Source organism: Macrococcoides bohemicum (genome assembly GCF_003259675.1).
Taxonomy (GTDB): domain Bacteria; phylum Bacillota; class Bacilli; order Staphylococcales; family Staphylococcaceae; genus Macrococcoides; species Macrococcoides bohemicum.
In genome coordinates, this window is record NZ_PZJG01000001.1 from 517,917 (window position 1) to 575,587 (window position 57,671).

Sequence of the window (57,671 nt, forward strand, 5' to 3'; positions counted from 1 at the left end):
GATAGTTATGAACAAATATCTAAACAATTTAACTTAAGTATTGATGAGATAAAATCACAAATGATCCTCGAAAAGAATTTGATGCTTCATGCATTTAAGACACGCAAATATAAGTTATTAAGTTATCTGTATGTCAGAACGCCTTTACATATCAATACGAGTGATACTTATCAGCGTTTAATTAATGGTGACTCAATAGACACAATTCAGCGAAATAAATCAGTAAGAATACATACGATACAAGATCATATTATTGAAATATTGATTAAAGACTATCCACTTGATACTACATTTTATCTAGCAGAACAAGAATATATAGCCATTAAAGAAATGATAAAAAACAATCGCTTCGGGAAACTAAAGACATTATATGAACTTTCGCCAATAAAAGATTATTTTAAATTAAAAATCGCAATCGTAAAATATAAAATGGAGCAATGCAAATGAAAGCAATCAATAAAATTTTACAAGAGACCTTTGGTATAGAAAGCTTACGAGAAAATCAAATTAAAATTGTGCAAAAGATTCTTGAGGGGAGTGATGTATTAGCGCTTCTACCAACAGGTTCAGGGAAATCACTAACTTTCCAGTTACCGATGCTGATAAATAATAAAAAGACCATTGTAATATCACCATTAATTGCATTAATGGAAGATCAGGTTATGCAGCTTAAACAAAAAAAGATTAAAGCATGCTGTATACATAGTCAGTTAGATGATATGGACAAACAATTATTATTATCTCATGTTGAAACATATGATTTTATATACTGTTCACCTGAATGGCTTGTTACAAATGGTCTGAATTACTTAAAGCACTATCCCTGCGAAGCGATCGTTATAGATGAAGCACATTGCATTTCGGAGTGGGGATTTGAATTCAGACCCCATTATTTGATGATTGATGAAATAGTATCATATTTTGATGCACAGGTTATTGCATTAACCGCCACTGCAAATGATCTAGTAATCTCTGATATTCAGCACGTTATAAAAAGGAAATTAACTGTAATGGATTATTTAACGGAAAGGGAGAATATCTTTTTATCCGTAGTAAATACAAATGATGATGCAGACAAATTGTCCTTTATTTTAGAAGCTTTAAAAGCATCTGCTGCAACTGTAATTTATTTTTCTTCAAAGAAACAAGTCGAATACGTATATAGATATCTTTTAGCGCAAGGTATAATGGTGGAACGCTATCATGCAGATATGCAATATGAAGAAAGGATGTCCGTACAGCAGCGTTTTATGAATGATGAAATACAGGTGATTTGTGCAACGAATGCATTTGGTATGGGCGTTAATAAATCAAATATTAGAACAGTAATACATTATCATATGCCGAAATCTATTTTTCAGTTTATTCAGGAGATAGGTAGAGGAGGCAGAGATGGTGAATTATCACAATCTATTTTGTTGTATAGTCCTAATGATGAGATACTTCCTTATCGACTCAATGAATTAAATGAATTGAGTGTGGTAGAAATAGATTTGTATTTTCAAGGAGCAGTACTATCTGAAGAAAAGCAATTATTGTTGAAAATTCTTTCGGAAAAGTATAATAGAAAAGAAATAGTAGAAAAAATCAAGCATCACCAGCAAATGAAACGAACAGCATTGATACAGATGATTGAATATATACATGAAAAAAATTGTTTTACGCAAAAACTAAATTATTTCAGTTTAAACATGCAAAATGTAACGGATATACAAAGTATGGAGCAAGAAAAAAATAGTTTGAAATGTAAAAGTTGTGCGCAATGCAATGAACAAGTTAAAATCTCGTTTGAACAGCAAAATTATCATGTTCAAAAAAAGTTCGGAAAAACGCTTCTAAATCAACTGTTTAATGATTTATATGACTTTACTTAAGCAACATATTTTGTCTATAATAAGTATGTATTATTAAAATATTAATTAAGTGGGTGGATATTTTGTCAAGAGATAAATTCAAAGATGAATTTGAAAAAAGTAAACAGAAAATTGAACGTGAAAGTCATGAATTGACAGACCAAGATCAAACTGTTGAAAATGAAGCAGTTAATGAAGATAAAGTGGATAGTGAACATTTAAATAAAGCTGAATCAAATGAAATATTTCCACCACGCGGGGCTTCAAGAAGAAATCGATCTCAGGAACGAAAAAATCGTGAAAAATCAATTCAACCCGATGAAAAAGTAACTTCCGATGTGCATACAGATAAAGATGCTGTTGAAACTAACGAAGAAGTGGTTAAAGGAAATAAAAAAAGAGATCGATCAATTATTGCATCAGCAACGGGTGTTGGTGGAAGTGTAGTTGGAAATACTGCTTCTAATAAAACTGGTATCCATGGTAATAAGAACAATAAAAATAAAGCTGAACAACTGTCAGAAAAAGAATCTTCACAAAAAGAATCTAAGAATAATAATAAGAAAAAAGCTGCAGCAGGTGCTGCGATAGTTGGGGCGGGTGCAACTGGTCCTGCCTCAAATGCAACAGCAGCAAATAAAAAGCTGCAGGACCATAAAAAGATTGAAGACAAAAAAGAAGATGATGATAATGGAATGAAGAAGTATTTACCGTTTCTTGCAGCAATATTATTATTGATCCCTATTATTTTCTTATTAAGTAACTTCATTAATAATCAGGATGAAGGCAAACCTAAAACAGAAGAAGTTGTTGTTAACAAGGGTAAAGAAAATAAAGATAAAACTGCAGCAACTAAATCAACAGAAGAAAAAGCAACAGAGGAAAAAGCAACAGAGGAAAAAGCAACAGAAGAAAGCACTAAAACAACTGAAGAGGCAACAACTGAGAATGCAGTAGCAGAGAAAGAAAGTACAGAAGATACTACTGCAAATTCAAATAATAATGGTACTGCAACAAACAACACTGATACAGCAACAAATAGTAACAGTACAACTACAAATAATAATGCCGAAAATGGCACTTCAACTAATAGTACAGTGACTAATGGTGGTGCATCACATGTTGTTGGTGCAAAAGAAAATTTATACCGTATCGCAATTAAATATTATGGTAGTGGCTCACCTGAAAACGTTGAAAAAATCAGAAGAGCAAATGCTATTTCAGGTAATAATCTTTCAGCTGGTCAAACATTAGTAATTCCAGAATAATTAAATACAAAGGGGATGGATTTATGTACTTAAAAACAATTATGATACCTAAAGAAAAATGCTACGTTGCAAATCCTAATGACACAATTAAAAGTGTATTGGATAAATTAGAGCATCATGGTATTGACGGTATGCCTGTAGTAGAAGAAGGAAAATATTTAGGTACCGCTACAAAATATGAAATCTTTAGACATTTCTTCTTTATGAAAACGCCGAAATTACGTGATGAATTTGTTGAACAGACAAAAATTGGTGATATATTACCGTTAGATGAATATAGTGTAAACGATTCAACTTTCTTTGAAGAATCATTTTTAACTTTACAGGATTTTCCGATACTTAGTATTATTAATGACCGCAATGAATTTTTAGGTGTGGTCACGCGATATGATGTTATGGAACAATTTAAATCTGCATTTGGTATGAGTAAACCGGGTGTACGTATTGCGATTACTTCTATTGATGCAGAAGGACGTATTAAACGTCTAGCTTCAGCTCTATCTAAATTTAAATTAAATGCGATTTCGTTTGTTACATTTGATGAAACAGATAAAATGCATCGCAGAATGATTGTTAAAGTTGAAGACCATAAAAATATTAAGAAGTTTACTAAATATTTAAAACAAAATGGATTTAAAGTATTAGATATTCAGGAAGATAATTAATAAAAGAGGACTCTTTAGCCGGAGTCTCTTTTTTTTCGGAAGGTGAAACGAGTGTTTAAGATTGAAAGTATTATTATTGGAGCAGGTCCATGTGGATTATCTGCAAGTATAGAACAGAAAAAAGCTGGCATTGAAAATATTGTCATTGAAAAAGGAAATGTGGTTGAAGCAATCTATAATTATCCAACACATCAAACATTCTTCTCTACTAGTGAAAAGTTAGGGATCGGTGATGTGCCCTTTATTGTAGAAGAGCATAAACCGAAAAGAAACCAGGCATTAGTATATTATCGCACAGTGGTCAAGCATCATGATTTAACAATACATGCGAATGAAGAAGTGATTAAAGTTGAAAAGCTTCATGATAGTTTTGTCGTAAGTACGAGTAAAGCGACGTATGAATGTACATATCTTACAGTTGCGACTGGTTATTATGGTCAGCATAATACACTCGCTGTTCCGGGAAGTGACCTGCCAAAGGTGCACCATTATTTTAAAGAGGCACATCCTTATTTTGATCAGGATGTATTAATCATCGGTGGAAAGAATTCAGCGATTGATGCTGCATTAGAACTTGAGAAGGCTGGTGCACGCGTTACTGCAGTGTATAGAGGAAGTACTTATTCTAAAAGTGTGAAACCATGGATTTTACCGCTCTATGAATCTCTTGTTAATCATGATAAAATTAAATTATATTTTGAAAGTCATGTAACAAACATTGATGAATCAACTGTTTCGATTAATACGCCGGACGGTGAAATCAATATAAAAAATGATACAGTGTTTGCAATGATCGGTTATCATCCGGATTATGAATTTTTAGCATCAATGGGTATTGAACTTGTGACAAATGAATATGGTACTGCGCCATTTTACGATCGCGAAACAATGGAAACAAATGTCGAAAATCTGTATATAGCTGGTGTTATTGCAGCAGGTAATGATGCCAATACAATTTTTATCGAGAATGGAAAATTTCATGGTGGTATGATTGTAGAAAGCATTTTAGCTAAAAAGTCAAAATAAAAATAGGACAGCAATGTCCTATTTTTATTTGCTGAAATAAGTATTTAAATCATCTTGATTCAAATGATTGCTTAAAGCAATTAATAGTTTAAGTCTTGCTTTCTGACCGTTTAATCCATTCGAGAAAATAAGTCCTTTTTCCTTTAATTCATAGCCGCCACCTTCATAGTGATATGTATTACTTGCAATGCCGTTAAAGCAGCGAGATACAAGTACTACCGGAATTTCTGCATCAATCAGTTTATTGATGCCGGCTAAACTAGAAGGCGGTAAATTTCCCTGTCCTAGTGCTTCGATTACTAAGCCATCGTAGTTTTGATCTGCAAAGAATGAAAGTAATGCTTCATCAAGATCACTATGTGCTTTGATTAATCCAACTTTTTTTGTTTCATCTACTTTTACAAGTGGATGATTCAATATCGGTAAATGATGGAAATAAACATTATTTTTAGTGACGATACCGAGTGGTCCGTAATTAGGACTCTGGAAAGTACTCGTATTAGATGTGTGTGTTTTAGTGACGTTAGTTGCACTATGAATTTCATCGTTAAATACGACTAATACGCCTTTATTTTGACTTGCTTCGTGACATGCGACTTTTATCGCAGAAATATAGTTATATAATCCATCTGATCCAATCTCATTTGAAGAACGCATTGCACCAGTTAATATGACCGGAATACTTACATTCAGTGTTAAGTCCAGAAAATATGCAGTTTCTTCTAAAGTATCGGTTCCATGAGTGATTACGATACCATCATAATTCTCATTATAGATTTCCTGAATAATTTTCTTTCTAAGTTCATTCATGTGCTGAATGGTAATATGTGGTGAGGGCACTTGAAAAGGGTGGATTTCAGTAATGTTAGCATAAGCATCTAACTGGATATTCGACATCGGATTGACTTCGTTTGTTGTAACGTATCCTTCCGCATTTTCTGACATACTGATTGTACCGCCAGTATGCATCACAAGAATATTTTTCATTTTTATCCTCCAAATATACAACGTATAACTACTATGATAAAATAATTAAGATTAAACGACAAGGTAGGTAATAAGATGAAAAAGATAAATATTGCAGTGGATGGTCCTGCTGCTGCTGGAAAAAGTACCATTGCAAAACTTGTCGCAGCTGAGCTTGGCATGGTTTATGTCGATACAGGTGCGATGTACCGTGCAATGACACTTGCGCATTTAGCACAACCTGCAATAGGTTTAGAAACGCTCGTTCAAAATATCAATTTGAAAATCGTAAATGACAACGGTCAAAAAATTTATTTGAATGGTGAAGATGTTTCCGAACGCATTCGGGAAAATGATGTTACTTTGAATGTAAGTCATGTGGCAAGTCAAAAAGCTGTAAGAGAAAAATTAGTGGGTATTCAGCAGGAATTGACAGCAGCAAAAGGTGTTGTAATGGATGGACGAGATATCGGTACACATGTGATTCCTGATGCAGAACTTAAAGTGTATATGATAGCTTCTGTTACTGAACGTGCTGAAAGAAGACTAATCGACAATCAGCAGCGTGGAATTGAAGCAAATTTCGAAGATCTCGTTAAAGATATAGAACGTCGTGATCATCTCGACATGACTCGGGAAATTTCACCTTTAGTTAAAGCGAATGACGCTATCGAGATTGATACAACTGGTATGACGATAGAAGCGGTGAAAGGTAAAATCATTACATTAGCACGTGAAATTATTGAGAATTAAAGCGAATTTCTTGACTTTATCATCAATTTATAAGAAGTTTATTATAAGCTATAAGCTGTAAACTTTGAGGAGGCGTCCCTAATGACAGAAGAATTTAACGAAAACATGATTTTAGAAATTAATGAAGGTGACAAAGTAAAAGGCACTGTTCAATCAATTGAAGAGAAACATGTTGTATTGCAATTAGATGGTGCTAAATATGATGGAATTATTCCAATCAGCCAATTATCAAGCTTACGTGTTGAGAACGCGGAAGATGTTGTTAAAGTTGGCGATGAAATTGAAGCTTATGTGACTAAGATTGAAGATAAAGAAGAAGATGGTCACTACATCTTATCTAAACGTAAATTAGATGAATCTGAATCATTTGAAACTTTACAACAAAAATTTGAAAACGGTGAAACTTTAGAAGCTGAAGTTAAAGAAGCTGTTAAAGGTGGATTGGTTGTTGATGTTGGCTTACGTGGTTTTATCCCGGCGTCATTAATTTCTACAAGCTATATTGAAGATTTCTCTGATTATGTTGGAAAAGTATTAACTTTAAAAATTGAAGAGTTAGATCAAGAAAAAAATAGAGTGATCTTGAACCATAAAGTGATTGAAGCTGAAGAAAACAAAGCTTTAAAATCAGAACGTCTGCAACAATTGGAAGTAGGTGCAGTTGTTGAAGGTGAAGTGCTACGTATGACAAACTTCGGTGCCTTCGTAGATATAGGCGATGTTGATGGATTAGTTCATATTTCTCAAATTACACATGACCATATTGATAAAGTAGAAGATGCATTATCAGTAGGTGATAAAGTTAAAGTTAAAATTTTAAGTGTTGATCCTGAAAATGAACGTGTATCATTATCTATTAAAGCTGCATTACCTGGACCATTTGAAACAATTGATGAAAAATTCAAAGTTGGAGATGTGGTTGAAGGTGAAGTAATGCGTCTAGCGAACTTCGGTGCATTTGTTGAGATTGATAAAGGTTTACAAGGACTTGTTCATATTTCTCAAATCAGTCACGATCATATTGGAAATCCAAGTGAAGTATTAGAAGCTGGTCAAAAAGTAAAAGTTAAAATTTTAGATATTAATAAAGAAGAAAAACGTATCGGTTTATCTATTAAAGCAACTGAAGAACAAACTGAAGACTTTGATACTTCTTATTTAAATAATCAAACTATAACTGACGAAGACGCACCAACTTTAGGTGATGTTTTCGGAGATAAATTCAAAGGTTTAAATTTATAATATAGTTTTTAGATGTCGATATGTATACAGATTATACTGTATACATATCGGCATTTTTTATATCGATTTGATAAACACACTTTCTATGTTAAAATAGAACAGATATTATTTGAGAGGAAGAACAAAATTGACAAAACCAACAATAGCGATTGTAGGCCGAGCGAATGTCGGCAAATCTACAATCTTCAATAGGATTATCGGAGAGCGTGTCTCAATAGTAGAAGATACGCCGGGGATTACGAGAGATAGAATTTATTCAAGCGGCGAGTGGTTAACACATGAGTTCAATATTATTGATACTGGTGGTATAGAACTTGGTGACGAACCTTTCCAGGAACAAATTCGTGCGCAAGCTGAGATTGCAATCGATGAAGCAGATGTCATTATTTTCATGGTTAATGGCCGCGATGGTATTACGATTGAGGATGAATTTGTAGCGAAATTATTATTTAAATCAAGTAAACCAGTGGTACTGGCAGTGAATAAAATTGATAATCCAGAAATGCGTACAGATATTTATGAGTTTTATTCTTTAGGATTTGGAGAACCTTTCCCGATTTCTGGTTCACACGGTTTAGGTATTGGTGATTTACTGGATGAAGCAAGTAAACATTTTCCTGAACAACCTGAAGAGGAATATGATGATAATGTCATTAAATTCTCTTTAATTGGTCGTCCAAATGTAGGTAAATCTAGTTTAATTAATGCAATATTAGGTGAAGAACGTGTAATCGTGTCACCTATTGCAGGTACAACGCGTGATGCAATTGACACGGTGTATACGTTTGAAGATCAGGAATACGTTATGATTGATACTGCTGGTATGCGAAAAAAAGGTAAAGTATATGAAACGACTGAACGTTATTCAGTACTGAGAGCATTAAAAGCGATTGAAAGATCAAATGTTGTATTGGTAGTGCTTGATGCTGATACAGGTATTATCGAGCAGGATAAGAAAATTGCCGGCTATGCACATGAAGCGGGTAAAGCTGTCGTCATCGTTGTAAATAAATGGGATACAGTTGAAAAAGATTCTAAAACGATGAAGAAATTTGAAGACAAAGTAAGAGAGAACTTCCAATTTTTAGATTATGCGCGTATTGCATTCGTTTCTGCCTTAGAAGGCAAACGATTAAAAACGTTATTCCCGTTCATCAATGAAGCAGGTGAAAATCACCGTAAACGTGTTCAAAGTAGTACTTTGAATGAAGTTATAACAGATGCTGTTGCAATGAACCCAACGCCAACACATAACGGCAGCCGATTAAATATCTTCTATTCAACACAAGTCGCTATTGAACCACCGACATTTGTTGTTTTTGTAAATGATGTAGAAATGATGCATTTCTCTTATAAACGATTCCTTGAAAATAGAATAAGAGCAGCATTTGGATTTGAGGGCACACCAGTTCATATTATTGCCCGTAAACGAAACTAAGGGGTGTAATTAATGACAAACGTTTCTGTATTTGGTACCGGAAGCTGGGGAACAGCACTAGCAAATGTTCTCGCTGATAACGGTCATAATTGTTTGATGTGGGGTAAAACTGAAACAACAATTAGAGCATTAAATGAGCAGCATACGAATCATAAATATTTACCTGAGACTCAATTGAATAAAAGTTTAAAAGCTACAACTGAGTTGAAACAAGCAGTGTTACATGCTGAAATATTAATTTTAGCTGTTCCGACAAAAGCGATACGTTCTGTAACGGCTCAAATCAATGAAGTAAGTGATGCACCAAAAATAATTATTCATGTTTCCAAAGGTATCGAGCCGTTAACTTTTAAACGTATCTCTGAAATGATTGAAGAGGAAATGGGTGCTGCGTTATTAAAAGGCGTTGGAGTATTAAGTGGTCCAAGTCATGCAGAGGAAGTTGCTGTTAAACAACCGACGACGGTAGCAGTTGCATCAAAAGATATATCTGTTGCTCGTATTGCTCAGGATTTATTTATGAATGAATATTTCAGAGTGTATACAAATGATGATTTAATCGGTGTTGAAATCGGTGGTGCATTGAAAAATATTATTGCATTAGCAGCAGGTATCACAGATGGTTTAGGTTATGGTGATAATGCGAAAGCTGCACTTATGACACGTGGTTTAGCTGAAATCACAAGACTTGGTACAAGGATGGGGGCTGATCCAATGACATTTTTAGGTTTAGCCGGAATTGGAGATTTAATTGTAACGTGTACATCTGTACATTCGCGTAACTGGAAGTGCGGGAACATGCTTGGTAAAGGAGCAACTCTTGATGAGGCTTTAGCTCAGATGGGAATGGTTGTTGAAGGTGTTAGAACTACTGAAGCAGCTTATGAAATGTCTAAAGCTTTTAATGTTGAAATGCCGATAACTACTGCGCTCTATAAATTATTATTTGAAGGATTAGATGTAAATACTGGTGTCATGGAACTGATGAGCCGAGAAAAAAAGAATGAATAGAGGGAAATTATGTTCAATATATCTAAAATGGACTTAATGTGGGTTTCTTTTTATTCATTAGGTCTTATGTTACTTGCTATGATGTTAATTTACGTAGCGCGTTTTAAAGTAAAAAATAAAATTTTAAATGTAATTGTTACAGGTTTAGCTTATATAGCACTTATTTTAAGTGCATTACTCATGTTTGTAGTGTTAGGTGGGTCGAGTCATGGGTAAAAGAATTTTTGGATTACTGGTTGCAGTATCATTTATCTTATCAGGCTGTATGTATCCGAAAGAGGAACTCGCTCAAAATCAAGTGGCGCCTGTTGATCAGTTAAAAATGGTTCAAAGTGCTGTCGATAGCTATCAAAAAGATAGCGGTGGTTTATTACCAATTAAAGAAAGAGATATGTCCTATGAAATTTACTTGAAACATCCTGTTGACTTTGAAAAATTAAAACCAAAATATTTATCTCAGTTACCAGGTAGTTCATTTGAAATGGGTGGGTACTATCAGTATGTTTTGATGGATGTTGAAAAAAATCCTACTGTTAAATTAATCGACTTAAGAACTTCTGAAACTTTGAAAAATTTAAGAATACGACTTGAGACAAAATCTGATACGCTCGCTTTAGGTAAAAAAATTGGACCGAACCTTTATAAGATTGACTATAAAAAATATGGTCTGAACAAGTATCCAACAGTAAAAAGTCCATATAGTGATGAAAGTTTACCGATTTATATTAATGGTGGAAATGAGTTTAAAATTGATTATGCAATTGACCTTGGCAAAAAGATTAATGAAAAAAATCTTAAGTTAGAAAAAGGTACTGATATCAGATACATTCTTTACAAGGATTCTCCAGTATTACCAGCATATTCTGTTCCTTATACAATAAATGAGAAAAATGAGCCAATTTTCAGAACAGTTGAGCATTAAAATGAAAAATTTATTTATTTTTTTGTATTAATCGTTGCAGTGACAACGTTTATTATGTTAAAGTCATTACAGAATGATACTTACGTATCATTTACATAACCTTTGGGGAGGTGAATTGACGTGAATAAAACAGACTTAATCAATGCGGTTTCAGAAAGTGCTAACTTAACTAAAAAAGAAGCAGGTTTAGCTGTTGATGCTGTTTTTGAATCAATTCAAAAATCATTATCAAATGGTGAGAAAGTACAATTAATCGGTTTTGGTAACTTTGAAGTTCGTGAACGTGCTGCTCGTAAGGGCCGTAACCCACAAACTGGTAAAGAAATCGATATTCCAGCTAGCAAAGTCCCAGCATTTAAAGCTGGTAAAGCATTAAAAGACGCAGTTAAATAATTGTGTTATAAAAAGCCCTATTAGGGCTTTTTATTTTTGTCATAATCAGTTTAATCTTGTTTAAATTTTCAAATATTAAGTTATAATAGAAAAAGAATAAGCGATAGAGGTATAGAAGATGAGTTATTATGAAAGATTTCTAAATGATATTGACGAATTAAAGAAACGATATCCTTTTTTTGAAATGATTCCAGTTAATCCGGAAATATTAACACAGACGACAATGCTAGATGTTGATGATCAGACGAAATGTGCAATACTTGCGATTGACACAAGTATGCGTATGCAGGATTTGGTGGACGATAGCAATAAAGATAGATATGTGCTGTCAACTGATTTATTAAGCGCTTTGTTCTATCGTTATTTAGCATCTCCTTTTCAACAATATCATTATCAGATACTTACTGACTGTGTCGCAAAACAGAATGAACTTAAGCAACAATTTTCTTATTCAAATGATCCTGCATTGAAAGAACAAATTGATAATATTTTTGTAATGCCTTTTATGGCTTAACTATACATAGATGAAAGTGGTGGCTTAAATGTCAAAACCAATGACAAGCGAAGAAAAAACTGAAATGGTACATAACGTCTTTCAAAACGTTTCAACAAAATACGATAAATTAAATGACATTATTAGTTTTAATCAACATAAAGCGTGGCGTAAATATACGATGAAGCAAATGAAAGTAAAAAAGGGTTCAAAAGCTTTAGATGTTTGTTGTGGTACAGGTGACTGGACAATTCAGATGGCTAATGCGGTAGGAACAGGCGGTCACGTTACCGGACTTGATTTTAGTGAGAACATGCTCGAAGTAGCAAAGACGAAAGTAAAGCGTTATGACAACATTGAACTGATTCATGGAAATGCCATGGATATGCCTTTTGAAGATAATCTATTTGATTATGTAACAATTGGATTCGGATTAAGAAACTTGCCGGACTTTGAGAAGGGTTTAGCTGAAATTTATCGTGTATTAAAACCAGGTGGCATGATTGTCGTTTTAGAAACAAGTCATCCGACCATGCCTGTTTTTAAAGAAGGATATACATTGTATTTCAAATACGTTATGCCATTATTCGGAAAAGTATTTGCAAAATCAATGAAAGAATACAGCTGGTTACAACAATCAGCTTTTGACTTCCCTGATAAATATACATTAGCAAAATTAATGGCATGTGTGGGTTTCACCCATATTAAATTTAAAGGATTTACCGGTGGCGTTAGTGCTATGCATAAAGCTTACAAACCTAAGAAATAATAAAAGAAATGGATGATTGCAATGAGTTATAAGTCATATTTAAAACCACATATCACAAGAGTTGAACAACAATTAAATCAAGTTATTCATAGCAACTCTAATGTGATACAACAGGCAAGTATGCATACTTTGCAATCAGGTGGTAAACGGGTCAGACCGATGTTTGTCCTACTTACTGGTTTGATGGGTGATAATAATCATTATAACCATCTCCTAAATACCGCAGTAAGCTTAGAATTAATTCATATGGCAAGTTTGGTACATGACGATTACATTGATAATAGTGATAAACGTCGTGGCGTAATGAGTGTACATGCTGCATTTGATAAAGATATTGCACTTAGAACAGGTCACTTTTTACTGGCTAAAGCATTAACAAATATCAGTGATATTAATCATACAGATTTTCATAAAGTATTTAGTCAAACAATTCTTGAAGTATGTTTCGGGGAATTTGATCAGATGGCAGATCGATTCCAGTATCCTATATCATTTACACAATACTTACGTCGTATTAATCGTAAAACAGCGATTTTAATTGAAGCAAGCTGTGTATTAGGTGCGATGAGTACGGAGGTTAACCGAGCATCATTATTCCATATTCGTAAATTTGGACATTATATCGGTATGAGCTATCAGATTATTGATGATATGCTTGATTATACAAGTGATGAAATAACATTAGGTAAGCCTGTTGCTAGCGATATTCGTAACGGTCATATCACATATCCATTAATGGCTGCTATAAATAATAAAGATAATTCTGAAAGATTAAAGTTAGAACAAACTATAATCAATCTGGAAAATGAACAAAACGAAGCGATATTTGAATTTATTATCAACAATGTAAGAACTTATGGCATTGAAGCTACAAAACGCTTAAGTAAACAGTATGCGGAAAAAGCAAAATATCATTTATATCAATTACCGGATAGCGATGAAAAAAAATACCTTCTGGAAATACATGAAAAAATGCTCTATCGCGTATATTAGGAATTGAAAGAAATCGCTTACAATGATAAAATATTCTAGGCTACACAAAAAACAATGAGGTAGGGATAAATAATGGAAAAAACTTTCTTAATGATTAAACCTGATGGCGTAGGACGAGGACTTGTAGGAGAAATCGTAAAACGCATCGAAAACAAAGGGATTAAAATTGTAGGTGCTAAATTAATGACAGTGTCTGAAGATTTAGCCAAGACACATTACGGAGAACATAGTGAAAAACCTTTCTTCGGAGAATTAGTTGATTTCATTACTTCTGGACCAGTTTTTGCAATGGTATTAGAAGGGGAGAATGTAGTGGAAATTGGACGTACATTAGTTGGTAAAACTAATCCTGCTGAAAGTGCACCAGGAACAATTCGCGGCGACTATGGTATGACAGTTGGTAAAAATATTATTCACGGTTCTGATTCAGTAGCATCAGCAGAAAAAGAAATCGCATTATGGTTCAAAGAAGAAGAAATTATAGATTACAACTTAGTAACAGCTACTTGGGTGTACTAATTATAATTTAGTTAATAAAATATTGTGGTTATAGGCTTTTTGAAAACCTATAACTACTTTTTTAAAATTTTTGATTAAAAAAAGGGCAGAAAAAGGGCAAAGTTTTTAAAAAGTAACTAATCTGTCTTAAAAAAGGAGAAATTTTTTGAAGAAATTTAATATGAAAGAGATATTTAAAATATCATATAAACAATCTGATTATTTAAAGACATTAGATAATGAAGATAAGAAAAAATTTAAAAAGCTACCTGAAGATGATAAAAATAGAATTGTATATGAATGGTTAGTAGAAACAGGTCAATGGGATAAAGAAAAAGTTAATGATAATCAAAATCGAAATGCTGAAATTAAAACTAATATTAATAATAATTCTATAACTGAGCCTAAAAAGAGTGGTTTATATACTTTTATTAGTATTGTTATAGTAATTTCTAGCTTATTAACGTTTGCTGAACCTACGTTCGCATTACTTACTTTAATATTAGTTATCATGTTACTTGTTAAATTTATAGGTGTTTCAAAGAAAGATGTTGAATATATACCTGATCTATATGATGTCAAACATAGTATTTACAATAGACAAGAAGAAAACAAAGTATTACAAACGGATAATGAAACTTTAGAAGAAAAAATACATAGCAATAAAAATATCTTAATTAAAATAGAAAAAGATATTGAGAACAAAAAGCATATTCTAAACGAAATTACTGAGCAAATTAAACCGAAACTTGAAGATTATAATTTTAATCTCTTATACCCTATTAATATGTTTGATGACATGTCATCATATGATATTAAAAACGAAATTAATGATTTGAATATGCAAGAAAAAAGAACATCTAATGTTAATGAAATAATTAATAATACTGACATTGATAATAAGAAACATGCTAAAAATCAATTAAAACAAATTATTACTTTGTTTAATGTCGAATGTGAGTTCTTATTTAATAAATTGACTTCAAATAATTTTGATACTACTTATAACAGGATTATTAAGAACTTTGAACAATTAAATAAGCTATTTGAAACAGATGGTGTTCATTTAGAAGATAGCTTTTTGCAAATTAAATTAAAAAAATTAGAACTATTTCACAGGTTACAAATAAAACTTCAAGAAGAGGCTGAAATTAGAAAAGAAGAAAGACTTAGAATAGCAGAAGAACAAAAAGCTGAAAGAGAACTCGAAAAGAAGAAGAATGAGATTGCTAAAGAGCAAAAACAATTTAATCAAGAGATTAGTAAATTAATGAAATACTTAGCTTCATCAAGTGACGAGGTACAAAAACAATTATATGTTGATAAAATTAACGAGTTAAATGGTAAAGTTGAGCAATTAGAAGAAGATAAAAAAGATGTAGAAAACCGTTTATTAAATACTCGTGCAGGTTATGTATATGTTATTTCTAATATTGGTTCGTTTGGTGAAAAGGTGCTTAAAATAGGTGTTACTAGACGTTTAGAACCTATGGATAGAATAAAAGAATTAGGTGATGCATCTGTACCATTTGAATTTGATGTTCATGCTTTAATATTTTCTGAAGATGCACCAAGACTTGAGAATATATTACATAATCATTTTAGAGATAGAGAAGTAAACAAAGTAAATCATAGAAAAGAGTTCTTTAATGTTGATTTAGAAGAAGTTGAACAGGTTGTTAAAGAAAATCATAACAATACAGTTAAATTTAATAAAGAGCCAATAGCACAACAGTATAGGGAATCTATGAGATATAAATAGTCAATTGCAAACAAATTTAAAGATACATACGTAAAAAAGCTTACAAAAGTAAGCTGTAGGAGATGAAGAAATGACATTTAATTTTAATAAAGGGCAAAATAATAGTTCTAATAAAAAAAATTCAAATAATGGACAACGACCTATTAATGAAGATATAGAAAAGCGTTATGACCCGAATTCTGACTATAAAAATTATAGGAATGGCTCTCATGAAAGAAAACCACCTACTGCACAAGAAGAAAGTTATTACTTTAATGAGGATTAAAGATTTTATATCTGCTTTTTTAATTTTAGAATTTCGATTATATAATTTTGCTCGGAGTTAATATATTTTAATTTTTCTGTAATATCATCTTTAAATTTATCCTCATTTATTGAATTTTTACATGGTTTAACAGTTAAATTAAGTTGATCTTGATTTGTAATTTCAAAATTAATTAACCATCCTTTTGTTTTGAGTTTGTTATTTTCATAATCATATAGTTCGATGAATATTAAGTGTGATTCATCTTCAAATAATTTTTCTATAACTGATAAAGAGTTCTTTTTCGTTAAATTTCTACTTTTTCGATATTTGTTTATATTTGATGAATATAATCTAAAAAGAGCTGGTAAAATTAAAATACTTATGAGAAAAATAATTGCTAAAGTTTGAAATAACGTTAGAAGTATATAAATTAAATCGAAATTTTTAATTAAGTTGTTTAATTTATACTCTTGCATATTCCAACCATAAAATAATAAAAAAATTATTAATGACAGAATAGAGAGAGCAGAAAGTGTACATTTTTTCATAAATTCATCTTGATTACCAATATTTGAGGTTTCTCTAAGATAAATATATGTCAATAAACCTGGCACACCAGATGTAATAAGAAAGATAATAAACGACATCAAAAACACATCCTTAAATTTTAATACTTTATATTTATTTAAAATTATACCAGAACGTACGTTCCGTTAAAAGTGTAAGTAATTTGGAATTAACAATAAATAAGATAACTTGTGTAAAACCTATTTTAAATTTATTTATAGTAATACCACTATATATTATGTATATCGTGATTATATGATCTAGACTAAGAAACTCTTAGACCAGATAAAAGCTGAAACGTATAATATACGTTTTAGCTTTATTTTGAAATAATGATTAAACAATGTTTACGTATAGGCACTATAACTTTTAGTTAGTGTGTTTACAATAAAAATTTAGCTTACTAAAACAAAAATAAATTAGTACAATAATGTACCTATCTTTAGAATAACTGTTCTCTAAACAAAAACTTTCATTGAGCATAGTCAAAATGAGTAAACAATAAATGCACCCTAAAAAATTAGTACACCACATCTTTGTGTTGTATTATGAATTTTTATATATCCTAAAAAGTCTAATCAAACTATTTTTTTAATGTATAATGGGGTGCGTGTTTCAAGATGCCCTTAAATCTACACAACATATTATAACCACATTTACAGAAAGGCAAGTTGGTATTCATTAATATCCCCAAATATGGGGTTATTATAATACGTCCAAGTATGGACGTATTATATTTATGTACACAAACTAATTTTAATTTGTGAACATAAAGTGATAGTCCCAACATTTCGCTTGTATAAGCACATTAATCAATATGCTTAATTTTGAGCGTATTTAATTATATTAGAGCCTAAATATCGGCTATACCAATCTAATTTAATTCTTATTATCAAATTTTGACTATAATAATACACTCAATATTGAAGATATTAATAAAATGATTGCTTCAAATAAAAAATGACCTGCAATAAGCTAGGTCATGATGTAAGTGATATTTCATCTAATTTTGTTATTAAATCTTTATCCATTTTTTCAGTAACATGTGAATATACCTGAAGTGTTGTTTTATGATCTGTATGTCCTACACGTTCCATAATGGCTTTTAACGATATACCTAACTGTGATAAAGTAGATATATGCGTATGACGTAATGTGTGAGTCGTTATACGCTTCTTTATTTTTTTAGGGTATTTATCATTAGAATTAATAAAATCGACTGTAGAAGCCAATTTTTCGTTAATTTTCTTAGTATGAATAGGATTACCATAAGTATTAGTGAAAACAAAACCACGATCTATATAATCATCTTCCCAATGTGCTGATTTCTTATTTTCCAGCATTATTATTTTTAATATTTGAATACTTCTATCAGAAAGTGAGATAGTTCTATAACTTCCCTCGTTTTTTGTTGTGTCTTTCACACCAAAAGTACCATCTTTTTTGTTAGTCTCCCAAATGATAGATCCATTAATTAATAGCTTTTTGTTTTTAAAGTCTATATTACTCTTTTCAATTGCCAATAATTCAGCAATACGCATGCCGTTTAGAGCTTGAAATTCAATTATAAGGGGAATTATCATATTGTTTCTCTTTCTCGTTGAAATGCGTCTCTGTGCGTTTAAATCATGCATTGCATTAATGAGTAATTTTAACTCGTCTATTTCAAGATAATTATTTCGCTTACTTTCTATGTCCTTTAAAGATTTAGCCTTATTAGGAACTACAATATCAGACAAGAAACTTATATCTGTAAGGCCATATACAACTGATACATGCTTAAATACTCGATTCAGTACCGATTTATAACTTGTCATTGCTGATTTACTTCTATCTTCTTTATTCCAGGCTATGAATATATCTTGTACTTGCTTATATTTATAATTCTTTATTAAATCATCTTCAGGAACTTTTAATTTAATAGCTTTTATAATACTTTTCTTTTCCAGGATTGTTGTTCTTTTTGCTCCTGATGTATTTGTATATATTTCAAGCCATTCATCACAAGCATTATGAACGGTTAAGCTATTCAGTGATTTACTAGCAGTATTACCTATCTTTTCATTTATCTTCTCATCTAACCGCTTCATAGCTTCTTTCTGTGAGGGTTTAGTATCTTTATTCATGACTACAGACACGCGTCGCCATTTTTCAGAGAGGGGATCTTTATATTTTTCATAGAAGCGGTACCTAGTATTACCTTCTTTGTCTATAAATGCTTCACACCACATATAATCACCTCATAACTATTTAAATATATTAATTTTTACTTATGTTTTTGATAGTACTCGTTAATAATATTTTCAAGATAATCTATATATTCTTTTTTAGAAGCGAAATTTTGAGGGTGTATTTCAATTTCTTTAATTGATTGTTCAAATTCATCTATATCTTCTATGGCTAGATTATAGAGATAAGCAATTTTTTTACTCTCTGACATAGGATATTTATTTTGCAAATCTTTAATTTTTTTCATAGCATTATCAAGTATATTATCTATGTCATTAATAAGTTGTTGTGATAAATTATTTTCTAATATATCTAGAACATATATATTTCTTTCATCGAATTCTATTTTCATTGACTCAGGGTATCTATCTATTTCTTCATCAGGCTTTAGATAATACAATGAATCTAAAGTGTTTAAGATTAAATTTTCATTTGTTTTTACCATATCTTTATAGTAATCTTTAAAAGTTTGCAAAAAATAAAAATAGATAACTGATTTATGTGTTGGTAATTTGTCTATTATATCCTGGGGAGATCTGAAAGTTTCTTCTAAAAAGGGTACAGATAATATTTTTTTTATAGAATAGATTAATATCGATTCGAATTCATAAGTATCTTTAAAATAATTTAGAGCCTTTATATCATAATCATTTAAAACATCAGATTTAATAATTTCATCATATATTTGCTTTCCAATATTCATGTATATTAGATCTTCATTAATTCTTTCTTTTTCTACATCAAAACCAGCAAGCCATTTTTCATTAACATTTAAAGCTTTTGCAATAAGATTTAACTTATCGTTTTTGGGTTCGTACTTTCCATTGATATAGTCACTTATTGAGTTTCTTCCAATACCTGTACTCTTTGATAATTCTGATTGGGATATGTTTTTTTCTTTTAGAACTAATTTAAGTCTACTACTGAATGAAGTCATTTTATCCCTCCTCTAAAAAGGAATATACCACTATATATAATAAACTTCAATAAAATTTGTACGGTTTTCTGTGCATTTTTTGTTGACATACTTAATTATATAGAATAAGATAGTTTTGTACAGAAAACTGAACTAGGAGGTTTTATATGTCGGATGTAAAATTTGATTATTCTCTATTAATCGAGAGAATGAATGAAATGAACTATACTAAAACTAAATTGGCTAAGGAAATGTCTATAGGTAGAACCACATTGAATGAAAAACTTTCAAATAATACACTTTTTAAACAAAATGAAATCAAATTGATGTGTAAACTATTAAAAATTAAAAGCTCAAAAATTAATGATTATTTTTTTAAAGAAGTTGTACAGAAAACCGTACAAAAATAATATGTGGGAGGGAGATTTTATGTGGAGAATATTAAAATCATCTATTTATTTAATTGTTATTTTTTGTGTAAGCAATACATTTACTAATACTAGTTTGGGCTTTTTATCATTAAGTTATTTCTTATCTTTAGGGATCTTAAGTTATGAAGTAATTTGCAATGATATAAAAAGGGGGGTTCTATAAATGACTAATTTAATAAGTATGGAAAAACCTAATATTGAAAATTCTTATATGTCTCCAAAGGAAATATATATGAAAAATAAAAGGTTCGCTAAAATTTCTACTATTTCACATATCTATGATGTAAGTAAATCAACGGTTTATAGATGGCTAGAAAATTTAGATGAACAACAGTTTCCAGGTGTTTATGTAGAATTATCATCTTCATTAAAACTTATTAACTTAGATGAATTCGATAAATATTTATATTCTATGCACAAAAAATACTTATAAAAATCGGAGGATAAAATATGTCAATATTAGTTGAATTACAAGATGTTAAATCATCATTAAATGTTACGTTAGAAAAATTAACTGGATTAGAAATAACAAATACTTATTACACGGAAGATTATTTTGAAGGAAAATCTCCAGAAACACATGAAGAATTTTTTGAATTTGGAAGATCATTTTATGAAATGAGACTTGGTAATGAACAAAGTAATGATTTATTACTTCTTTATATCAATAGATTAAAGAATGATATTGCTATGTTAGAACAAACTATTAAAGCATTAAAGAAAGAAAAAGCAGAATAAGTAATATGAAGAATAGCGCAATTAAAAAAGTTCTAACAAGCACATTCCCCAATGACATGTTAGAACCTTTTTATAAAAATTAGATATTCAATACTTGAAACTTAATTTGTAGTATTTACATTTAAAAATACTTCATAAAAATAGCAGGACATCTATATGCCTATTCTATCATATTATAAAGAATTTTACTGAACTTTTTTAAGATGGAGGTAGGTAATATGACAGGGTGGATAAGTTTGTATAGAAGCATAGAAAATCATTGGATTTATGAAGAAGATAGAACTTTTTCTAAATTTGAAGCCTGGATAGATATATTACTAATGGTTAATCATACAGATAAAAAAATTACATTAGGAAATGAGTTAATAACTGTAAAAAGAGGTCAAAAAGTAACCAGTATACGCAAATTATGCGACAGATGGAAATGGTCGAATAATAAAGTAAAAAAGTATCTAGATATGTTACAACATGACGGAATGATATTAATAAAAAGCGACACTAAAAAAACGGTTATAACCGTTGTAAACTATGACAAGTATCAAAATCAAGAAATTAAAAAGCGACAAAGAAACGACACAAACGAAACGCAAATGAAACACGATAGCGACAAAGAAACGACAGAAATGCATTTCGAAAAAGAAACGGACGCATATCAAAAGCACACAAACAATAATGTAAATAATGAATTAATAATGAGTAATAATGTTGTAGTAGAGCCTAATCAGAAAAATGACTTTGCAGAAGTTATAAATCTTTATCAAAATGATATACAAGCGACACCACCACTAACAGTTATTAATAAGCTATCAGATGATTTTGATATGTTCGGTAAAGAGATTATGTTATACGCCATTAAGAAGTCGGCTCTTGCTGGTAATCGTGATTACCGCTTCATTGATTACTTAACAAAAGAATGGCGTAAGCAACAGTTAAAGACACTTGAAGCGGTTGAACAGTTTGAAGATAAAAGAAATCAACCGAAACATTCATACAGCTATAACAACGATAGAAACGGAGTAACAAATAAATACGGAGATAGATATGATTTATCATTCCAGGCCTTAGAGTTGAAAAAGGAAAAGAGCGGTATAGCTTCATTTACGCAAGAAGAATATAAGGCATATGAAAGTTATTACTTTTAAGGAGGCTCATTATGAAAGAAATTATAGCTAAATCATTTGAAATTAGTGATCCTATAGCAATAAACGATTACCTTTTACATAAAGGCTTGGTTCAAGGAAAGCTGATAAATGTCAGATACAATGTTAAATGTGAGAAATGTGGTAGAAATTGTGATATTGCAGAATATGATGACCATATAGAGAAAATGTGTGACTGTAATATAAAAGCTAATGTAAGAACTAAATCATCTAAAAAAATCCATTACTACTGGAGGATAAGTAAGATACCTGAAAACTTAAAAAAATCTACTTTTGAAACATTCGAAAAAGATTTAACCGATAGTATTAGGAATATGTATCAAGGCTTTAAATATTATGCTAACTCATTGGATAAAGATAAACCGAAAACATTATCAGTACTTGGATCAATGGGAACTGGTAAAACACATTTATCTATATCATGCGGAAAAGAATTAGTTAAAAGAGGTTTTAGCGTGTATTTTATATCTTTTCCAACGCTTATGAGAAATATCAGAGAAACAATGGATAAAGGAAATGATATGACTCAAACAGAGATATTTAAGACTATTGAAAAATGTGATGTCTTTATCCTAGATGACATCATGGTGACATCAGGAACACCTTACGAAATAAATACACTTGAAAATATTATCGAAGTCCGACAGGGAAGAGCAAATATATACACAAGTAATTTAAGTAATGATGACTTTAGCAAGAATAAGAATATGCAAAGAATAAAATCAAGGTTATTTGATAGAACTACAACATCAGTAATAAAAGTAGTTGGAGATGATTATAGAACATTACCAGCGTTTTAAGATAGGGGGGGAATATGAAAATATCCACACTTAGTAATGGGGACAAGAAAATAGATTTTAATAACGGTTTACTATTAACAAGAAAGCCTATTGATGTTAGTGAAAGTAAATTTATTGCTGGAGTAAGAAATTCAAAGTTAGAAATTCATAACTTACATGTAGGATTATTAAGTCATAGCTTTAAACACAAATTATATATAACCTGGATAGCTTTAAAGTTTATATGGACGGATAAAGATATTAGGAAACGAATGTTATTCATAACAATGTTTAAACGTATTTACTCGATAATGAGCCGATAGATAGAAAGATGATAAATAATACCATTTATCGTTATCGACTCTCTATGAGCATTTAAATAAAAAATTAGAATAACACATTTTTGGGTTATCCTAACTTAATTCTAGAAAACGGAGATTTCCGTTCTCTGATTGTTGGAAGCATTTATTAATTTCAGAATCACGATAATTATTACAACAGTAGAATAAGTAAAAAATAAAACAATGGAGTGAAAAGAATGTGTTTTCTACTAGCCGGGACAATGTTGATAATATCGTCATTTGTTATAGGTATTACATTAGGTAGGAATGGACATGGGGATATTTATGAAACTGGTAAACTGGATCCGAAAAGAGAACCAAAGCCACCAGATAAAACATTTAAGTAATTAATCAGAAGTAAGAAAGGAATAAAGAGAATTAACATGATAAATCTATCAATTAACCTAGTAATAATCACTATAATCTTATTTATATTATTTTTTAAAAACAGTAGTAAAAGTAGTATCGGAGTAACAAAGCCGAAGAGGACACCACCACCAGACCGAACATTTAAGCTACCAACTAGAGATGAAGAAGAATTTTAAAAAATATATGAAGATGAAGAATAACAATATAAATTCTAACAAGTGTACAAGCGTAGTAATAACTACACTTGTCAAGCTGTAAAAGTAAATTAGTTAGGAATATCTACTAAAATTAAATAGAGTAGCTGTACTAAGTAATCTTTAGTGCAGATCAAAGATATAAAACAAGAAGTAAAAATTAAATACATGCCATATAATATTTCATTTTAGAAAGCGGAATTAAAATATAATTGCTTCAGAAATAAGAGAGGAGTAAGGAAGCATGAGAAAGGTAGATAGAAAGGAATACATGAAAGAGTATAGAAAGCGTATTGCCGAACGTATGAAAGAGTTAAATCGTAATAACTACCTTAAACGTAAAGAGAAAAGTAATAGTATACAGCAAGATGATACTGTTTTAATGTATATACAAAATTTGAAACAAGAAAGACTATTAAATATGTCTATCCAGCGTAAGAGACGTAAGAAGCGGTTACAAGATTTAATTAATAGTGAGCTATTACATTCATAGTGGTGACCTAGCGTTTTACGAGGGCATCTAAGAATGAAGATAAAATATTAATAATTCATTTTAATGTATTGAGGGGGTAGCGATTCACGACCCCCTTTATTCTAAAGATTTAGAGAAGGAACTTTGAAAAACAAAAATAAAAAAGCTCCAATAAATGATATATGCAATGTTATAAGCGAGGGGTAACAAAGCATACATATTTATAAGAGCAACAGACAAAGTGTGTAGATAAATATAATACTAATATAACATGCAATCATGTTTCTGAAAATATTGTAAAGCGGTGGTGATGATATAAGAATAAAATCGCAATATGTGTAACAGCTGTATATTTAACCTGGTTGAAACGGCTAATAGTATAATTAGATTATGTAAACTCTTGTTTAAGAATAACCGTTCTTTATTAAAAAATATAAGGATGATAGTCCGATCTAATAATGATGTTTAATAATTGTAAATAATACAATTTTTGATTAAATACTGTTATTTATGGTGACAGAGGTAATAACAAACATCCTATAAAAAGCGGATGGAGGTAATAGATGTTAAATGCAACAATGATAAAACACATTGATATTAAAAGCACTATAAAAAATGTTAATGCTTTATTAAAGAGATATAACTTTCTAATAAGGGTATTACCTGAAAGAACTATGCCAAAAATCACTCAATCATATAATTCTATGCCTACTTCTACAGTAAGAAGTTTAAATGCTATTGAAAGATCAGCATACGAAAACCTTAAACGTGAGAAACTTATAGAAGAAAGAAATCAACTAAAGGAATTACTTTTTGAGATAGTAGAACAGTTAAACGAAGATGAAAAATATATTATCATTAATAAATTTCTATCTGATAATGAAACAAGTGATTATGATATTTATTATGATTTATGTATCGGAAGAACAAAATATTACAAAATAAAAAAAGAAGCATTATTAAAATTGGCTTTGTTGTTAGGATTAGAAATATATAAAGAATAACTTATTTCTGCTTAGTATAGAGAAATAATTAAAGAAAGGAGATTTGTTAAATGAGGAAAATGTACAGAAATCAATATTTGGGTGAAATATCAAATGTTGGCCTTAATCTTCCAGGAATATTTAAAGTAAACTCTTTACAAAATAATATTTTGTTAAAGAAAAATGCACATATTAATTCTTTTAATAACTCTATTCAGAAAAAAGCTTACAAAAAACATATTGAGAATATTAGGAAATTAGATATAAGTCACAAAAAATAATATTTTAATCTAATATAAATAAAAGGAGATGGAATAAATGCCATTATTGAAAAAAGAAAGTTTAGAGAATCAAGTACAAGAAACAGAAGTGAAAATTGACGGTTTAGAGGACAATTTACCTAAATTATTGAAACCAATTAAAGAAAAGAAAGAAAGATCATACGCTCTATTAAGTAATCGTACAAATTTAGTAAGAGCAATTGAAGAATTAAAAAATAAAATCAGTATTACAAACAAAGAAAAAAATCTGTTAGAAGTTTTAAAAATGCAAGAATTAATAAATACGCACGAAAAAGAAATTCTAAAAATCGAGGATGAATTAATAAAGCCTGAGAATAATGTGAGTGAGAAAGAAGTTAAAAATTTTAGAGTGATGTTTAGTAAGGAATATAAATTAATTGATCAGGAACATAATAAAATTTTAGAAGAAATTGATGAAAAACTTAAAGAAGTATATGAATTATTTAATAAAAAAGCTGTTATTGAAAGAATGGGAGCAAGAAGAAATAACAGAATGAGATATGTTAAAGAAGTTAGTGAAGTATCTCTTAATACTACAACATTGGACTTAACAAGATCAGATGTGTTTATTTATAAAGATAAGAATGACCAATACTATATAAATCATTTTAAAGAAAATATAGAAAAAGAATCACGTAAAGTGTTCAGAGAATACTATGATAAAAATCTCTTTTAATAAAGAATTTTAAAATTTCGTTAAATTATAGATATAATTCAGGTTCCCAAAATCTTGGGGCCTGTTTTCTTATGTAAAATAAAATATATGAAGCGGTAGCATAATTATTAATGTTTGTAGTTAACTAAAAATAATATATCTCGTATCAATGTTATAAGTATTAGAATCATATAACATAAGGCGATGGTATATGTATGAGTACCAGGCACACATAGGGCAGTAGTATATGTATGGGTACTGGGTACACATAGGGCAGTAGTATACATAGCAGTACCAGGTACACATAGGGCAGTAGTATATGTATGAGTACTGGGTACACATAGGGCAGTAGTATATGTATGAGTACTGGGTACACATGGGCAGTAGTATATGTATGGGTACTAGGCACACAAAGGGCAGTGGTATACATAGCAGTACCAGGTACACATAGGGCAGTGGTATACATAGCAGTACCAGGTACACATAGGGCAGTAGTATATGTATGAGTACTGGGTACACATAGGACAGTAGTATATGTATGGGTACTAGGCACACATAGGACAGTAGCACATGTATGGGTACTAGGCACACATAGGGCAGTAGTACATGTGTAGGTACTAGGTACACAAAGGGCAGTGGTATATATATCAATAACATATACACATTATTTCGACTATAACTATCAGTTCGAGTAAGGCAATGATATATTTTAGAAGTATAAGTAAACTAAGGTTAAAAAAGATAAATAGATTTGATCCTTCAGGCACTATTCAAATATTAGAGTCATCACTTTAGAAAAGTTATAAGTTTAATCGATTATGAATAAAATAAAATTAACAAATAAATTTTTCATATAAAGCTTTATGCTAATCATACCCCCCACCTTAAATCTCTGAAAAAACTTCACAAAACAACGGCGCCCCAGTTAACTTTATACAAAATTCGCTCAAAAAAGTTTCATTATAATTTGATATGGCCCATTTTAGTTAATAATCATACTCAATAGATTTTATAATGTTGAAAAATACGGTATTTAAACATAAATTTATTTTAATAACTGCGAATCAATAAAAGATACCATGATCGCTTTTTAAATGATAATAGATATCTCATATTTTAAATTAATGATAGTTAATCTTATATTTAACAATCTAGATAAGTTTATTGTATTAGGGTATATATTAGTGTAGTATTATATAGAATTACCTAATAAGTAATATGGTTGTGATGAGATGGAAGTTCTATTCGACAAAACAGCAACACAAAAGATATGTACAGACTCTAAAAAAGCTAAGAAGAAACTTGGAGACAAACCGGCGATTGGATTGATGAAAGCGCTGAATTTCATTGAATCGGCTTCTTCATTTGAATCTATTATGAACTACGGTCCATTTCACTACCATAGGCTTCAAGGTAAACTCAGTGAGACATGTAGCCTTGATTTCGAGGGACGTAAATCAAAATGGAGGCTTTATGTAAGGCCAGTGGATAGAGATGGTAATAGTCTTCTTAATGAGTTAGATGCTAAAAAGACGGAGATTGTACATATACTAATAATAGAGGTGATAGATCATGGTTGATAAATTAGTATTAGAATATAATGACCAAATGGCTTTTCATCCAGGAGTATATATACAAGATAGTCTTGATGATTTAGATATGACTCAAAGAGAGTTAGCAACCCGTTTAGATACTAGTGCCAAAAATGTAAGTGAAATTGTTAATGGCCTTAAGTCTGTCAATCCTAAGATGGCGCTTAATTTATCTAAGGTATTTAAAGTTGATTCACAGACTTGGTTAAATCTACAAGCCAAATACGATGCTCTAAAGATGGAAATAGAACAAAATGAGCATATAAAGGAACAAATACCACTTCTTAGTCATATCGATTATACCAAACTAGTTAAGCTAGGTATTGTAGCTAAACATAGGAAAGGTGAAGACAAAATAAAAGAACTGTGTAAAATTTTTAAAATAGCTAGTCTAGATGTATTAAAAGAACGAGAAATAGCAATTAATTTCAGAGCTACGGAACTTGAAAAGGAAAGCCATGTAATAAACACTAATTTGTGGATTGAAATGGTAACGTTAAAGGCATCTAAGGAGTTGCCTTTAGAATTTAATAAAGAAATTCTTGAAAACTCGATTAGTTATTTAAGGAGCCTAACCAATGAGGAACCAGCGTTATTTATACCCGAAATCACTAGAACACTAAGAGAAGCGGGAATACATTTTATACTTATGCCTAGTTTGAAAAATGCTAAACCTAAAGGCATGGTTATGTGGAGAGATGGTAAAATAACATTAGCGATGAGTAATAAAGGTAAATACGCTGATATGTTTTGGTTTACTTTCTTTCATGAGATTGGTCATATTCTAATGCATCCAACTAAAAACTTTATAGAGTTGGATGGCAAAAGTGTAAGAGAAAAAGAAGCAGATACTTTTGCTAGAAATACATTGATACCTGATGTGGAATATAATGATTTTACTACAGGCGGTGATTTCAGTTTTACTTCTATCAATGCTTTTGCGGAGAGTATGGGGATAAATCCTACTATAGTAATTGGGAGACTTCAAAATGATAATATAATTCCTTATTATCATTTTACAGATAAGAAAGCTAAATATACATGGGCATTTGAAAAAGACTGAGATGGCTAAAATCCATCTCAGTCTTTTTTAATATTTAATACATTACAGAAAGAGAATATATTTAGTTTATGTTAGATTACCAGTATCTTTATTAATATTAGTGAAAAAGGGCAGAAAAAGGGCAGATAATTAATAATATGAGAAATTGCATGAAACAAAAATAAAAATTAAAGGTCTGTAAACACCGTAAAATCAACGTTTTTTATTTCTGTGAAATTCCTGGCGAACTACCATTTCGAGTAACAGCTGCTTGGGTGTACTAATTAATAAATTGACAGTTACCTATATAGGTAACTGTCTTTTTTTATTTGGATTTAAATATAATACATTGGAGAAACAAGCATATATTTGATAAGATTTAGTAATGATAAATATTAAGGAGCGATTATTTTGAGATTTTTAACAGCGGGAGAATCACATGGTCCTAAACTAACTGTCATTATAGAAGGCATGCCTTCTAACATGCGGCTTACAAGTGATATGATCAATCAGGAATTATTTAAACGTCAAGGTGGATATGGCCGAGGTCGACGTATGCAGATTGAAAAAGATACTGTAGAGATAACCTCTGGTGTAAGGCATGGTGTTACACTTGGTTCGCCGATTACTTTAGTGATAACAAATGATGACCATAAACATTGGTTAAAGGTGATGGGTGTAGATCCAAAAGATGATATAGAACCCGTGAAACGTGTCATTACAAAACCACGTCCTGGACACGCTGATCTTGTCGGCGGTATGAAGTATCGTCACAGAGATTTACGAAACGTGCTTGAACGTTCAAGTGCACGTGAAACGGCTGCACGTGTTTCAGTTGGTGCGGTCTGTAAAGTGTTATTGAGTCAGCTGGGTATTGATATATTTTCCCGTGTCGTTGAAATTGGTGGTGCTAGAGATAACACCGATTATCCAATTCATACTATTAAAGAAAATAATGATACTAATGATGTGCGTTGTATTGATGACAATGTTGCACAACAGATGCGAGATATAATCGATCTGGCAAAATCAAATGGTGATTCAATTGGTGGTGAAGTGCAGGTTATTGTAGAAAACGTACCGGCAGGTTTAGGAAGCTATGTACATTACGATCGTAAATTAGATGGTAAAGTGGCACAATCTGTTATTAGCATTAATGCATTTAAAGCAGTGTCATTTGGTGCAGGCTATGATATGAAGCATTTACCTGGTAGTCAAGTGCAGGATCCCATTGGTTATGATGAATCGGGATATTATCGCTTATCTAATCAGCTTGGAGGATTTGAAGGCGGGATGACCAATGGCATGCCAATTATCGTTAATGCTGTAATGAAGCCTATCCCAACACTATACAAACCGCTTGATTCAGTCGATATTAATACAAAGGAAGCATATAAAGCTTCTATAGAACGCAGTGATAGCTGTGCTGTGCCAGCAGCATCAATTGTTTGTGAACATGCTGTTGCTTTTGAGATCGCGAAAGAAATACTGGATGAGTTTCAATCCAATGATTTAGCTCAATTACAGGATAATATTGAACGTCACAAAACTTATATTAAGGAGTTCTAGATGAAACTCATTACAAATTATCAGGTGGACCAAAAGGCGAAAGATTATGAGATTATTGTTTCAGAAAATGCATTGGAACTGGAATATGATCTAAATCATTATCACAAATGTTATGCATTAATTGATACTTATGTGTATAGTCTTCACAAAGCAAAGATAGATACATTCATGAAAAGATATGATATTGAAAAAGTGTTGATTCCTTCAGGTGAAGCTGTAAAGACGATGCATCATTTTAATACAATGATAGAACTATTACTTGAAAAAAATATTAAACGTAATGATTGCTTGATTGCTATCGGTGGAGGGGCTACTGGAGATTTTACAGGATATGTTGCTGCAAGTTTATTACGCGGTATCTCGTTCATTCAGGTACCTACTACGATCTTAGCTCATGATGCTGCAATTGGAGGAAAGACAGGAATAAATTCTAAACATGGCAAGAACTTAATCGGTGCATTTAAACGACCTGATGGAGTGATATATGATATTTCTTTTTTAAATACTTTAAATGATGCTGAGCTTTTAAGTGGGTTTGCTGAAATCGTGAAGCACGTAATATTGAATGGGAATTACAAAGTAAATCAGACAAGTGATATCGTAAATGATGATTTATCAAGATTAATGCAGGCATTTAATAAACCGGACGATTTAAAAGATATGCATAAAATACAGACATGGATTACTTATGGCATTCAAACGAAACTGAATGTCGTAGAGCGTGATGAGTTAGAAAGTGGCGTACGAAAGTACTTAAATTTTGGACATACGTTAGGTCATGCTTTAGAATTTTCACACAAATTGCCACACGGCATTGCTGTTATGCATGGGATGATGTTTGCACTTATTTTAAGTGGATATGAAGAAAATGTAATCGAAAAGTTTTATCATTGGCTGATTCAGCTAGGGTTTCCAGAAGTAGAAGTGAAGGCATTTAAACATTATTACGCACTGCTCAGTAAAGATAAGAAAAATGAAACAGAAAGTATTAGTTTTGTTGTCATGAAACAACGACAAGGTCATTTAGAAGATGTGTTTTATTTGAAATCATTTGAACACGGCACATTAAAAAAGTCTTTTGAGCGCTGGGTTACTGTATTAAGGAGTTGTTATGGTGAAAAGTAAAGGATTAACAGGCGAGATAAAAGTACCTGGTGATAAGTCAATCACACATCGCGCAATTATCTTAGGTAGTTTATCGGAAGGAAAAATGAAAATCATAGACCCTTTATTAGGTGAAGATTGTTTGAGTACGATAAATATTTTTCGAAAGTTAGGCGTGGATATTCGGGTTAATGAAGTAAATAAAGAAATAATAATTAACGCTCAAGGTTATCGTAATTTTGTTGAGCCTACACAAGTGCTGGACACTGGTAATTCAGGCACAACTACACGGTTATTGTCTGGTGTACTTGCGGGGCTGCCATTTATGTCTGTGATGAGTGGTGATGATTCAATAGCGAAAAGACCGATGGATCGTGTCATTGAACCGTTGCGTTTAATGGGTGTGGATATTATTGGTAGTCAAAATAATAGTCGTACACCACTTGTTATCAATAGCATGGATAATGTTGTTAATATTAATGGGATAACATATGATATGCAGGTTAAAAGTGCGCAAGTAAAGTCAGCAATATTATTTGCAGGTTTGTATGCAAAAAGCGATGTTATGTTAAAAGAACAGGTGACTTCACGTAACCACACAGAACTCATGTTTCAACAGTTTGGCATTGAAGTTGAGAAACAAGATGATTATATCCACTTACCAGCGCATTCCATAGATAAGTTAGTAACTACTGATGTACAAGTACCTGGTGACATTTCTTCTGCTGCATTCTTTATCGTAGCCGGTTTAATCATTCCCGGAAGTCATATTGTCATCAGAAATGTCGGAACAAATAAGACACGTTCTGGTATTATTGAAGTTGTTAAGGCAATGGGTGGACAAATTTCTTTAAAATCTGTTTCTGACGGTGCGGAACCGATATGCGATATAGAGGTGAAATATACAGCCCAGTTAAATGCAACAGAAATTTATGGGGATATGATTCCAACATTAATTGATGAGATACCGATTATTGCATTATTGATGACACAGGCGCGTGGTAGAAGTGTGATACGTGATGCTGAAGAATTGAAGGTAAAGGAAACGAACAGAATAGACAAGGTAGTTGAAAGTTTGAATCAGCTCGGCTATCATATAGAAGCTACTGATGATGGTATGATAATTTATGGACAGGAAAAAGAATTGATGCAGAGCACGCGATTTTCATCTTTTAATGATCACCGTATCGGTATGTTGCTTGCTATTGCGAATTTATTAGAAACTGAAGAAATTGAAATTGATCATATTGATGCGGTTAATGTATCGTACCCATCATTTATGAATGATTTAAGACGATTACAAGGAGGAAACTAATGGATATTTATCAGATTATTGATCAGATTCATCTGCAAAATTTGGACAAACTGGACGAATCAATAGACGGTGCATTATTTACTGATGATCACGATGCTTTATTTCAGCTTGGGGATACACTATTACAATATGGACTTAATCCTCAAGGGTTGAAAGTATTTTCGCGATTATTTGAGCTGTATCCTGATGAACCAGATGTGATGGCTTATTATATCGAATGTTTAATTGACGATAATCAACATGATAAGGCGATAGAGATACTTCATAATACACCGCTTACGGTAGAACGATTAATGCTCGAGGCTGATATCTATCAACAGCAGGATATGCTTGAAGTAGCTATTGAAAAAGTGAAACAGGCATATGCGATGTCTAGTGAGGATCCAATTATAAGTTTTGCACTCGCTGAACTATATTATTTTGACGGTCAATATTTACCGGCAGCCCGAAGTTATGAGTATTTGATAAATAATGGAATTGACCGTGTCAATAATGTTAATATTCAATCACGCATAGCGGATTGTGTCTTACAATCAGGTGACTATGAAGAAGCGGTAGAACATTATGAAAAAATAGATGACAAGGATATGCTAAGTGATGATTATTTCAAGATGGCGATCAGTTATCAGAAAGCAGATCGAATAGAACGCAGTATTCAAACATTACAAACCTTATTAGATAAAGATCCGGATTATATGCAGGCTTATTTATTACTCGTAAACTTGTTAGAAAGCGAACGTAAATACAATGATGCAATCATAGTAGGACAAAAAGGTTTAAGTTTAAATGAGTTTTATAAAGAATTGCTTGTTGATACAGGCCGCATCATGATTAAGATGCATAATGAAAAGGGGGTTGAATATTTAATTCAGGCGTTAACAATAGATCCATCATATGTTGAAGCATCATTATTACTTGCTGATTACTATAGAGAAGAAGAAGCATATGAAGATCTTGTGAAATTATTTGCATATATAGACGAGGAAGATTTAGATCCAACAGTGATGTGGCATCTGGCTTTTAGTTATCAGCAATTAGAAAAAGATACAGAAGCGAAACATTTTTATGCCGAAAGCTATAATGTGCTAAAAGACAATACGCAATTCTTAACGGATTATTATAACTATGCACGTGAGATTGCAGATGTAAAACTTGCCGAACAATTGTATGCGTTAATACTTCAAATCGACCCGAATGCGGATATTGATGCTTAATGAATTACAATATCATTGATGAACGTAGTGGATTCATAAAGTATTTACTCAATCAATATGAAATTCATGATAAAAATACAGTGTGGTTACTTAATTTGATAAAAGATAAACCAAATATTTTAGAACATATACAATTTAAAAAAACGACACAACTAAAAGATCAGTTAATCATTTTTAATCAATTTAAAGTACATTTGATATTAAGTCATGGTATTTATACTGATAGTGATGTTATTTTCCATTATCTAGTAAATAACGAAAAACAGTTATATGTGAATATATTATTTAGTGATTTGAAATACGATATTATATGTCAGCAGGAGTTAATGTATCAAATTGATTTTCTAGTGATGGATGAAAACGATTTAAACATTGATTATATTGAAATGAAAATAGATTTGTATGAAATATTCACAAATCCTAAGTTATATACTTATTTGATTGAACAGATTAACTACGCAATAGAAGACACTTTACTTACAAAAAATCAAATCCGTTTTGCAATGCTTACGCAATTAAAAATTGATTTAGAGAGGAAAAGAAAACATGTTATTTAATCATCAGGATCTAAAAACTTTGCAGGATCAACTTGAATATATAGACACTGCAATTATTCCGGTTGTACCGGTTGATTACTCAAAACATTTGATGGACATCGCTGATCATTATGAAATGATTCAATATGTAACGATGGGAGTAGAACAACAATTTAAAGGTCGTCTGTTAGTAGTTCCACCTATTCAGCTCATAGATGATATTAAAATCCTTGATACTATCGAATCACAATTACAAACATTCGGATTTAAGAATCTGGTATTTGTGGTACCACAAAAATTTAATCTTGAAAAAGAAAATGTGCATAAAATAAATATCTTACCTTTAGAAACATTAGATCATGAAATGAAACAGGAATTTGTCCAGGAGAATATCAAATCATTGATGAAATCAATTATTATTTTATGGAATAAATAATGACAATTTTATTACATAAATTGTGACATCTTATTGACCAAGCCACCTTAATAAGCTAAAATTGATATGTCCTAGTATATTTTATATAAAAGAATCGCGTTAGAGGGGGGAAAATTAAATGAGCCAACGTGTCACAAGACGCCAATTTTTAAACTATTCCTTAATGGGAGTTGGATCATTTATGGCTGCTGGTATGGTTATGCCATTGGGGCGTTTCGCATTAGATCCTGTTTTTAAATCTGGAGCTGCAGGAGATATGATTACGACTAGCCTTAAAGTTTCGGAAATCACTGAGGAACCAACGAAAGTGGATTTCAAATACGAACAAAAAGATGCATGGTATACGAGCGAAGTAACAGATTTTGCATGGGTTTATAAAGATGGGGAAAACATTATTGCAATGTCTCCAGTTTGTAAACATTTAGGTTGTACAGTAACATGGAACGGTGATAAATCAAACCCAAACCAATTCTTCTGTCCATGTCATAATGGTCGTTACGAAAAGAATGGTAAAAATGTTCCTGGTACACCACCACTTGGACCTTTAGATCAGTATGAAACTGGTGATAAAGGCGGTATGCTTACAATCGGTAAAAAACATCCAAATGAATTAGTGAAATAGGAGGGTAAAAAATGATCGATAAAATCTATGATTGGGTCGATGACAGACTTGATATTACACCAATCTGGCGCGATATCGCAGATCATGAGGTGCCTGAGCATGTTAACCCTGCTTATCACTTTTCTGCATTCGTTTATTGTTTTGGTGGTTTAACGTTTTTCATCACAGTAATTCAAGTATTATCAGGTATGTTCTTAACAATGTACTACGTACCAGATATCGTAAATGCTTGGAAATCAGTTTATTATTTACAGCATGATGTTGCAGCAGGTGTTATTGTTCGTGGTATGCATCACTGGGGTGCAAGTTTAGTTGTAGTCATGATGTTCTTACATACGCTTCGTGTATTCTTTACAGGTAGTTATAAACAACCACGTGAATTAAACTGGTTAGTCGGCGTTTTAATTTTCTTCGTAATGTTAGGATTATCGTTTACAGGTTATCTTTTACCATGGGATATGAAAGCATTATTTGCAACAAAAGTAGGTTTACAAATTGCAGAATCTGTACCGTTTATCGGTCCATGGGTTAAAACATTATTAGCCGGAGACCCACAAATTGTCGGTGCACAAACATTAACGCGATTCTTCGCTATTCATGTATTCTTCTTGCCTGCATGTTTATTCGCGTTGTTAGCAGCTCACTTTATCATGATCAGAAAACAAGGTATTTCGGGGCCACTATAAACACGAATACACTATAAAAGGAGGTAATATAGATGCATCGCGGAAAAGGTATGAAGTTTGTTGGTGATTCTCGTATTAAATCTTATGAGAAACCAAAATTAAATCGAGATTATTCAGAATTTCCAGGTAAAACAGAAAGTTTCTGGCCTGATTTCTTATTAAAAGAATGGATGACGGGAGCAGTATTCCTAGTTGCATATTTATGTTTAACAGTTGCGCATCCATCTCCATTAGAACGTGTCGCAGATCCATCAGATACAGGTTACACACCATTACCTGACTGGTATTTCTTATTCTTATATCAAATCTTAAAATATACTTACGCATCAGGTCCATTTAATACATTTGGTGCAATTGTAATGCCAGGTATCGCTTTCGGTGCATTAATGTTAGCACCTTGGTTAGACAGAGGTCCTGAGCGTAAATGGACAAAACGTCCTTTAGCTTCTGGATTTATGTTACTTGCAGTTGCTATTATCTTCTATACAACATGGGAATCTTCTCATTACCATGATTGGAAACAACAAGCAGCGCAAGGTAAGATTGTTTTCACTAACTTAGATAAGAAAGATCCAACGTACGAAAAGATTATTAAATCTAACTGTACAAGTTGTCATGGTGGAGAATTAACTGGTGGTTCAGGCCCTAACTTAGTTAAATCTCAATTACCTGCAGCTGCTGTTGAAGGTTTTGTTGAAAAAGGTAGTGGTGCAATGCCATCATTTAAAGATACTTTAACAAAAGAACAAATCAAAGAAGTTGGTAAATTTATCGAAGGTTTAGAAGAAACTGACGAAAGCGGTAAACCACTTAAGAAATAATAACTAAAGAATCATCCATGTGATGATTCTTTTTTTATGAGGTGCATGATGATAGATCAAATTTATTACTGGATTCAGAATAAAGTATTTCTTATCTTTATTATTTTGTGTAATCTTTTAGGAACGCTTTATGGCTATTACTGGTATACTGAACAACTTACTAACACGAAGTGGTATTTTATACCGTTTGTACCAGATAGTCCGACAGCCACTTTATTTTTAATTATTGCGCTTACAGCTATTTTATTTAAAAAACATTTACCGTTAATTGAATGCCTTGCATTTATCACACTTATTAAATATGGCATATGGGCAGTAGTGATGAACATATTAACCTTTATTGAATTAGGTCAGGTCACAGCTATCGGTTTAATGCTCTGTATATCACATGCCATTATGGCGGTGCAGGCACTTCTTTTCTTTCCATTATTCAAAATAAGATTAAAACACGTTTTACTTACTGCAATTTGGGTATTTCATAATGATGTCATTGATTATGTCTATATGCAATATCCTGTGTATAGTATGTTGAATGAATACATTCAACATATTGGTTATTTTTCATTCTGGTTATCAATATTATGTTTTGTGCTATTACTTTACATCATGGATAAGGACATAATATTTGATTAATTTTGACCTTTTTAATAAAATTAAATTAATCTAGTATAAGGAGGCAATACATTAATGAGTTATATCCTGTATTTTATTATCATAATGTTAGTACCGATGTATTTCCAATATAAAGTAAAGTCTACTTACAATAAATATAGTCGCGTACGTTCTACAAGTGGAAAATCTGGACAACAAGTAGCTGAAGAAATTTTAGCAGCAAACGGAATTACAGACGTTCGAGTTATTGAAGGTGAAGGCTTCTTATCAGATCATTATGATCCTAACAAGAAAGTTGTAGTACTTAGTCCATCTAATTTCAGACAACCAAGTGTCGCTGGTACTGCAATTGCAGCACATGAAGTAGGTCATGCAATTCAACATGCAACAGGTTATGGAATGCTTAAAGTACGAAGTGCTTTAGTACCATTAGCAAATTTAGGTACTACATTTAGCTACATGCTTATCATGATTGGTGCAGTATTAACTGGCATGAGTCAACAAGGTGGTGGCATCGGAACAATGGCTATCTGGGCCGGTGTTGTATTAATGTCATTTGCCGTATTATTCTCAATTGTTACATTACCGGTTGAGTTTGATGCAAGTAAGCGCGCGATGAACCAGATTGAAGCATTGCATATTGTTAATGAAGAAGAATATCGTCATGCAAAAACTGTTTTATCTGCAGCAGCAATGACTTATGTGGCAGCGACTGCAGTTGCTGTAGCTGAGTTTTTAAGATTCTTTATGATGGCAAGAAATTCAGATTAATAATGATGAATCATTAAAAAACGTATATTAAATAAAACCGACCATATTCTATTAATCATTCATTGATTTATAAAATATGGTCGGTTTTTATTATGTATTTAATGATATATATTATCTTTCTAACGGCTTTTTAAATTCATCTAAAGTAAATCCTTCGCCTAATACGTCGTGTACATCTAGCAGTGATACAAATGCATGTGGATCTATACTGTTAATGACCTGTTTTAGACGTGTGATTTCATTTCTTGGCACGACACAGTATACAATTGGACGGTCAGTTTTAGAATAATGTCCATGTGCTGAGATTAATGTTACACCACGTTCTAATACGTTACTGATTTCATCAGAAATTGCCTGGTGTTGCTCAGAAATAATCATTGCACCTCGTGCAGAGTAACCTGAGTCCTGGATTGTATCGATGACGCGCGCTCCAACAAATACACAGACGAGTGTATACATTGTAATGCGATAATCACCTAGTGTTAAATATGTTGCAAGAATAACGAGGCAATCAAATGCGAACATCGTTCTTCCCATTGGTACTTCGAAATATTTTTTCATAAGTCGGGCAAGGATATCAACACCACCGGTTGTTCCTCCGAATCGAAAGATAATGCCGAGACCAGCACCAATAAATACACCGCCAAATAAACTAGCGAGAAGTAAATCATCTTTTAAATTAATATGTAATGGATATTTTTCGCAAATACCAAGAAATAACGATACACTTAAAGTACCTATTAAGGTATAGATAAATGAAAGTTTCCCTAATAGTTTATATCCTACAAAGAAAAGTGGAATGTTAAAGATTAAATTCAATATAGCAGGGCTGAAATGAAATAAATGATATAATATTAAAGCAATACCGGTAAAACCACCTTCTGTCAGCGCGTTAGCCATATTAAAATTCACGATACCAAAACTAAAAATAAATGCACCTATAAGAATCATGATAATATTAATTAATTTTACTTGAAGCGTTTTTTGCATTTATTAACCCCCTTTATAAATTTAATTATACATAATAATGTTAATATTTTGGAGGTAATTATGAAATCATTATTAGAAATGCAGCAAGAAGTAGATGCATATATAAATCAATTTAAACCTGGCTATTTTTCACCAATGGAAAATATGGTGAGATTAACAGAAGAAGTCGGAGAATTGGCGCGAGAAATTAATCATGTATATGGTCCAAAACAAAAGAAACTAAGTGAAAAAGAAAAAGAGATTGGATTAGAACTTGCTGATAATCTTTTTGTGTTAATTTGTCTTGCTAACTCAATGAATATTGATTTGACAGAAAGTTTTAATCAGACGATGGATAAATTTAATAATAGGGATAAAAATCGCTTTGAAAGGGTGGATAAGGAGTGAAGTTTGCTATTATCGCACATGATCAGAAAAAAGATGCGCTAGTTAAGTTTATTGAAGATCATATAGATGAATTTAGTAAACATGAGTTGTTTGCAACAGGCACAACTGGTCTACGTGTAATTGAAAGAACGGGTTTAAATGTAACAAGGTTTAAATCAGGGCCACTCGGTGGTGACCAGGAAATTGGTGCATTAGTAGCTAATAAAGCAATTGATGCAATCTTTTTCTTCCGTGATCCTTTGACTGCGCAACCTCATGAACCAGATGTCAGTGCATTATTACGATTGTCTGATGTTTATGATGTACCGCTTGCTACAAATGAAGGTAGCGCTCTAGCAATTATTACGTATTTTGAGTCATTATAGGAGGTCATTATGAAGATAGGTATAACTTGTTACCCTACAATGGGTGGTTCGGGAATTATTGCAACTGAACTGGGAATAAAGATGGCAGAGAGAGGCCATGACGTTCATTTTATTACTTCTAACACCCCATTTAGAATACAGTTTCAAATGCCGAATATTACCATACATCAGGTTGATGTTAATCAATATTCAGTATTTCAGTATCCACCTTATGATATTACGCTGGCGACTAAAATTGCGGAAGTTATCAATGTGTATGACCTTGATGTTTTACATATGCATTATGCAGTACCACATGCAATTTGTGGTATTCTTGCACGTCAGATTGCCAGAAAAGATGTAGGTATTGTAACAACTTTACATGGTACAGATATTACGGTTCTTGGGTACGATTCAACATTAAAGGATGCCATAAAATTTGGTATCGAAGAAAGCGATATTGTCACAAGTGTGAGTAATGCATTAACACAGGAAACATATGATATTATTGCGCCAGATAAGGAAATCAATACAGTGTACAACTTTATTAATGAAAAAGATTTTGAACCAATTGATAATAAAGCATTAAGAGCATGTTATGGTATCCCGGATGATTATAAAGTGTTGATCCATGTATCAAATTTTAGGAAAGTAAAACGCATTCAGGATGTTATTAAAACGTTTAGTTTAGTAAGAGCAAAGTTAAAGTCTAAGCTCATTTTATTAGGAGATGGTCCAGAACTATCGAAAATGAGAAGCTATGCAAAGAAACTAGGTGTTCTTGATGATGTCATGTTTTTAGGCAAACAGGATAAGGTAGCGAGCTATTATCAAATGTCTGATTTATTCTTATTGATGAGTGAAAAAGAAAGTTTTGGACTTGTATTGCTTGAAGCGATGCATTCGGGTGTTGTGTGTATCGGAACCACTGCTGGCGGTATACAGGAAGTCATTAAACATACTGAAACAGGATTTATTGTGGATGTAGGTGATACAGTTCAAGCAAGTGAATATGCCATTGACCTACTTACGAATGATAAATTATATTCAAAATTTCAGAAAGCGATGAAAGTTGATATTAATGAAAGATTCCATTCTACAATTATTACAGATCAATACGAAGCAATCTACCAATCTTTAGTAAAAAATTAATGTCAAAAATGGAGTAGTTATGAAATTAGAACTAGCATATTTAAATCATACAACACAGGCGTTGATAATAGCTGCAAATGAAGTCATCGGAGAATTAAAGCTGCATGGATATGAAGCGTACATTGTAGGCGGTGCTGTACGCAATCTATTGCTTAAAAAAGAAATAAATGATATCGATATAACTACAAATTGTCTGCCAGAAAATATCATCAAGATTTTTAGTAAGACTGTGCCTGTTGGTATTGATCATGGTACAGTCATCGTATTGAGGCAGGACTATCAGTTTGAGGTAACGACATTTCGAATAGACGGGGAATATATTGATCATCGACGTCCTGATCAGGTACAATTCGTTACCGATTTGAAATCTGATTTAGAACGTCGAGATTTTACAATCAATGCGCTAGCATTAAGTGAAACACACGAAATAATCGATTATTTTGATGGCCAAAAAGATTTGGTAAATAAAGAAATACGTGCAGTAGGTAATGCAGCTCATCGTTTCGAAGAAGATGCATTACGCATGATGCGCGCTATCCGATTTCAAAGTGTCCTGTATTTTAATATTGAAGAGAATACTCTGCTGGCTATTGAAAAACATGCTGCAACAATTGCTTTAGTGTCAATAGAGCGGATAGTTGTTGAGATGAAGAAACTATTGATGGGTAAAGGTGTTCATCAAGCATTACATATCTTTTATAAGACAATGTATAGTCATCTACCTTTTTTTAGAGCTATAAAGGGGAATACGGCTTCTTATCAGGTACACTCACCTGTAGATTTTACCGTTTACATCGCATATATTATATATTGTGAATCAAAAGTAGATCAGGATTTAACATCTAAAATTTCTGATTTTAAACTATCAAATCAAGAGAAGAAACAAATAAAAGACTGTGTCTTAATTTTTGATTATTTTAATCAGCCTGATATGAGTTTAAAATCATTTGTATATCGATTTGATATAGATTTAATTCAAGATGTGTATCGTTTTATATTAAATGAAAAAATTATTTTTGATAATTTAGTAGATATAACATCAATTCAAAATGCTAAACAACAATTACCAATTCAGACACGAGATGAATTGCAAATTGATGGAAATGTACTAATGTCATATTTAAATAAAAAACCTGGTCCTTGGCTAAAAAGTATGATAAACAAAATTGAATTAGCAGTTATTGAAGGACGACTGAGCAATCGACAAGAAAAAATATTGGAGTGGGCAAAGAATCATGTCTAAATATAAACAGGATATACTTGAATATTTAATGATACATAAAGACGATTATGTTTCTGGACAAAAACTCGCTGAACAATTCAACGTGTCACGTACTGCGATATGGAAAGCAATTGAAGTTTTGAAGACACAAGGATATTCAGTTGAATCAATAAAGAACAAAGGATATCGCATTACTTCAGTTCCAGATCATTGGGATAGTGATTTATTATCATATGTATTAGCGGATTCAATATTTCAAAAACAATTTGTCTATGAAGAAGTAACTTCTACTCAGACTATAGCACACGAATTATTAATGGAAATTGATAAACCGTTACTTGTATTGAGCGAAATTCAGACAGCTGGTAAAGGGCGCTTTAAACGTCCATGGGCTTCTAAACGTGACACTGGGTTATGGATGAGTCTTGTGTTACATCCGAATATTAGCTATCAGCAAATTGCAACGTTTAATTTGTTTATTTCGATTGCAATCGCTGAAGCGATAAAAAATGTTACACATCTTGAACCAAAAATTAAATGGCCGAATGATGTATATATCAATGACAAGAAAGTTTGTGGTTTTTTAACAGAAATCAATGGAGATTCTGATGGTGTTCATACGATTATTTGCGGCATTGGTATAAATATAAATCATACAATCGAAGATTTTGATGCAACGATTAGAGATACTGCTACAAGTTTAAAACTTGAGTCTAAAACAGATACTGATCGCTATCTTTTTATCAAAACGTTAATAGATTCAATTGAACATTATTATGAAGCTTTTTTAACGCAACCATTTAAAGAGATAAAAAATATTTATAAAAGTTATTCTATGATTTGGGATAGAACGTTAAGGTATACTGAAGGTAATAAACAAATTTATGGCAAAGCTATCGATTTGAAAGACGATGGTGTACTCGTTGTGTTAGATGACACAGGTGAACGCCATCATTTCATAAGTGCAGATATAGAAGTGTAGGTGTAAAATATGGCATTAAAATATGCTATTGTAGATTTAGAAACAACAGGGAATAATCTGGAAGTGGATGAAATGATTCAGATTGGTGTTTGTATTATGCAAAACAATCGGATTATCGACACATTTGAATCATTTGTGCATACTACGCAACCGATTCCACCGTTTATTCAGTCATTAACAAAAATAAATAATGAAATGGTCGAACATGCGCCGACATTTCAAATGATCGCTCTTCAACTATATGAATTATTAGAAGGCTGTGTGTTTGTAGCACATAATGTTGATTTCGATTTAAATTTTTTAAGAAAATATTTTAATGAAAGTAATATATTCTATAAACCAAAATACATTATTGATACTGTAGATGTATTTAAGATTGTATTTCCTCAAATGTCGAGGTATCAATTGTCTTATTTATCTGAGCAGCTAAATATAAAGTTAACAAATGCACATCGAGCAATTGACGATGCCAAAGCGACATGCGAAATATTGATGATTGCATTAGATCGATTACGTAATTTACCTAGTACTACTTTGAAATCATTATATAGCCAGGCGAAACAAATGCGCTATCATTTTGATGAAGTATTATTTGATCTGATACGAGATTATGAGCGTAGTTCTGTTGATTATAATACAGTGAACGGCATTAATTTTATCAAAAAAAATAGACAAGTGAATCCACTAAATATCGATGTATCTTTTGAAACATTTTTTGAACAGACGATACAATCACTTGATTTTATTTATAGAGAAGAGCAATATCAATTATCTTATGAAATTTATTTAAGTTTAAAACAACAAACTGAAATTACAATAGAAGCGGAACTTGGAAGCGGAAAAACATTAAGTTATTTAATTGCTGCCGCATATTTTATTGCGAAGACTAATCAATCAGTACTCGTGTCTACTTCGACGATAGCTCTACAAAATCAAATGATTGATTATGATATCGCACTTTTAAAACGTCAAGGATTAAAATTACCTTATCAAATTATTAAAAGTAAAAATCATTATTTAACAATTGAATTTGTGGATTATATTTTAAAGGATACAAAAATTAATCATGATATTTCCATATTAAAAATGCAGTTGATCATCTTTTTAATGAGTGGTAATGATGGTGATATCGAACAGCTGAATTTAAATGGTGGACGTAAAATATACTTTGAATTGATGCGCAGTCTCTATATACCTCAACAAAATGAAACTTATTTGTTTGATACTTATCCTGATACGGCGCATGTTGGAATCACAAATCATGCGCATCTTTTATCAAATCGAAAACTTAATGTGTTTGAAAATTATCATCATATTATTATTGATGAAGCACATCAAATACTCAATTACGCATTAAAATACACAACTTTTGAACTGAAATATCAGGATTTAAAATATTTAATATCTCAGACATTGCAGGAATTTGATACAAGTGCTATTAGTCACAAGCAAAAACTAAATGATTTGACATTTTTCCAATACGGGAGTATTAATAATGAATTACAGCAATTAAATGAAAAGTATGAACAGTTATTTGATTACCTACTTACACATTATTATTCAAATCGTATTATACAAGCTGAAATCAAGAAAGAAGATGAACTAGCTATTTTAATGCTTGAATTAATGCATACGCTGTCAATGATTGCTTCTGCACCTAACATTACAAAAATCCAACGCAAAATGATTATTAACTTAAAAGAAAACTTTGAACGATGTTATAACAATATATCGGTACATGGTGAGCTGTATATAATGTTTAATAATCACAATAAATCAGGCATTCATATTATTTTAAAAGAGCATAAAGTAAAAGAAGTAATTGAAAACTATATTTTAGATGCATTTGATTCGAAAATATTTATCTCCGGAACGATAAACTCAATTAATGAACATAACGTTTTATCAGACTTATTTATGGAGCGCAAGAAATATATAAAATTTGATGCGTCATTCGAAAAATATAAAGCACCTTTATATATACCTACAGACATACCAGCATTCAATTATCAGCAACAAGAAGAATATATAGAAAAATGTCTGGAATATATATTGATGTATTTAAACAATTACGATGGTAAAGCATTAATCTTACTAAATAGCTATCAACAGGTTGAAATTTTGAGAGACTATTTATATGAAACAGCGCTTGACCAAGTTATATTGACGCAAAATAGTGATGTTAATACAACGAAACTGAATCAGCAATTTAATCAATTAGAAAAAGGTGTACTGCTCGCTACGCAAACATTTTACGAAGGCATAGACTTTAAATATGACGGTGTAAAATGCGTAATGATTGTTTCTTTACCTTTTATGCATCCGAAAGATTTAAATATCGCATTGATGAAAGATGAAGTAAATGATGTATTTCTAGATTATCAAGTTCCTATCGCTGTCAACAAATTACACCAGGCTACGGGTCGTTTAATCCGGAACGAAAAAGATCGTGGTTGGATGATTTGTTTTGATAGAAGAATAGTAGATAGTCGCTATGCAACTAAATTCAGTCATATCCTTTCAAACTTTAACAAACAAGAGGGTAATATTGAAGATTTTGAGCAATTTATGTACGAACTCTACAAAAGTTTTTCGGAATTCTAGCTTTACCACTTAATAAATGACTTATTTATTGGTAAACTGTTCTTATAATGAATTCTGGGAGGAATGAGAAATCGTGGAATTATCTCAACGTGTACAAAAATTAACACCATCAACGACTTTAGCAATAACAGCTAAAGCAAATGAATTAAAAGCAAGTGGAAAACCTGTTATTGGTTTAGCAGCAGGTGAACCAGATTTTAATACACCTCAAAATATTATAGATAAAGCTTTTGAAGCGGTTCAAAATGGTGCAACGAAATATACCCCATCTGGTGGGATGAAACAACTTAAAGAAGCAATTCAAAAGAAATTAAAAGATGATAATAATTTAGATTATGCATTAAATGAAATTATGGTAGCAAGTGGTGCAAAACATGCACTTTACAATTTATTTCAGGCATTACTAGATGAGGGAGATGAAGTTATTGTCCCTATTCCTTATTGGGTTAGTTATCCTGAACAAGTTATATTAGCTGGCGGAAATGTTGTCTATGCAGAGAGTGACGAAACAACTGAATATAAAGTTACAATCGATACATTAAATAATGTTAAAACTGACAAAACAAAAGCACTTGTTTTAACATCTCCTAGTAACCCAAGTGGAATGGTTTACACGAAAGAAGAATTACAACAAATTGCGGATTGGGCAGTAGAAAATAATATTGTTGTTGTATCAGATGAAATTTATGAAACACTTGTATACGATGGTGAACATGTTAGCATCGCAAGCTTTAATGATGAAATCAAAGCATTAACAGTTGTTATCAATGGTGTTTCTAAGAGTCATTCTATGACAGGGTGGCGTATCGGTTATGCTTGTGGAGATGCAAAGTTAATTAAAGCAATGACAGATTTATCAAGTCACTCTACAAGTAATCCGACCACACCTTCTCAATGGGCAGCTGTTGAAGCATACAATGGTGATAAAACATTCCTAAACGAAATGAATGATATTTTCAAAAGTCGTCTGGAAGAAATTTACCCTAAACTCTTGGAGATACCAGGTATTCAATGTATTAAACCAAAGGGTGCATTCTATTTATATCCTAATGTAAGTGAAACAGTGAAACTTTGCGGGTTTAAAAATACAGAAGACTTTGTAACTGCGTTATTAGAAGAGAAATTAGTTGCTGTAGTTCCAGGATCAGGTTTTGGTTCACCAAATAATATTCGTTTAAGCTATGCAACGGACTTAGATTCAATGCATGAAGCTATTAAACGTATTAAAGAATTCGTAGAAGAGAAAATGGAGAAATAATCATGACAAAAATAACAATTAATCAAGCAAGTAAATATGTAGGTCAAGAAGTAACAATCGGTTCTTGGATTTTAAATAAACGATCAAGCGGCAAAATTGCATTCCTTCAGTTACGTGATGGTACTGGATTTATGCAGGCAGTAGTAGTAAAGGAATCGGTTGGTGAAGATTTATTTAAAGTTGCAAAAGGCATCACGCAGGAGACTTCATTATATATCACTGGCGTAATTAAAGAAGATGAACGTTCAGATTTCGGTTATGAAATGGAAGTGACAGGCATTGAAGTCATTCATGAATCAGTAGATTATCCAATTACACCAAAAGCGCATGGAACAGATTTCTTAATGGATCACCGCCATTTATGGTTACGTTCAAAACGTCAGCATGCGGTAATGAAAATTCGTAATGAGATTATTCGTGCGACATATGAATTCTTTAACGACAATGGATTTACAAAGATTGATCCTCCAATTCTAACGGGTTCAGCACCTGAAGGGACAAGTGAATTATTTGCAACGAAATACTTTGAAGAAGATGCATTTTTAAGTCAATCAGGGCAACTTTATATGGAAGCTGCTGCAATGGCACACGGTAAAGTATTTTCATTCGGTCCTACATTCCGTGCAGAAAAATCTAAAACACGTCGACACTTAATCGAGTTCTGGATGATTGAACCTGAAATGGCATTTTACGAACATGAAGATAGTTTAGAAGTTCAGGAACAATATGTTTCATATATTGTTCAGTCAGTACTTAAGAACTGTCAGTTAGACTTAAAATTATTAGGACGTGACACTGAAAAATTAGAAAAAGTGAAAGCACCGTTTCCACGTATTACATATACTGATGCGATTAAATTCTTAAAAGAACAAGGATTTGATGATATTGAGTGGGGCGATGATTTCGGTGCACCGCATGAAACAGCAATTGCTAATCACTACGATTTACCTGTATTTATTTTAAATTATCCGACAGGAATTAAACCATTCTATATGCAGCCTAATCCTGATGAAGAAGGAACAGTTAAATGTGCAGACTTAATCGCACCGGAAGGGTACGGTGAAATTATTGGAGGTTCAGAACGTATTTGGGATCTTGAATTAATTCAATCACGTATTAAAGAACATGGTTTAGACCCGGCTGCGTATAGTTATTATACTGATTTACGTAAATACGGTAGTGTACCACACTCAGGTTTCGGATTAGGATTAGAACGAACAGTAGCATGGCTTTCAGGCGTGGAACACGTGCGTGAAACGAGTCCGTTTCCACGCTTACTGAATCGTTTATATCCATAAAATTTAAGTTAATATAGATTAATAATATTAAATCGTATAGATATAATTTTATATCTGTACGATTTTTCTATCACCAAGGGGGAAACAATGAGTATATTTAAACAAGATGTCATCATTCCTCGTGTTCTTTTTGACCAATATCATCAACTTGGGATGAGTGAAACAGAACTCATCATGATCATGAAAATTATAGAATTATCAAATGAAAGTAGTTTACCATCGTTTGAAACGATAAGCAATGCGATGAGTGTTGACAAGTCACAAGTGATGTTGATATTACAGAACCTAATCAGCAAGGATTTTATAAAAATTGATGTAAAAAAATATGATGATGTGTCATTTGAAGAACGTTACGATTTAACGCCATTAGAATCGCAATTATTAAGATTACAAGAAGAACAAGAAAAAATTAACGATGTCAATGTACGACAAACGAGCTTTAAAGAAATATTTGAACGCTTTGAAGCAACATTTGCACGTCCTTTAACACCAATAGAAATCGAAACGATTTCTCATTGGATAGATACAGATCAGCATTCTGCGTCACTTATTATTACAGCTTTAAACGAAGCAAGCAGTCATAATAAACTGAGTATTAAATACATCGATCGAATATTACTTAACTGGAAAAAACGTAATGTTAAGACGATTGATGAATCAAAAATAGTAAGTAATGAATATAAGCCGTCAAAAATGCTATCAAAAACTGTACCAGATATTCCTGTTTTTGATTGGGTGAATGGAGAGAATCCATATGATAAGTAAGAAGAAAACGTTAGAAATGTTAGATGTCATTGATGAAATGTTTCCTGATGCTGAATGTGAACTCGTTCATGACAATCCATTTGAGTTAACAATCGCTGTATTATTATCGGCACAATGTACAGATGTTCTGGTCAATAAAGTGACAAGAACGTTATTTCAAAAATACAAAACACCAGAAAATTATATAAATGTTCCGATTGAGGAGTTGATGGATGATATTCGCTCAATTGGTTTGTATAAGAATAAAGCAAAAAATATTCAGGCATTATGCCGTATTTTGATTGATAAATATAACGGGGAAGTTCCACAAACACATGCTGAGCTGGTTGCTTTACCTGGAGTTGGTCAAAAGACTGCAAATGTAGTAGTATCTGTAGCATTTGGAATTCCTGCGCTTGCTGTCGATACGCATGTAGAACGTGTATCTAAGAGACTAGGTATATGTAAATGGAAAGATAATGTAAAGCAGGTTGAAGCAACATTATGTAATAAGATTCCTAGAGAACGATGGAACAAGACGCATCATCAATTAATTTTCTTTGGCCGATATCATTGTACAGCTCGCAATCCGAAATGTCTTGAATGTCCATTGTTAAAGGATTGCAGGGAAGGTAAGAAGCGTCATAAGGTGGTTGTATCATGAAAGAGAGAATGAGTGAACTGGAAGAAAAAATTAATCAACATAGTAAAAATAGAACATTGAATAGTATTGATGCAATAAAATTACTTGATGAATATTATGAAGGATTATTGTATTCAATGAGAGCATTAAATGATTTAGAACCAAATGCTGAACTTAAAGCTGATAGTATTCAAATAGGACCTTTAAATTTTATTGAACGTATAAAATATATTGAACAGCGTAAACATCATTTTATGGGTTATCAGCAAATGAAGACAATGTTTGTGGAGATCAATAAGTTAATTGCGATAAAAAACATAAAAAAGAAGCGATAACATCATTGTTTCGCTTCTTTTTTATTGTCCTAAACTTTGTGCTGCTCTTTCATTAGCAGCTTTTAAATCTGCAGCAGCTTTATCACTTGCTGCTTTAGAGTCAGCGGCAGCTTTTTGATCAGCAGATTGGGTAGATGGAACAGTTTCAGCTGTTCTTCTTTCCATTGTAGTAGGTATATTTTCTGTTACAACCTCATTGGTGTTGTTTTTATTCTTGTCTTTAGAATTAGAAGTTTTTTTTTCAGAGTTGCTTGATGACTGGTTGTTGATTTGATTCTTCGCATCTTGTTCTGCCTGTTCTCCTTCTTCTAATGCACTCTTAGCAGCTTCAGCAGCACGTTCATTATTATTACGTGCTGCCTCAGTTTGCTCATCTAAAGAACCTGTTGGAAAAGTTGTAGTTGAATTTAACTCTGTAGTAGATGAATTATCATTTTCTCCTGTTAAAACATCAATATTATCTTGTTGACCTTTTACTCTAACATCTGTACCGACTTTTTCCACTGAATCAGGCATTGCAAAATCCTGACCGTCTATTGGACTGATTTCACTCATTACTTGTTTAAATAAAGATTTTGGTAATGCTTGCTCCACTGGACCAACGAATGAATTGGCGCCACCCTCAGCAAGTTTAGTGAATCCCATCCAAACAGACATAGTGTATCGTGGTGAATACCCTACAATCCAGACATCTTTTGCAGCATTGTCAGGTAAATTGTATTTTTCATACGTTTCATTGCCATACGTACCTGTACCTGTTTTAGCTGCAAGTGTAAGTCCAGGAATACTAGAGCCATATGCAGTACCTAACGGTTCAAAAGAACCTTTTAGCATGTCAGTTACGATATATGCTGTATAATCTTCCATCGCTTTTTCAGAAATAGTATCAAACTTAATTGTTTCATCATCTTGCGTCACAACTTTTCGAATAGCATGCGCTTTGTTGTATATACCACCATTACCAAAAGTAGAGAATGCACTTGCCATTTGAGTAGGAGAAAACTCAGAAGATGATCCACCTAAAGCTTCAGCAGGACCTAAGTCTTTTGACTTATATTCTAATCCAACATTTTTGGCAAATTCATAAGATGCATCATTACCAGCTTCTTTTTTTACTTCCTGGAAGATTTTTAATGCCGGTATATTTAAACTACGACGGATAGCATCACGCATTGTTACAACTCCGTGGTTTTGCGTATCGTAGTTTTTAAATTTGATACCATTGATATCGTACTCTGATTCATCCTGTACTTTATGATTAGTTGCCCATTGTTCATTTTCAACAATGGGTCCATAACTTAAGAATGGTTTGATTGTAGAACCAACAGGATGTACATCTGTAGCTAAGTTTCTATCAACAACGTCTGTAAAATTACGTCCACCACTTATCGCTACAAGTGCACCAGTTTGTGTATCAACGATTGTTGATGCTGCTTGTTGATATTTATTTTTATAGATACTCATGTTATCAACATTGTTTTGCAGTGAAATCTGTGCATTATTGTCCATGTTCGTATAAATTTTTAGACCACTTGTTAGCACGTCACTTAATGATTTACCTTGAAACTCTTTGTTACTTTTTAATTCCTGTTTAATCACATTTACATATGATGCATATTTTGGATCATTTTCTTCAATGTTTTGACGTTGTGCAGCTGTTCTGGGCACTAAATTTTTAGTCAGGTCTTCAGCTTGCGACTGTTCCATTTCAGCTTTAGAGATACGTTTATGACGATTCATTAAATATAAAACAGTATCTTTACGCTTTTCTGCAGCTTCTGGATGATCATATAGATTATAAGTATTAGGAACTTGTGGAAGTCCAGCTAAATAAGCAGACTCTGCAAGTGATAATTGATCTAAATCTTTATTAAAATAATACCTGGCTGCTGTTTTAACACCATAGATACCATCAGAATAATAAATTTTATTCATATACATTTCAAATATCTGATTTTTGTCATATTCTTGTTCTAATCGATAAGATAGATAAGCTTCCTGTGCTTTACGTTCTATAGATTTTTGATCTGTTAAGAAAGATCGTTTAACAACTTGTTGCGTTAAAGTCGAAGCACCTTGCGATCCAAATCCGCCAGTAAAATTCTTGAATACTGCGCCGGTTAATCGTTTAAAGTCTAATGCACCATGTTCATAGAAACGATTGTCTTCAGTAGCAAGTACTGCATCTCGCATCGTGTCAGGAATATCTGCAAACTTAACTTTTTCACGTTTTTGTCCCATATATAATATGGTTACTAAATTATTATCTTTATCATAAATCTTTGTCGGTAATTGATCACGTAATGCCGACTCGTTAAATTTTGGAGCATTGTATGCATAATATAGAAACAGTAGCATACCAGCAACGATCATCGTTGTAAATAATGCAATAAGCACTCCTACAACTTGTAAGATCGTTTTCTTTAAACTTTTTTTCTTTTTCACCATTCTTAAATCCTCTCTCTCATTAAACTTAAACAGAATATAGTGATTGTATTGCTTTCAAATAATCAATTCTAGGACGATAAGTATATGGTATAAATATACCATCTTTTTTAATTTCCTTTAACTGAATAGATTTCTTTTCGTCGTCATTGTATCTATGCCAATAATAAATAAATTTTTCGAACGGTAATAAATATACTTCTTCAAGACTCGAAAAGCAAATTAAAATAAAGACGATACCGCCATGCCGATACACTTGATGCATATGTGAGACTTGGTGCTGATGGATATTGATCAGTGGAAAACTCGTTTTATTTTGGGTAACTTTAGCTTCAAAATCAATATACTTTCCATTATATATACCATTATAGTCTGTAGTTGATGCACGTCTGAAATAAGCCTCTTTGATAACAGCTCTCGAACGTTTTGGATAATCTACTTTTACGATTTGAATCGGTGTCGGTTTCTTATGTATAATTGCAAGATCATTTTGGAGATAATATCGATTGCTGTTGTCGATTTCATCTTCAAATTTCATCCCACGTTTTCCATATTCAATTTTACTATTATTTATAGTATTTGTAACTAAGTCTGAAGACTTAGAAGGCTTACCATTTGGATAATTGACCATTTTATTCATCCTAATTGTGATGTCTTAATTTTTCATATACAATGAGTTTAACACAACTTGTGAAAGGAGTAGTTAAATGTTACATAATTGTATTATAAGTTTAATTGAAAATATGCATCAGATTGATCAGTACTTTCATAGAGCGAAAAATGGTGAACTGTTTAACTTTGTTATTGATGTACAGCCATTCACTGAACAAGTAGATGTAAATTTAAATCAATTAAATAACTATAATGATGAAATATTATCTTTACCGCTGATGAATGAAAAGAAATTATCATTACTGATACTATATATCCGAGAGTTATCTGTCGATTGTTTTTTTGATAAGACGAGTAAAAAAATATTTATCGATAAATTCAAAGCAGTCAATCATGATCTTCAATATATAAAAAGAGTATTAGAAAAAGATTAAGGATATTGAAATGAAGACTGTATATATAACTGGATATAAGCCATATGAGATTGGTATTTTTAAAAATAATCAGCCTGAAGTACGATATATAAAACTCTTCTTACAAGATAAAATTAAATCATATATTGAAGATGGTCTTGAATGGGTAATTATCCAGGGGAATTTAGGGACAGAATTATGGGCAGCTGAAGTAGTTATTCGTTTAAAAAAACAATATGATATAAAACTGGGAATTATTACGCCATTTCTAAAACACACAGAAAAATGGAATGAAGAAAATCGGCTTTATTATCAGCAGATTATCAGTAAAGCAGATTATATGAATAGTGTATTTCAGGATTCTTATAAAGGTGGATTTATGTTTAGTCAGGCGAATCAGTTCATTTTGGGTAATACTGAAGGTACCTTATTGTTTTATGACGAAGAGCACGAAGCAAGTCCTAAATTCTTCAAAAGAACGCTCATTGATTTTATAGCAGAAAATCAATATACTATGGATAGTATCAGTTTTTTCGACTTATCTGAATTTATAGATGAATATATGAGAGAACAAGAAAATTAGAGGTGTTATTATGTCAGAAATGAATTTAAAATTATCGGCAAAAGATATTTATGAAAAAGAATTTGAAAGAACGATGGTTCGTGGATTTAAACCGGAAGATGTTGATAGTTTTCTTGATGAAGTGATTGAAGATTACCAGAAGATGGCTGACATGAACAATCAATTATTAAAGCTTTCCGATGAAAATTCAAAATTAAAACGTGAAATTGAAAACTTACGTATGCGTGTTGCAACTGGTAGAAGTGACCATCAACAACAAACACCGAATAACTACGATCTATTAAAACGTATTTCTAATCTTGAAAAAGCAGTGTTCGGTAAATAATAGTCATCGCAATTCGATGCATTTGATGCTATAATTTAATAATGTTAAAAGATATCTCGGATAATCGCTATACATTGTATAGAGGAAAGTCCATGCTCACACATGCCTGAGATGGCTGTAGTGATCGTGCCTGGTGAAACAATAAGCCAGGGCATTAATTTGACGGCAGTGAATAGACCTAAGTCTCTGATATGGTCTGAGTAACTTGAAAGTGCCACAGTGACGTAGCTTTTCTAGAAATAGAAAAGGTGGAACGCGGTAAACCCCTCGAGTGAGCAATCCAAATTTGGTAGGAGCACTTTTCTAGCGGAAATGAACGTATAGAAGAGGTATGAAAATACAGACAGATGATTATCACCGGCGTACGAGAGTATCTAGGCTCATTTGCAGTACTAAGGAACAGAACATGGCTTACAGAGATATCTTTCTAGATGTCCTCCATTGATATGGGGGACTTTTTTTATTTATTGAACGTATGGAACATGTTACAATGGAATTAATAAACATTATATTCTACTATAAAAGTATTATGTAAACTTGGAGGAAATTATGTATCAATTACTAGCCACAACACCTATGGGGATGGAAGCTGTTGCAGCAAAAGAAGTACAGGCCCTGGGATATGAAACAACAACTGAGAATGGGCGTGTATTATATCACGGTGATGCACGCGCAATCGTTAAATCAAATCTTTGGCTACGCAGCGCAGATCGCGTTAAACTTGTTGTCGGTCGTTTCTATGCTACAACTTTCGAACAATTGTTTGATCAAACAAAAGATATACCCTGGGAAAATTTTATCAGTGAAAATGGAAGTTTTCCAGTACAGGGAAGAAGTTTGAAATCAAAGTTATTCAGTGTACCTGACTGCCAGGCAATTGTTAAGAAAGCAATTGTTGAACGTCTAAAAAAAGCACACAACCAGCAAGGATGGTTACGTGAAGATGGCGCATTATATAAAGTTGAAGTTGCAATTCTTAAAGATGAAGTATTACTTACAATCGATACATCAGGAGCCGGATTACATAAGCGTGGATACCGTCTCGCACAAGGTGAAGCACCGATGAAAGAAACGTTAGCAGCTGCACTTGTATTGTTATCTAACTGGAAAGGAGAAACACCATTGATTGATCCTTTCTGTGGTTCAGGAACAATTGCAATTGAAGCAGCAATGATAGCTCAAAATATTGCACCAGGATTTAACAGAGATTTTGTGAGTGAAAACTGGGATATCATTCCTGAAGGTATGTACGATGAAGAACGTGTTAAGGCAGAAGAAGTTGCTGAATATGATAAAGAAATATCGATTACAGCAAGTGATATTGATCCGAACATGGTTGAAATTGCTCATAATAATGCGATTGAAGTAGGCTTTGGAGATATAATTGAATTTAAACAAATGAATGTTCATGACCTTACATTAAACAGTGAAAAGGGTGCAATTGTCGGTAATCCGCCGTATGGTGAACGTATCGGTGAGAGAGCAGAAGTGGAAGCAATGTATAAGTATTTAGGAGAACTAATTGAAAAAAATCCAAAATGGTCACTATATATTTTGACAAGTTTGAAGACATTTGAAGTATTGGTAGGCAAAAAAGCGACTAAACGCCGAAAATTATTTAATGGATATATTGAATGTACGTATTATCAATACTGGGGCGAGAGATAGAAGAGGCTGTCGACCTTTAATTTTGAAGGAAATGTTGAAGTTTGACAATGTGCTTAATTATAAATGTAACCACACAAAGCATAATTATATGTTTTGTGTGGTTTTTTGTTTATGATATATATCAAGAAGAAGGTGAAAATGTTGTGAAATTAAGTATTTTAGATCAAGTACCCATGTCGCGTGGAGAAACGCCAATGGATGCATTGTCACATACGATAGAACTTGTTCAATTTGCGGAAAAAATAAATTATGATCGTTATTTTGTTGCTGAACATCATAATACGACAGGATTAATTAGCAATTCACCAGAAATTCTTATGACAAGATTATTATCAGTAACGTCATCCATTAATATTGGTTCTGCGGGTATTCTTTTACCTCAATATAGCCCCTACAAGGTTGCGGAAAATGCAAACTTATTAGAAGCGTTGTTTCCTGGTCGTGTGACGATTGGCTTAGGAAATTCTCCAGGTGGAAGTGAAATCACGAGAAAAGCCTTGACAGATGGGAACGCCAGTAAGGTAAGCGCATACGATAGAATGCTAGAAGAGTTTTTAGGTTTCATGCGTAACACTTTGCCTTTAGAGCATCAATATAGAGGTGTTAAAGCCGGTCCGAGAATTGAAAAGCACCCAGAAATCTTTACGTTAGGGCTAACTGATAATGGTGCTAAAAGAGCAGCAAAATTAGGGATTGGTTTTGTATTCGGAAATTTTATCAGTGATAAATATCGAGACAGTGCAATAAAAATTTATCAGCAAGGATTTATTCCTAATGAATTTATGAAACGTCCATATACGATATTTTGTTCATTTATCATAGTTGTAAAAGATAATGCTGAAAGAGAGATGCAAAGACGTATATTAGATCATTGGTTATTAAATGTTACAAAAGGAAGGGATACTGTTATC

General features: G+C 32.1%; 66 protein-coding genes and 1 other RNA gene (2 of these 67 cut by a window edge). 60 read left to right on the top strand and 7 right to left on the bottom strand.

The genetic code is table 11. The features are described from left to right. The 5 genes from BHX94_RS03445 to BHX94_RS03465 form a co-directional block, all read left to right on the top strand. Positions 1 to 447, top strand: the final stretch of a protein-coding gene (locus BHX94_RS03445; protein WP_111744907.1) for a helix-turn-helix domain-containing protein. Its footprint begins 507 nt before the window's first position; 447 of the gene's 954 nt are visible here — the last part of the coding sequence; the start codon falls outside the window, past its left edge; the stop codon is at positions 445 to 447. After that, on the top strand, positions 444 to 1,874 hold the full coding sequence (locus BHX94_RS03450; protein ID WP_170120743.1) for a RecQ family ATP-dependent DNA helicase: 1,431 nt from the start codon (positions 444 to 446) through the stop codon (positions 1,872 to 1,874). Before BHX94_RS03445 ends, BHX94_RS03450 begins: the two co-directional genes overlap by 4 nt. A 62-nt stretch (positions 1,875 to 1,936) precedes the next feature. Beyond that, positions 1,937 to 3,121 (top strand): LysM peptidoglycan-binding domain-containing protein, encoded by a 1,185-nt coding sequence (locus BHX94_RS03455; protein ID WP_111744909.1) that lies wholly within the window; start codon positions 1,937 to 1,939, stop codon positions 3,119 to 3,121. 23 nt (positions 3,122 to 3,144) lie between these two features. After that, positions 3,145 to 3,786, top strand: a complete 642-nt coding sequence (locus tag BHX94_RS03460) for a CBS domain-containing protein (protein ID WP_096076435.1) — start codon at positions 3,145 to 3,147, stop codon at positions 3,784 to 3,786. Positions 3,787 to 3,837: 51 nt separating this feature from the next. After that, on the top strand, positions 3,838 to 4,812 hold the full coding sequence (locus tag BHX94_RS03465; RefSeq protein WP_111744910.1) for a YpdA family putative bacillithiol disulfide reductase: 975 nt from the start codon (positions 3,838 to 3,840) through the stop codon (positions 4,810 to 4,812). A 24-nt stretch (positions 4,813 to 4,836) separates the two neighbouring features. Here BHX94_RS03465 and BHX94_RS03470 read toward each other — a convergent pair whose 3' ends face one another. Then, complete coding sequence (locus BHX94_RS03470; protein ID WP_111744911.1) at positions 4,837 to 5,799, bottom strand: asparaginase; 963 nt, start codon at positions 5,797 to 5,799, stop codon at positions 4,837 to 4,839. Between the two features lie 75 nt (positions 5,800 to 5,874). Between BHX94_RS03470 and cmk the strand changes: the two genes are divergently transcribed. From cmk to BHX94_RS03535, 13 genes are all read left to right on the top strand, one after another. Further along, positions 5,875 to 6,531, top strand: a complete 657-nt coding sequence (gene cmk, locus BHX94_RS03475) for a (d)CMP kinase (RefSeq protein WP_111744912.1) — start codon at positions 5,875 to 5,877, stop codon at positions 6,529 to 6,531. A gap of 81 nt (positions 6,532 to 6,612) precedes the next feature. Beyond that, complete coding sequence (gene rpsA / locus BHX94_RS03480; protein ID WP_111744913.1) at positions 6,613 to 7,773, top strand: 30S ribosomal protein S1; 1,161 nt, start codon at positions 6,613 to 6,615, stop codon at positions 7,771 to 7,773. A 127-nt stretch (positions 7,774 to 7,900) separates the two neighbouring features. Next, on the top strand, positions 7,901 to 9,211 hold the full coding sequence (der, locus tag BHX94_RS03485) for a ribosome biogenesis GTPase Der (RefSeq protein ID WP_096076440.1): 1,311 nt from the start codon (positions 7,901 to 7,903) through the stop codon (positions 9,209 to 9,211). Between the two features lie 12 nt (positions 9,212 to 9,223). Beyond that, complete coding sequence (locus tag BHX94_RS03490) at positions 9,224 to 10,222, top strand: NAD(P)H-dependent glycerol-3-phosphate dehydrogenase (RefSeq protein WP_096076441.1); 999 nt, start codon at positions 9,224 to 9,226, stop codon at positions 10,220 to 10,222. Between the two features lie 9 nt (positions 10,223 to 10,231). Beyond that, the gene (locus tag BHX94_RS03495; RefSeq protein WP_096076442.1) at positions 10,232 to 10,438 is read left to right on the top strand and encodes a DUF2768 family protein; all 207 of its coding nucleotides are present in this window, start codon (positions 10,232 to 10,234) and stop codon (positions 10,436 to 10,438) included. Then, positions 10,431 to 11,144: a hypothetical protein gene (locus BHX94_RS03500; protein ID WP_111744914.1), complete on the top strand. Its 714-nt coding sequence runs from the start codon at positions 10,431 to 10,433 to the stop codon at positions 11,142 to 11,144. The genes BHX94_RS03495 and BHX94_RS03500 overlap by 8 nt, the downstream gene beginning before the upstream one ends. Before the next feature lie 120 nt (positions 11,145 to 11,264). Then, on the top strand, positions 11,265 to 11,537 hold the full coding sequence (locus tag BHX94_RS03505; RefSeq protein ID WP_096076444.1) for an HU family DNA-binding protein: 273 nt from the start codon (positions 11,265 to 11,267) through the stop codon (positions 11,535 to 11,537). Between the two features lie 118 nt (positions 11,538 to 11,655). Beyond that, entirely contained in the window at positions 11,656 to 12,051 is a 396-nt protein-coding gene (locus tag BHX94_RS03510) for a hypothetical protein (protein ID WP_111744915.1), read from the top strand. 40 nt (positions 12,052 to 12,091) lie between these two features. Beyond that, positions 12,092 to 12,799, top strand: a complete 708-nt coding sequence (locus tag BHX94_RS03515) for a demethylmenaquinone methyltransferase (RefSeq protein WP_111745087.1) — start codon at positions 12,092 to 12,094, stop codon at positions 12,797 to 12,799. A 21-nt stretch (positions 12,800 to 12,820) separates the two neighbouring features. Then, entirely contained in the window at positions 12,821 to 13,792 is a 972-nt protein-coding gene (gene hexs-b, locus BHX94_RS03520; protein WP_242446644.1) for a hexaprenyl-diphosphate synthase large subunit, read from the top strand. Between the two features lie 72 nt (positions 13,793 to 13,864). After that, positions 13,865 to 14,311 carry a nucleoside-diphosphate kinase gene (ndk, locus tag BHX94_RS03525; RefSeq protein ID WP_111744917.1) on the top strand — a complete coding sequence of 149 codons (447 nt, stop codon included), beginning with the start codon at positions 13,865 to 13,867 and terminating at the stop codon, positions 14,309 to 14,311. Positions 14,312 to 14,456: 145 nt separating this feature from the next. After that, on the top strand, positions 14,457 to 16,052 hold the full coding sequence (locus tag BHX94_RS12975; protein ID WP_111744918.1) for an SNIPE associated domain-containing protein: 1,596 nt from the start codon (positions 14,457 to 14,459) through the stop codon (positions 16,050 to 16,052). A gap of 70 nt (positions 16,053 to 16,122) precedes the next feature. Beyond that, entirely contained in the window at positions 16,123 to 16,317 is a 195-nt protein-coding gene (locus BHX94_RS03535) for a hypothetical protein (RefSeq protein ID WP_111744919.1), read from the top strand. A gap of 5 nt (positions 16,318 to 16,322) precedes the next feature. Here the strand turns inward: BHX94_RS03535 and BHX94_RS03540 are convergent, their stop codons facing one another. From BHX94_RS03540 to BHX94_RS03550, 3 genes are all read right to left on the bottom strand, one after another. Further along, a complete protein-coding gene (locus tag BHX94_RS03540) occupies positions 16,323 to 16,946 on the bottom strand; it encodes a hypothetical protein (protein ID WP_111744920.1) in 624 nt (207 codons plus the stop codon). A 900-nt stretch (positions 16,947 to 17,846) separates the two neighbouring features. Next, positions 17,847 to 19,097: a tyrosine-type recombinase/integrase gene (locus BHX94_RS03545; RefSeq protein WP_111744921.1), complete on the bottom strand. Its 1,251-nt coding sequence runs from the start codon at positions 19,095 to 19,097 to the stop codon at positions 17,847 to 17,849. A 35-nt stretch (positions 19,098 to 19,132) separates the two neighbouring features. After that, complete coding sequence (locus BHX94_RS03550) at positions 19,133 to 20,032, bottom strand: helix-turn-helix domain-containing protein (RefSeq protein ID WP_111744922.1); 900 nt, start codon at positions 20,030 to 20,032, stop codon at positions 19,133 to 19,135. A 146-nt stretch (positions 20,033 to 20,178) separates the two neighbouring features. Here BHX94_RS03550 and BHX94_RS03555 point away from each other — a divergent pair, with 146 nt between their 5' ends. The 25 genes from BHX94_RS03555 (at position 20,179) to BHX94_RS03665 (ending at position 38,755) form a co-directional block, all read left to right on the top strand. Further along, positions 20,179 to 20,421, top strand: coding sequence for a DUF739 family protein (locus tag BHX94_RS03555; protein ID WP_111744923.1), 243 nt, complete (start codon positions 20,179 to 20,181; stop codon positions 20,419 to 20,421). Positions 20,422 to 20,605: 184 nt separating this feature from the next. After that, complete coding sequence (locus BHX94_RS03560; RefSeq protein WP_111744924.1) at positions 20,606 to 20,875, top strand: helix-turn-helix domain-containing protein; 270 nt, start codon at positions 20,606 to 20,608, stop codon at positions 20,873 to 20,875. A gap of 17 nt (positions 20,876 to 20,892) precedes the next feature. After that, a complete protein-coding gene (locus BHX94_RS03565; RefSeq protein WP_111744925.1) occupies positions 20,893 to 21,180 on the top strand; it encodes a type II toxin-antitoxin system toxin TscT in 288 nt (95 codons plus the stop codon). A gap of 218 nt (positions 21,181 to 21,398) precedes the next feature. Further along, positions 21,399 to 22,322 (top strand): DnaD domain protein, encoded by a 924-nt coding sequence (locus BHX94_RS03570; protein ID WP_170120744.1) that lies wholly within the window; start codon positions 21,399 to 21,401, stop codon positions 22,320 to 22,322. 11 nt (positions 22,323 to 22,333) lie between these two features. Beyond that, positions 22,334 to 23,140: an ATP-binding protein gene (locus BHX94_RS03575; protein ID WP_111744927.1), complete on the top strand. Its 807-nt coding sequence runs from the start codon at positions 22,334 to 22,336 to the stop codon at positions 23,138 to 23,140. Positions 23,141 to 23,154: 14 nt separating this feature from the next. Beyond that, a complete protein-coding gene (locus BHX94_RS03580; RefSeq protein WP_111744928.1) occupies positions 23,155 to 23,442 on the top strand; it encodes a hypothetical protein in 288 nt (95 codons plus the stop codon). A gap of 215 nt (positions 23,443 to 23,657) precedes the next feature. Beyond that, positions 23,658 to 23,807, top strand: coding sequence for a hypothetical protein (locus BHX94_RS12795; RefSeq protein WP_170120745.1), 150 nt, complete (start codon positions 23,658 to 23,660; stop codon positions 23,805 to 23,807). Between the two features lie 460 nt (positions 23,808 to 24,267). Then, a complete protein-coding gene (locus BHX94_RS03585) occupies positions 24,268 to 24,516 on the top strand; it encodes a hypothetical protein (RefSeq protein WP_111744929.1) in 249 nt (82 codons plus the stop codon). A 542-nt stretch (positions 24,517 to 25,058) separates the two neighbouring features. Further along, complete coding sequence (locus tag BHX94_RS03590) at positions 25,059 to 25,499, top strand: ArpU family phage packaging/lysis transcriptional regulator (RefSeq protein ID WP_111744930.1); 441 nt, start codon at positions 25,059 to 25,061, stop codon at positions 25,497 to 25,499. Positions 25,500 to 25,549: 50 nt separating this feature from the next. Beyond that, on the top strand, positions 25,550 to 25,759 hold the full coding sequence (locus BHX94_RS03595; RefSeq protein ID WP_111744931.1) for a hypothetical protein: 210 nt from the start codon (positions 25,550 to 25,552) through the stop codon (positions 25,757 to 25,759). 37 nt (positions 25,760 to 25,796) lie between these two features. Further along, entirely contained in the window at positions 25,797 to 26,456 is a 660-nt protein-coding gene (locus BHX94_RS03600) for a hypothetical protein (protein ID WP_111744932.1), read from the top strand. A gap of 338 nt (positions 26,457 to 26,794) precedes the next feature. Next, complete coding sequence (locus BHX94_RS12800) at positions 26,795 to 26,941, top strand: hypothetical protein (RefSeq protein WP_170120746.1); 147 nt, start codon at positions 26,795 to 26,797, stop codon at positions 26,939 to 26,941. 726 nt (positions 26,942 to 27,667) lie between these two features. Then, the gene (locus BHX94_RS03605; protein ID WP_111744933.1) at positions 27,668 to 28,015 is read left to right on the top strand and encodes a hypothetical protein; all 348 of its coding nucleotides are present in this window, start codon (positions 27,668 to 27,670) and stop codon (positions 28,013 to 28,015) included. Then, on the top strand, positions 28,008 to 29,090 hold the full coding sequence (locus tag BHX94_RS03610) for a HigA family addiction module antitoxin (RefSeq protein WP_111744934.1): 1,083 nt from the start codon (positions 28,008 to 28,010) through the stop codon (positions 29,088 to 29,090). Before BHX94_RS03605 ends, BHX94_RS03610 begins: the two co-directional genes overlap by 8 nt. Before the next feature lie 390 nt (positions 29,091 to 29,480). Continuing rightward, the gene (gene aroC / locus BHX94_RS03615; protein ID WP_111744935.1) at positions 29,481 to 30,638 is read left to right on the top strand and encodes a chorismate synthase; all 1,158 of its coding nucleotides are present in this window, start codon (positions 29,481 to 29,483) and stop codon (positions 30,636 to 30,638) included. Further along, the gene (locus BHX94_RS03620; protein ID WP_111744936.1) at positions 30,639 to 31,763 is read left to right on the top strand and encodes a 3-dehydroquinate synthase; all 1,125 of its coding nucleotides are present in this window, start codon (positions 30,639 to 30,641) and stop codon (positions 31,761 to 31,763) included. Further along, positions 31,750 to 33,057 carry a 3-phosphoshikimate 1-carboxyvinyltransferase gene (gene aroA / locus BHX94_RS03625; protein WP_111744937.1) on the top strand — a complete coding sequence of 436 codons (1,308 nt, stop codon included), beginning with the start codon at positions 31,750 to 31,752 and terminating at the stop codon, positions 33,055 to 33,057. The genes BHX94_RS03620 and aroA overlap by 14 nt, the downstream gene beginning before the upstream one ends. Next, entirely contained in the window at positions 33,057 to 34,271 is a 1,215-nt protein-coding gene (locus BHX94_RS03630; RefSeq protein ID WP_111744938.1) for a tetratricopeptide repeat protein, read from the top strand. Before aroA ends, BHX94_RS03630 begins: the two co-directional genes overlap by 1 nt. Continuing rightward, a complete protein-coding gene (locus tag BHX94_RS03635; RefSeq protein ID WP_111744939.1) occupies positions 34,271 to 34,828 on the top strand; it encodes a YpiB family protein in 558 nt (185 codons plus the stop codon). Before BHX94_RS03630 ends, BHX94_RS03635 begins: the two co-directional genes overlap by 1 nt. Further along, positions 34,818 to 35,243 (top strand): DUF2487 family protein, encoded by a 426-nt coding sequence (locus BHX94_RS03640; RefSeq protein ID WP_111744940.1) that lies wholly within the window; start codon positions 34,818 to 34,820, stop codon positions 35,241 to 35,243. Before BHX94_RS03635 ends, BHX94_RS03640 begins: the two co-directional genes overlap by 11 nt. Before the next feature lie 118 nt (positions 35,244 to 35,361). Next, positions 35,362 to 35,865 carry a QcrA and Rieske domain-containing protein gene (locus BHX94_RS03645; RefSeq protein WP_111744941.1) on the top strand — a complete coding sequence of 168 codons (504 nt, stop codon included), beginning with the start codon at positions 35,362 to 35,364 and terminating at the stop codon, positions 35,863 to 35,865. An 11-nt stretch (positions 35,866 to 35,876) separates the two neighbouring features. Further along, entirely contained in the window at positions 35,877 to 36,551 is a 675-nt protein-coding gene (gene qcrB / locus BHX94_RS03650) for a menaquinol-cytochrome c reductase cytochrome b subunit (RefSeq protein WP_086042577.1), read from the top strand. Positions 36,552 to 36,583: 32 nt separating this feature from the next. Continuing rightward, positions 36,584 to 37,372, top strand: a complete 789-nt coding sequence (locus BHX94_RS03655) for a menaquinol-cytochrome c reductase cytochrome b/c subunit (RefSeq protein WP_111744942.1) — start codon at positions 36,584 to 36,586, stop codon at positions 37,370 to 37,372. Between the two features lie 48 nt (positions 37,373 to 37,420). Continuing rightward, the gene (locus BHX94_RS03660) at positions 37,421 to 38,005 is read left to right on the top strand and encodes a DUF1405 domain-containing protein (RefSeq protein ID WP_379875043.1); all 585 of its coding nucleotides are present in this window, start codon (positions 37,421 to 37,423) and stop codon (positions 38,003 to 38,005) included. Between the two features lie 54 nt (positions 38,006 to 38,059). Further along, complete coding sequence (locus BHX94_RS03665; protein ID WP_111744944.1) at positions 38,060 to 38,755, top strand: zinc metallopeptidase; 696 nt, start codon at positions 38,060 to 38,062, stop codon at positions 38,753 to 38,755. 111 nt (positions 38,756 to 38,866) lie between these two features. Here BHX94_RS03665 and BHX94_RS03670 read toward each other — a convergent pair whose 3' ends face one another. Then, entirely contained in the window at positions 38,867 to 39,745 is an 879-nt protein-coding gene (locus tag BHX94_RS03670) for a YitT family protein (RefSeq protein ID WP_096076458.1), read from the bottom strand. Between the two features lie 60 nt (positions 39,746 to 39,805). On the opposite strand from BHX94_RS03670, the gene BHX94_RS03675 reads away from it, so the two are divergent. The 11 genes from BHX94_RS03675 to BHX94_RS03725 all read left to right on the top strand — a co-directional run bounded on the left by BHX94_RS03675 (position 39,806) and on the right by BHX94_RS03725 (position 50,714). After that, entirely contained in the window at positions 39,806 to 40,132 is a 327-nt protein-coding gene (locus BHX94_RS03675; RefSeq protein ID WP_111744945.1) for a nucleotide pyrophosphohydrolase, read from the top strand. Continuing rightward, on the top strand, positions 40,129 to 40,497 hold the full coding sequence (mgsA, locus tag BHX94_RS03680) for a methylglyoxal synthase (RefSeq protein ID WP_096076460.1): 369 nt from the start codon (positions 40,129 to 40,131) through the stop codon (positions 40,495 to 40,497). The genes BHX94_RS03675 and mgsA overlap by 4 nt, the downstream gene beginning before the upstream one ends. Positions 40,498 to 40,506: 9 nt before the next feature. Beyond that, positions 40,507 to 41,628, top strand: a complete 1,122-nt coding sequence (gene bshA / locus BHX94_RS03685) for an N-acetyl-alpha-D-glucosaminyl L-malate synthase BshA (RefSeq protein ID WP_096076461.1) — start codon at positions 40,507 to 40,509, stop codon at positions 41,626 to 41,628. A 19-nt stretch (positions 41,629 to 41,647) separates the two neighbouring features. Then, positions 41,648 to 42,871: a CCA tRNA nucleotidyltransferase gene (locus BHX94_RS03690; protein ID WP_111744946.1), complete on the top strand. Its 1,224-nt coding sequence runs from the start codon at positions 41,648 to 41,650 to the stop codon at positions 42,869 to 42,871. Next, entirely contained in the window at positions 42,864 to 43,832 is a 969-nt protein-coding gene (locus BHX94_RS03695) for a biotin--[acetyl-CoA-carboxylase] ligase (RefSeq protein ID WP_096076463.1), read from the top strand. Before BHX94_RS03690 ends, BHX94_RS03695 begins: the two co-directional genes overlap by 8 nt. A gap of 9 nt (positions 43,833 to 43,841) precedes the next feature. Then, on the top strand, positions 43,842 to 46,436 hold the full coding sequence (locus BHX94_RS03700; protein ID WP_111744947.1) for a helicase C-terminal domain-containing protein: 2,595 nt from the start codon (positions 43,842 to 43,844) through the stop codon (positions 46,434 to 46,436). A 73-nt stretch (positions 46,437 to 46,509) separates the two neighbouring features. Continuing rightward, a complete protein-coding gene (locus tag BHX94_RS03705) occupies positions 46,510 to 47,694 on the top strand; it encodes a pyridoxal phosphate-dependent aminotransferase (RefSeq protein ID WP_111744948.1) in 1,185 nt (394 codons plus the stop codon). 2 nt (positions 47,695 to 47,696) lie between these two features. After that, complete coding sequence (gene asnS, locus BHX94_RS03710; RefSeq protein WP_111744949.1) at positions 47,697 to 48,992, top strand: asparagine--tRNA ligase; 1,296 nt, start codon at positions 47,697 to 47,699, stop codon at positions 48,990 to 48,992. 87 nt (positions 48,993 to 49,079) lie between these two features. Further along, positions 49,080 to 49,757, top strand: a complete 678-nt coding sequence (locus BHX94_RS03715; RefSeq protein ID WP_111744950.1) for a DnaD domain protein — start codon at positions 49,080 to 49,082, stop codon at positions 49,755 to 49,757. After that, complete coding sequence (gene nth / locus BHX94_RS03720; RefSeq protein ID WP_111744951.1) at positions 49,747 to 50,400, top strand: endonuclease III; 654 nt, start codon at positions 49,747 to 49,749, stop codon at positions 50,398 to 50,400. Before BHX94_RS03715 ends, nth begins: the two co-directional genes overlap by 11 nt. Continuing rightward, positions 50,397 to 50,714, top strand: a complete 318-nt coding sequence (locus BHX94_RS03725) for a YpoC family protein (protein ID WP_096076469.1) — start codon at positions 50,397 to 50,399, stop codon at positions 50,712 to 50,714. Before nth ends, BHX94_RS03725 begins: the two co-directional genes overlap by 4 nt. 21 nt (positions 50,715 to 50,735) lie before the next feature. On the opposite strand, the gene BHX94_RS03730 is transcribed toward BHX94_RS03725, so the two are convergent. Together BHX94_RS03730 and recU are read right to left on the bottom strand one after the other, a co-directional pair. Continuing rightward, positions 50,736 to 53,162, bottom strand: a complete 2,427-nt coding sequence (locus BHX94_RS03730; protein ID WP_242446645.1) for a transglycosylase domain-containing protein — start codon at positions 53,160 to 53,162, stop codon at positions 50,736 to 50,738. 25 nt (positions 53,163 to 53,187) lie between these two features. Continuing rightward, positions 53,188 to 53,790 (bottom strand): Holliday junction resolvase RecU, encoded by a 603-nt coding sequence (gene recU, locus BHX94_RS03735; RefSeq protein WP_111744952.1) that lies wholly within the window; start codon positions 53,788 to 53,790, stop codon positions 53,188 to 53,190. A gap of 76 nt (positions 53,791 to 53,866) precedes the next feature. Between recU and BHX94_RS03740 the strand changes: the two genes are divergently transcribed. From BHX94_RS03740 to BHX94_RS03765, 6 genes are all read left to right on the top strand, one after another. Next, positions 53,867 to 54,205, top strand: a complete 339-nt coding sequence (locus BHX94_RS03740; RefSeq protein WP_111744953.1) for a DUF1798 family protein — start codon at positions 53,867 to 53,869, stop codon at positions 54,203 to 54,205. A gap of 10 nt (positions 54,206 to 54,215) precedes the next feature. Beyond that, positions 54,216 to 54,767, top strand: coding sequence for an SLOG family protein (locus tag BHX94_RS03745; protein ID WP_111744954.1), 552 nt, complete (start codon positions 54,216 to 54,218; stop codon positions 54,765 to 54,767). 10 nt (positions 54,768 to 54,777) lie between these two features. Continuing rightward, positions 54,778 to 55,092, top strand: a complete 315-nt coding sequence (gene gpsB, locus BHX94_RS03750) for a cell division regulator GpsB (RefSeq protein WP_099578161.1) — start codon at positions 54,778 to 54,780, stop codon at positions 55,090 to 55,092. Positions 55,093 to 55,144: 52 nt separating this feature from the next. Then, positions 55,145 to 55,511: RNase P RNA component class B (rnpB, locus tag BHX94_RS03755), an RNA gene on the top strand. A gap of 130 nt (positions 55,512 to 55,641) precedes the next feature. Next, complete coding sequence (locus BHX94_RS03760; RefSeq protein WP_111744955.1) at positions 55,642 to 56,760, top strand: THUMP domain-containing class I SAM-dependent RNA methyltransferase; 1,119 nt, start codon at positions 55,642 to 55,644, stop codon at positions 56,758 to 56,760. A 143-nt stretch (positions 56,761 to 56,903) separates the two neighbouring features. Further along, on the top strand, positions 56,904 to 57,671 hold the 5' portion of the coding sequence (locus BHX94_RS03765; protein ID WP_242446646.1) for an MsnO8 family LLM class oxidoreductase. The gene runs 243 nt beyond the window's last position; 768 of the gene's 1,011 nt are visible here — the first part of the coding sequence; the start codon lies at positions 56,904 to 56,906; the stop codon falls past the right edge of the window.

Excerpts from the sequence above, each read along its gene's own strand:
- BHX94_RS03450 (WP_170120743.1), top strand. The coding sequence starts at position 444 with ATGAAAGCAATCAATAAAATTTTACAAGAGACCTTTGGTATAGAAAGC.
- BHX94_RS03460 (WP_096076435.1), top strand. The coding sequence starts at position 3,145 with ATGTACTTAAAAACAATTATGATACCTAAAGAAAAATGCTACGTTGCA.
- BHX94_RS03470 (WP_111744911.1), bottom strand. The coding sequence starts at position 5,799 with ATGAAAAATATTCTTGTGATGCATACTGGCGGTACAATCAGTATGTCA.
- cmk (WP_111744912.1), top strand. The coding sequence starts at position 5,875 with ATGAAAAAGATAAATATTGCAGTGGATGGTCCTGCTGCTGCTGGAAAA.
- rpsA (WP_111744913.1), top strand. The coding sequence starts at position 6,613 with ATGACAGAAGAATTTAACGAAAACATGATTTTAGAAATTAATGAAGGT.
- BHX94_RS03490 (WP_096076441.1), top strand. The coding sequence starts at position 9,224 with ATGACAAACGTTTCTGTATTTGGTACCGGAAGCTGGGGAACAGCACTA.
- BHX94_RS03495 (WP_096076442.1), top strand. The coding sequence starts at position 10,232 with ATGTTCAATATATCTAAAATGGACTTAATGTGGGTTTCTTTTTATTCA.
- BHX94_RS03500 (WP_111744914.1), top strand. The coding sequence starts at position 10,431 with ATGGGTAAAAGAATTTTTGGATTACTGGTTGCAGTATCATTTATCTTA.
- BHX94_RS03510 (WP_111744915.1), top strand. The coding sequence starts at position 11,656 with ATGAGTTATTATGAAAGATTTCTAAATGATATTGACGAATTAAAGAAA.
- BHX94_RS03515 (WP_111745087.1), top strand. The coding sequence starts at position 12,092 with ATGACAAGCGAAGAAAAAACTGAAATGGTACATAACGTCTTTCAAAAC.
- hexs-b (WP_242446644.1), top strand. The coding sequence starts at position 12,821 with ATGAGTTATAAGTCATATTTAAAACCACATATCACAAGAGTTGAACAA.
- ndk (WP_111744917.1), top strand. The coding sequence starts at position 13,865 with ATGGAAAAAACTTTCTTAATGATTAAACCTGATGGCGTAGGACGAGGA.
- BHX94_RS03535 (WP_111744919.1), top strand. The coding sequence starts at position 16,123 with ATGACATTTAATTTTAATAAAGGGCAAAATAATAGTTCTAATAAAAAA.
- BHX94_RS03540 (WP_111744920.1), bottom strand. The coding sequence starts at position 16,946 with ATGTCGTTTATTATCTTTCTTATTACATCTGGTGTGCCAGGTTTATTG.
- BHX94_RS03545 (WP_111744921.1), bottom strand. The coding sequence starts at position 19,097 with ATGTGGTGTGAAGCATTTATAGACAAAGAAGGTAATACTAGGTACCGC.
- BHX94_RS03550 (WP_111744922.1), bottom strand. The coding sequence starts at position 20,032 with ATGACTTCATTCAGTAGTAGACTTAAATTAGTTCTAAAAGAAAAAAAC.
- BHX94_RS03555 (WP_111744923.1), top strand. The coding sequence starts at position 20,179 with ATGTCGGATGTAAAATTTGATTATTCTCTATTAATCGAGAGAATGAAT.
- BHX94_RS03560 (WP_111744924.1), top strand. The coding sequence starts at position 20,606 with ATGACTAATTTAATAAGTATGGAAAAACCTAATATTGAAAATTCTTAT.
- BHX94_RS03565 (WP_111744925.1), top strand. The coding sequence starts at position 20,893 with ATGTCAATATTAGTTGAATTACAAGATGTTAAATCATCATTAAATGTT.
- BHX94_RS03570 (WP_170120744.1), top strand. The coding sequence starts at position 21,399 with ATGACAGGGTGGATAAGTTTGTATAGAAGCATAGAAAATCATTGGATT.
- BHX94_RS03575 (WP_111744927.1), top strand. The coding sequence starts at position 22,334 with ATGAAAGAAATTATAGCTAAATCATTTGAAATTAGTGATCCTATAGCA.
- BHX94_RS03580 (WP_111744928.1), top strand. The coding sequence starts at position 23,155 with ATGAAAATATCCACACTTAGTAATGGGGACAAGAAAATAGATTTTAAT.
- BHX94_RS12795 (WP_170120745.1), top strand. The coding sequence starts at position 23,658 with ATGTGTTTTCTACTAGCCGGGACAATGTTGATAATATCGTCATTTGTT.
- BHX94_RS03585 (WP_111744929.1), top strand. The coding sequence starts at position 24,268 with ATGAGAAAGGTAGATAGAAAGGAATACATGAAAGAGTATAGAAAGCGT.
- BHX94_RS03590 (WP_111744930.1), top strand. The coding sequence starts at position 25,059 with ATGTTAAATGCAACAATGATAAAACACATTGATATTAAAAGCACTATA.
- BHX94_RS03595 (WP_111744931.1), top strand. The coding sequence starts at position 25,550 with ATGAGGAAAATGTACAGAAATCAATATTTGGGTGAAATATCAAATGTT.
- BHX94_RS03600 (WP_111744932.1), top strand. The coding sequence starts at position 25,797 with ATGCCATTATTGAAAAAAGAAAGTTTAGAGAATCAAGTACAAGAAACA.
- BHX94_RS12800 (WP_170120746.1), top strand. The coding sequence starts at position 26,795 with ATGAGTACTGGGTACACATGGGCAGTAGTATATGTATGGGTACTAGGC.
- BHX94_RS03605 (WP_111744933.1), top strand. The coding sequence starts at position 27,668 with ATGGAAGTTCTATTCGACAAAACAGCAACACAAAAGATATGTACAGAC.
- BHX94_RS03610 (WP_111744934.1), top strand. The coding sequence starts at position 28,008 with ATGGTTGATAAATTAGTATTAGAATATAATGACCAAATGGCTTTTCAT.
- BHX94_RS03620 (WP_111744936.1), top strand. The coding sequence starts at position 30,639 with ATGAAACTCATTACAAATTATCAGGTGGACCAAAAGGCGAAAGATTAT.
- aroA (WP_111744937.1), top strand. The coding sequence starts at position 31,750 with ATGGTGAAAAGTAAAGGATTAACAGGCGAGATAAAAGTACCTGGTGAT.
- BHX94_RS03630 (WP_111744938.1), top strand. The coding sequence starts at position 33,057 with ATGGATATTTATCAGATTATTGATCAGATTCATCTGCAAAATTTGGAC.
- BHX94_RS03635 (WP_111744939.1), top strand. The coding sequence starts at position 34,271 with ATGAATTACAATATCATTGATGAACGTAGTGGATTCATAAAGTATTTA.
- BHX94_RS03640 (WP_111744940.1), top strand. The coding sequence starts at position 34,818 with ATGTTATTTAATCATCAGGATCTAAAAACTTTGCAGGATCAACTTGAA.
- BHX94_RS03645 (WP_111744941.1), top strand. The coding sequence starts at position 35,362 with ATGAGCCAACGTGTCACAAGACGCCAATTTTTAAACTATTCCTTAATG.
- qcrB (WP_086042577.1), top strand. The coding sequence starts at position 35,877 with ATGATCGATAAAATCTATGATTGGGTCGATGACAGACTTGATATTACA.
- BHX94_RS03655 (WP_111744942.1), top strand. The coding sequence starts at position 36,584 with ATGCATCGCGGAAAAGGTATGAAGTTTGTTGGTGATTCTCGTATTAAA.
- BHX94_RS03660 (WP_379875043.1), top strand. The coding sequence starts at position 37,421 with ATGATAGATCAAATTTATTACTGGATTCAGAATAAAGTATTTCTTATC.
- BHX94_RS03665 (WP_111744944.1), top strand. The coding sequence starts at position 38,060 with ATGAGTTATATCCTGTATTTTATTATCATAATGTTAGTACCGATGTAT.
- BHX94_RS03670 (WP_096076458.1), bottom strand. The coding sequence starts at position 39,745 with ATGCAAAAAACGCTTCAAGTAAAATTAATTAATATTATCATGATTCTT.
- BHX94_RS03675 (WP_111744945.1), top strand. The coding sequence starts at position 39,806 with ATGAAATCATTATTAGAAATGCAGCAAGAAGTAGATGCATATATAAAT.
- bshA (WP_096076461.1), top strand. The coding sequence starts at position 40,507 with ATGAAGATAGGTATAACTTGTTACCCTACAATGGGTGGTTCGGGAATT.
- BHX94_RS03690 (WP_111744946.1), top strand. The coding sequence starts at position 41,648 with ATGAAATTAGAACTAGCATATTTAAATCATACAACACAGGCGTTGATA.
- BHX94_RS03695 (WP_096076463.1), top strand. The coding sequence starts at position 42,864 with ATGTCTAAATATAAACAGGATATACTTGAATATTTAATGATACATAAA.
- BHX94_RS03700 (WP_111744947.1), top strand. The coding sequence starts at position 43,842 with ATGGCATTAAAATATGCTATTGTAGATTTAGAAACAACAGGGAATAAT.
- asnS (WP_111744949.1), top strand. The coding sequence starts at position 47,697 with ATGACAAAAATAACAATTAATCAAGCAAGTAAATATGTAGGTCAAGAA.
- BHX94_RS03715 (WP_111744950.1), top strand. The coding sequence starts at position 49,080 with ATGAGTATATTTAAACAAGATGTCATCATTCCTCGTGTTCTTTTTGAC.
- nth (WP_111744951.1), top strand. The coding sequence starts at position 49,747 with ATGATAAGTAAGAAGAAAACGTTAGAAATGTTAGATGTCATTGATGAA.
- BHX94_RS03725 (WP_096076469.1), top strand. The coding sequence starts at position 50,397 with ATGAAAGAGAGAATGAGTGAACTGGAAGAAAAAATTAATCAACATAGT.
- BHX94_RS03730 (WP_242446645.1), bottom strand. The coding sequence starts at position 53,162 with ATGGTGAAAAAGAAAAAAAGTTTAAAGAAAACGATCTTACAAGTTGTA.
- recU (WP_111744952.1), bottom strand. The coding sequence starts at position 53,790 with ATGGTCAATTATCCAAATGGTAAGCCTTCTAAGTCTTCAGACTTAGTT.
- BHX94_RS03740 (WP_111744953.1), top strand. The coding sequence starts at position 53,867 with ATGTTACATAATTGTATTATAAGTTTAATTGAAAATATGCATCAGATT.
- BHX94_RS03745 (WP_111744954.1), top strand. The coding sequence starts at position 54,216 with ATGAAGACTGTATATATAACTGGATATAAGCCATATGAGATTGGTATT.
- gpsB (WP_099578161.1), top strand. The coding sequence starts at position 54,778 with ATGTCAGAAATGAATTTAAAATTATCGGCAAAAGATATTTATGAAAAA.
- BHX94_RS03760 (WP_111744955.1), top strand. The coding sequence starts at position 55,642 with ATGTATCAATTACTAGCCACAACACCTATGGGGATGGAAGCTGTTGCA.